Genomic DNA, 43,880 nt, shown 5'->3' on the forward strand with positions numbered 1-43,880 from the left:
GCTGCATACCACCTTTTCTCTTCACACCGACGATCCACACCTAAAGGCTCATGCCCATGCCGCCAGCCTGTCGGCCCAGAACCAACTGGACGAAGTCCGCCGGCTTGGGGGTGACAAGCTGCGGCCCCTGGACTCCTGAAGACCTCAAAGATCGGGCGGAAAGGGTCCGACGCACGGTCCGGACGTCTCCATCTGTCATTGGTGTTTTGGTCGCCATAAAGCCGGTTGACCTTGGGCTGCCACTGTACCGCGACGGTCTTCCGGCACAGCGATTGTCTTTATCGGCGCCCGGGCCCCGATCTTGATTCTCCACGAGGCGCTTTAACCCCGTCGAAAGCGCGTGATGCCGGCGTGGCGCCGAAGCCGGGTTCGCGCTTGAGCAAGTCTTGCGGACGCGGACTGTCGGAGACTCCGTGACGCCCGGCATGCCGACGTCGTCGGTCGACCGTCGCTTTAAGGTGGGGTTTGTGCGCATTGCCTATCCACCAGGGTGCGAATAACAGCCGTGAATCGCGACCCTCGCGTTCGAATTTCATCCATGGCGTCATCAGGCTGCAGGGCGTTGAGACGGGTCGCGAAACCGATCAGCAGGTCGAGAACCGCCAGAGAGAGGTCCTCGGCCATTTTCTCTGACAGGCCCGGCGTCCGCTGCGCCAGAAGCACCGAGAAAACATCGACGCTTTGGCGAACTGAAGCCGACACAGTTTCTCTGATGGTGCGGAAGGTCTCGTCTTCCGTGAGCAGAAAGCCCATGAGGGCGCTTCCTTCCGGCGAGACCAGGATCTCAAGGCAGCGGCGAACGAACTCTCCCAGCCAGTCCTCGGAGCGGGACGTCGTATTCGTCAGAGATGCCCGGACGTGGCTTCTCCAGCGCTCCAGAGCATCGCGGATCGCCGCTTCCACGAGCTGATCCTTGGAACTGTATCTTTGATAGATCGTGCGCTTGCTCATGCGCGCGTGGCGCGCGACCGCCTCGGTTGTGGTTCTGGAATAACCTTGATCTACAAAGAGTCGCCAGGTGGTGGCCAGCAGATCGACGTCGATGATGTCGGCTTCTCGAAGGCTCGGACGACCAATTTTCGGATCACGCTCCGTCGGCTCGTCAAAATGTGAGAGATCAGAGGTCATTCGCACACTGTAGGGAACTCAACACGCACGGGCGAGTTCCTGCGGGGTAACGCTACGGCGTATTACCCTCATTGCTAGAAAGTACTTATGCAGAGAGTTCGTATCGCGCTGATCGCAGCCTGCGGCCTGGCCTTCAGTGCGTGTGCGACGGTGGATCGCGCGCCCGAGATGTCGCTCCACGAGTTGGAGCGGGGCCTCGTCGCGACCCAGGACCCCAGGATCGCACCGAGCGATCAAGGCCGGCTGGAGCGGATTGCGGAGGATTTTCGCAATCGGCTCGCCGGCAGTGACCGCCGCCGGTCGATTCTCGCCTTGTCTGGAGGGGGTGCAAACGGTGCCTATGGGGCCGGCATCGTGGCCGGGTGGACTCAGCACGGCGATCGCCCGGACTTCGATATCGTCACAGGCGTGAGCACAGGAGCCCTGGCAGCGCCCTACGCCTTCCTCGGTCCTGACTGGGACGATGAACTCGCGGCAGCCTATTCCGAAGGACAGACCGAGGGTCTCTTAAGCTGGCGCAGCTTCGCTGCTTTTCTGTCGCCAGGTCTCTTCAGTCCGCGAACGCTGGAAGCGCTTGTCGAAGAGCACGTAACGCCGGCTTTGCTGGCGCAAATCGCCCTGGAAAACAAAAAGGGGAGGAGGCTCTTTGTCGCCACGACGAACCTCGATTCCGGCGAGACGGTGATCTGGGACATGGGCCTTCTGGCCGAGGGCGGCGATGAAAACGCCCTGCGGTTGTTCCGTCAGGTGCTTCTCGCATCGGCCAGTATTCCGGGCGTCTTCCCCCCGGTCTTGATCGCCGGAGTGACCGAGGCCGGGACCGTTCGGCAGGAGATGCATGTCGATGGCGGGGTCAACACCCCGTTTCTCGGCGTTCCGGAAGGGATGATCCTGAGTGGCGAAGCCCTTTCCGGCTGGAGCGGCAGCGAACTCTACGTCATCATAAACGGAAAGCTGGGGCAGGACTATCGTCAGACCAAGGGCAGACTGCCGTCCGTCTTCGTCCGGTCTTACCAGAGCATGACCCAGTCTCTTCTGCGAACCAGTCTTGCGGCCCAGGGCGCGTTCGCTCGCCGCAACGGAATGCGCGTGAACGTGGCGGCGATTCCCCCAGAGGTCGACGCTTCCGCGCTCGATTTCGACCAGGATTCGATGACGGCGCTCTTCGAGGAGGGCCGTCGTCGCGCAGCGGCCGGCGATGGCTGGGCGCCATTGAATGTCGGCCTGGTGGACCCCCCCTCCCCACCGGGTGGCGGATCCGGCGGGCAACCCGGTCCTCAGAACCCCTGACGCCAACGAGACATTCGATGCCCTCTAGGTGGCGGTGACCATTTAGCTATTTGAGCCAGAGCATGATGGCGGCGAGGGTGACGAAGCCCATGAATGTCGATGCGAGCTTGTCGTATCGCGTGGCCACGCGGCGGAAGTGCTTGATGCGGCTGAAGAACCGTTCGACGCGGTTGCGCTCCTTGTAGAGACCCTTGTCGTAGGCGTGCTGTCGCTTGCGGTGGCGGCGGGGCGGCACGACGGGATCGCCGCCCTGGTCGATGATCTTGCGATAGAGTCTGTCGGCGTCATAGGCCTTGTCGGCCAGGACGTAGTTGGCGGCGATGCCGTCGATCAGATCGACGGCGGGCGCCATGTCGTTCTGCTGGCCCGGCCCCAGCAGGATGCGGACCGGCAGGCCCAGGGCGTCTACGCAGACGTGGATCTTGGTTCCGAAGCCGCCGCGAGACCGGCCAAGCGCCTGGGCGTCCGGTCCCCCCTTTTACGCCGCGCGCCGGCGGCCTGGGCGTGGGCCCGGATGACGGTGGCGTCCAGCATGACCCATTCCAGATCGGGTTCCGCCGCCACAGCCTCGAACAGACGGTTCAGGACCCCCATCTCGATCCAGCGATAATACCGCCGCTTGGCCGTCTGATAGGGACCGAACCGCTCCGGCAGATCGCGCCAGCGCCCACCCGACCGAGCCATCCACAACAAGGCGTCCACGAACAGGCGACCGTTGCTGCGCGGACCCCGCTTGCCCTTGCGACCGCCCGGCACGAACGGCTCAATCCGCGCCCACTGATCGTCCCGAAGAACTTCGCTTTCCATCGACCCCTCCAAAGAGAAGCGTTGAATCAGAACCGCGTCAGTCGGGGAATCCTAAATCGTCACTACGACCTAGTAAAAAACTCCGTCCGCTGATCTCAGCGGCGGCCATCGGCCTGTCTTTTCCGTCCCTTGCCGGCGTCGCCAATGCCCAAGATGACGGTCGGCAGATCCGCGTCGCCGTCATGCAGCACGACGTCCTCCATCTGGGCGCGGGCGATCGCGAAAGCGGCCTCAACCTCGAAGTGGCGCTGTTGAGCCGGCCCATCGCGGCCCTGGCGACTGTCGGCCGTCCAAGGGTCTATGTGAGCGGCTCGGTGAACAGCGACGGCGACACGAATTTCGCGGCGGTCGGCCTGGCGTGGCGTCGCGACCTGTCCGAGCGGTTCAGCGGCGAGATCCAGTTCGGTTATGCGTTGCATGACGGGGTCGTGGACACGATCAATCCTGTCGAGGCGCAATCGCGGCTACTGCTGTGCTCACGGGATCTCTTCCGATCCGCCCTCAGCCTTGATTGGAAGGCCTCGGAAGTCACGAGGATCGGTCTCCAGTGGGTCCATCTTTCGCACGGACAAATCCTGGGCGACGGGCGCAACCAGGGTATCGATACCGCAGGTCTGGTCATGACGTACCGATTTCCTTAGAGCGCGATCCCGGTCGGCTCGGCCCCCAGAGGAAAGAACCCCAGCCTGCTCAAGCCTCGGATGATCGTGCAGCAAGGCAGCGGCCGAAGAGTGCTGTCCCAAAGCGTGGGGCAATCCGGCGACTTCATAATGCAAGTCGTAGCGCCGGGCTCTCAACTTCCTGGGCTTCCTAGTCGGACGTTCTGGTAGCGACGATGCTAACCGGCCACATCGATTTAACAACTACCGTCGTGCCGAGCATCTGACGGCCTTCTTCAAGATTCCGGCCGCAGCGAACATGGCTTAAGTGTCTGGAGTCCTGTGCTCGTCTGTCATCGCCGGGAAGGACCGGCACGGTCATAGACCGTGCCGGCTTGGAAGGAAGGATGTCCACTTGTGAACGTCCTGAAAACGTCGCTGGTACCAAAGCGTTCCATTATTCGCTAGGCTTCGACCGTATATTACAAGCCTGGGCTGGGCTCCACATCCCCACGAGTTCACGCCGGATCGTCGCTCAGATGACCGAGCTGTAGGCGAAATCGGGATTTGATCGCCGCGATAGTCGTCAAGCCGGTCTGCAGCCGCGGGTCCTGTAGCTAGGGAAGAGCGACCGAGAGCGGGTCAATCACAGACAGGCGCGACGCCCAAGCGAACCATCCCGCGGCTGACTGCTTCAGGGCAGGTCAGAGCGACAGGACCGGAGCCTAGGACTGTCCCCACGGGCGTGGATCTCGTCGACAAACTCATCAACGCCGGAAGGCGGACGTGGGAAGGTTTTGGTATCCGTGCGTTTGAAGCCATTATCCTTTCGCACAGCTGGCCAAGCCGAGGTCGTCGCGCGACACATCGCGTCTCTCCATTCCGACCAGCCTGCTGGACCCAAGGCGTGTCCACGACGTCGACGGGCGAGTGATGGATGGCCGGACCTCGGGAGGCCGCGAGGCGATGTGGTCCAACATCGCAGAGCGCGATGGGACGGCAAGGGGACTATTGAACGCCTTTGCCGAAACGGGCCTCAGTGCTGTAATGCTCGATCGTTTCTGTGGTGAGTTTGTGCGGGCCGCCCGTCATTTTCGAGCCGGCCTCATACTCTTATGCCCGTCAATCCCGAGCTAGGAAGTCTCTTCAGAACCGAACACTGTGCTGATCGGCAGGTCGTTGATCTTGGCTATCTCATCAACTTCGGACACCGAAAGATCTGATAAAAATCCTTCCGGATCCCCCGCGGTGATCTCCATCAAGCGAGCGGCGAATTTGGGCTCGATCGCTGCAACCGCCGCCCAGCCATTTTTCAATGGGTGGATTCCGTAGCCCGGAAACGCACCCGATAAGGCTCCCCCGCTCCGGGTCAGGCCATAGCCGACCGGCGCTGCGAACGCGAGTGCGGCCTGCTTCAGGCCGACGGTGCGATGGCGACCCTGCGATCCACGTTCCCGACCGAGCAGCAGCGCCAGCCCAGCGCGCGCCGCTTCCGCTGCCCCCCCGAGATCAGCGATAAGGGTAAGAGGCATCGACGGGGGAGCGACCAGGCCTGCGTCCATCTGGTAGGTCAGATCATGACCCGGCACTTCCGGCGCCCGGGTGTCGCCCACAATCTCGACCCAGCAAAGCCGGCTGTTGATCTCCATCAGCGACGGCGCTGTAATTCCCAGGCGCGACAGGGCAGAGGGTCTCTGGCTGGTGATGAGCAGGTCTGACTGCGCCAGTATGGTGCGGAGCGAGGCCATTTGTGACGGTTCACGCAAATCCAGGGCGTAGACCTCGACTCCCCTATGCAGGTCTTCGTACCAGGGAGGGCATGCAAGGTGAAGCAGATCGCCCGAAGGCGGTTCTATCTTCGTCGCAGTCACGCCGTCCGCGACGAGCATCGACAACGCGACCGGCCCGGGCAGATTCTGCGCCAGGGAGATGACGTTGAATCCTGCCAATGGGCGATGCCTGTCATAGGTCGAAGCCGGATTCATCGGGCTGGACTCCAAATCGTTATCGAAACCGCTGCGGTCGAAGACCGTCATCTCACCTTGACAGGCTGATCATGCTAGACAACATACTGTACGTCCAACATGTAACTTTTCCCAGGCACGTGACGCTTGGTATGCGGAGCGATGACGATGTCCAAGGACGCTAGGCCGATCTTCATGGCTCCGCCGGAGACCACTCCCCTGCTCAATCGCACCGTCTTCGGGTCGGAACACGACGACTACCGCCGGGGCGTGCGAAACTTTTTCGAGGCTGAGGTCTACCCGCACTGGGAAGCCTGGGAGGCTCAGGGGCATGTCGACCGAGACCTATGGAACAAGGCGGGTGCGGCCGGGATGCTGTGTGTGACGATGCCTGAGGCCTTCGGAGGGCTCGGCGCGGACCGCCTCTTCGCGACTATAGTTATGGAGGAGCAGGCGCGCGTGGGCGCCAGCGGGCCAGGCTTTTCGCTCCACTCCGAAATCGTCGCGCCGTACCTTAAGCACTATGGCAGCCAGGCCCAAAAGGAGAGGTATCTGCCCAGAATGGCGTCTGGAGAGCTCATCGGCGCGATTGCCATGACCGAACCCGGAACAGGATCGGACCTCCAAAATATTCGGACCCGAGCCCGCGACGCCGGCGACCACTACGTCCTCAATGGATCAAAGATCTTCATCACCAACGGATTTCTCGCTGACCTCGTGATCGTCGTCGCCAAGACCGGAGAAACCGGCAAGGGGAGCGCGGACACCAGTTTGATGCTCGTGGAAGCGGGTACGCCTGGGTTCACCAAGGGAAAACCGCTCAAAAAGATGGGTATGCGAGCCCAGGACACGGCTGAACTTTTCTTCGAGGATGTCCGGGTTCCCAAGGAGAACCTGCTGGGCAGCGAAGGCGCCGGCTTCCTGATGCTGATGCAGCAACTCGCCTGGGAGCGCCTGATGATCGCAATCCAGGCGCAGGCGAGCGCAGAAGCCGCCTTCGACATCGCTCGCGACTATGTGAAGTCCCGTACCGCCTTTGGGCGTCCGGTCGCCGCCTTCCAGACCATGCGCCACCGAATGGCGGACATGCAGACCGAACTCGGCGTCGGCCGCACCTTCGTAGACGAATGTCTTAAGGCGGAGATCGCCGGGACCCTGACGCCGATGGCGGCTGCGGCGGCCAAGATGTGGGTATCAGAGATGTGCAGCCGCGTCATAGACCAGTGTGTTCAGATGCATGGCGGTTACGGGTTCATGTGGGAGTATCCTGTGTCGCGGGCGTTCGTCGACAACCGCGCCCACCAGATCTACGGGGGCACCAATGACATCATGCGAGAGCTGATCTCCCGGGCACTCTAGTCTGGCCCGTGACCTTTGGTTCCTTGTGCAATCCAGCCGAAACGTGAGAGGCCATGACACATCTCGCACATGACGGTCGACCTCACCCCCGAACCCAGACCGAGCGATCCGCCGCGATGAAACGGCGGCTGATCGAGGCGACGCTCGAGACGCTTCACGAGCATGGCTATGGCGAACTAACGATCGGCCGGGTCGTGGCCGTGGCAGGGGTCTCACGCGGGGCTCCCTTGCATCACTTCACATCGAAAGCCGCCCTGGTCGAGGCTGCGACGGCGTCTCTCGTCGCTGACGTGTCCCAGAAGATGCTTGAGATCTGGAAGCGAGTTCAGAGAGACCCTGATCCGATCAGGCAGTTTTCACTGGCGCTCTGGAAAGACATCTTCCTCGCGCGCGAAGGCGTTGTTTTGGCGGAACTCAGCCACGCCAGCCGCAGGGCTCCGGAACTCGCGGAAATCCTCACCCGTCTTTGGACAGGCTTCTATCGGATGGTGCAGGATTTTCATCCCGCTGATTCCGCCGGGTTTGGCGGCCCCGCCGGTGAGTTGTCTGTCGGTCGGACATTCATGTTGAGCCAATGGTTGATGCGAGGCATGCACGCTGACGTTCATTTGGGAGCGTCGAAAGCGTTGTTCGAAGCCTATTTGAACCAGTGGGTGGACGCCTTGGAACCCAAGGTTCCACCCCTAAGGGATGGGCCAGGCGCGTGATCGAAACCGGCGATTTGAGGGGGTGGTGCAGAGTTCCGCCGGTTTCCAACGCCTGGGCTGATCCTGCGACCGGTTCAGAAACGAAGCGAAACTCCGAACCAAAGATTGAGACTTCCGAATGAAAGAACCGGCCAGAGCAGCGTTCAGGACCACCGACGGTCTAGATTTGGCGGCCGACCGCTATGGTCGGCCCGGACGCGGATCGATCCTGATGGCGCACGGCGGGGGCCAGACCCGACATTCCTGGGCCAAGACGGCGACGGTGCTTGCGGATCGAGGTTGGCAAGTGGTGGCGCTCGATCTTCGCGGCCACGGCGACAGTGCTTGGTCGACGACGGGCAGCTACGCGATCGAGCGGTTCGCGGCCGACCTTGTGGAGGTTGCGAAGACGATGGGTGACCGTCCGGCCTTGATCGGGGCGTCGCTGGGCGGTCTCGCCGGACTGTACGCGGAGGCGGAACTCGCGCCTGGAAGTTTCAACTCGATCACATTGGTGGATATCGTTCCCGGCATGGACCTGGACGGAGCCGCCAGGGTGATCGAGTTCATGAGCGCCAATGTAACGGAAGGTTTCGGAAGTCTTGACGAAGCGGCCGACATTATTGCTGCCTATCTGCCCCACCGCCCGAGACCTTCAGATCAATCCGGGTTGGCCAAGAACCTCAGGAAGGGCGCCGACGGCCGATACCGCTGGCATTGGGATCCCGGCGTCGTCGCCGGTATGCAGAGCGGGAAGTCCTTGCATGACGCGGAGGCATTCCGGGCTCGGCTGCCTGGGTTGAAACTGCCGGTCCATCTTATCCGCGGTCGCCTCAGTGAGCTGGTATCCTTAGAAGCGGCGGAATCCTTCGTCGACCAGCTTCCGAACGCCCAGTTCACCGATGTCGCCGGGGCTTCACACATGGTGGCGGGTGATCGCAACGACGCCTTTCTCAGTGCTGTGGTTGAATTCCTGGAGCGCATAGACCCTCAGTAATCCGACGCAAATGCCTGATGCCATGCTGGGGTTCGTCGTGCTGACGTCTCTCTCCACGATCAAACCGAGCCGGCGGCGTTTGTGACCGGGGACGCGCCGCAACGGCCCCTCCCCGCGCCTACAAGATATGCTCGCCTCGCACAGCATGCCGCGAACATAGGGACCGTAGAATTTGAGCGACGGGATTCGCCTCTGCGTCGCCGATACCTGAAGCACGGCATAACCGGGCATTCCTTCGTCGCCGAGGCCAATTTCGAGACGGCGATCGGGCGTGAATCGACCCGAGTGGTTTCTTGCAACACAACCGCGACTGTGCGGACCTTGAGCGCACTCAAGCGCGCCGGTCTGCTTGGACGCGCCCGGGGAACCCTGCTTCGCCGCGCGACCGATCCGTGGGAGAGCCATCAGGGCGGCATCATGAACACCCTGGTTCCTGAGCCCGAAATCCCCAGCCACCAGGGTCCGGACGCCCGGACTGTCGATCCCGACCTCGACGTGGTGACCATGGCGGTCAAGGTCCCCGAGACGATCGCCCATCTGCACTACTGGTCAGTCCAGTTGACCCGTCCCGTGGACAAGGAGGAGGTGCTCAATGCCTTCCGCTCGTCGTCACGCATCCTGTTGATGAAGACTGAGCACGGTCTGGATGCGCTTAACGCCGTCAAGGAACTGATGGCGGATCGGGGCCGCTCCCGCAGCGACCTTTATGAAGTGGCGCTTTGGGCCGACATGCTCACGGTGCAGGGCGATGAGCTCTTCTACGCCTACATGGTCGACAATCAGGCGATCGTCGTGCCCGAAACGATCGACGCCATCAGAGCGCTCGATGGACGCGAGACATCCGGGCGGCGCTCAATCGCCGCGACCGACTCGGCCATGGGCATCGAAGGCCGACTCTTCGCCGAGGCCGGCGCCCGGACACCCTAGACGCCCGCGCTTAGAGACGTGACCGCTCCAGGACCATTGCCGACCGGGAGGGGCGCAGACAATCCAACGGAGCGTCACTTGGGCTCTCCCTCACCAGTCGGAGAGTATCAATGACCACCCGGACGCTTGAAGTCGGTAATCTCTTCTCCATCCTTGGGGCGTCCGGGATTGAACGACAGCTGCGTCGCATCGACGGCGTCGGCCGCGTTTCCGTCAATCCGGTGTCGGGGTCCACCACGGTCGCCTACGACGCGGCCAAGACCAGCCTGTCTGAAATCAGGGCGGCGATCGAGGCCTGCGGCTTCCACTGCGCCGGCGAGGCCCTCCCCAACCATGTCTGCCAGAATCACGAAGCGCCGGCCAAAGGCGCCCCGGAGCCGGTCGGGCCCGCCGACGCGCATCGAGGACATTCCCGCGAGACATCCAAGGCGAAGTCGGGCCTCATGAACGGGAAAGACCCGGCCCGGGGCAAGGCGCAGAAGGACGCCATGGCCCACGAAATGGGCCATGGCTCCGGAAAAGACATGCAGTCGATGGTGCGCGATATGCGCAACCGCTTCTGGGTCGCGCTGGGATTCAGTCTGCCGATCTTCGCCTTCTCGCCGATGGGCATGGACTTCATCCGGATTCCGCCTCCGTTCGGCATGAGGCTGGACCTCGTCCTGTTCATCCTTGCGAGCGGCGCCATCCTCTATCCGGTCTGGCCCTTCGTCGTTGCCGCCTGGCGGTCATTGCGAAGCGGCGTCGCCAACATGGCGGTGCTCATAGTTTTGAGCGTTGGCACCGGTTATCTCTTCAGCGTCGGCTCCACCTTTATCTACGGCGGACAGCAGTTCTACGAAGCGTCGGCGATTCTGCTGGTCTTCATCCTTCTCGGTCACTGGCTTGAGATGCGCGCCAGGGCCGGCGCATCCGAAGCCATTCGGGCCTTGATGGATCTGACCCCGCCCAAGGCGACCGTTTTGCGTGACGGCAAGGAAGTGGAGGTGCCCACCGCGGAGGTGGTGTCCGGCGATACGGTCGTGATCCGGCCCGGCAACAAGATACCGGTCGATGGCACCGTGCTGGAGGGGGCGTCGCTCGTCGATGAATCCATGCTGACCGGCGAGTCGATGCCGGTCGAGAAAAAGGTGGGCGACACCGTGATCGGCGCGACGATCAACAAGAGCGGCACGTTCCAGTACAGCGCCACCAAAGTCGGTGCGGACACAGCACTCGCCCAGATCGTCAAACTGGTTCAGGAGGCCCAGAACTCCAAGGCTCCCTCGCAGCTGCTGGCCGACCGCGCGGCCCAGTGGCTTGTCTGGGCCGCGATCCTCGTAGGCCTGCTGACCTTCGTGGTCTGGTTCTGGGTCATCGGCCAGCCCCTCCTGTTCGCCGTCAGCCTGACCATCACCGTCTTTGTCATCGCCTGTCCAGACGCGCTGGGCCTGGCGACTCCTATGGCCATCATGGTCGGGACCGGACTGGGCGCCATGAATGGCATCCTGTTCAAGAATGCGTCGGCGCTCGAGGACGCCACCAAGCTGGACGTCATCATCTTCGACAAGACCGGCACCCTGACGATGGGCCAACCCGAAGTCGTCGATCTGGTGACGGCGGACGGCGCCACGGGGCATCAGGTGTTGGCCGCAGCCGCGGCCGTGGAGGCCGGATCTGACCACCCTCTGGCCCAGGCCATCCTGCGCAGGGCCGAAAAGGTGAAGGCGCCCAAGGCGAGCGGGTTCACCAATCTCGAGGGCAAGGGCGCTCAGGCAAAGATCGGCGGCAAGACGGTGTTGCTCGGCAACAAGCGGCTGATGACCGAGAACAAGATCGACCTCGGGGAACTCGGCGCAAAATCCGAGGCGTTGCAGGCCGCCGGCCGGACCGTGGTCCACCTGGCCGTGGCCGGCAAACTGGTCGGTCTGATCGCCATCGCCGACGCGGTGCGGCCCACTGCGATCGAGGCGGTCAAGGCCCTGCGCGCTCGGGGCGTCGAGGTCATCATGCTGACCGGGGACAACCAGGGTACGGCCGAACGGATCGCCAAGGGTCTCGGCATCGATCGCGTGTTCGCCGACGTTCTGCCCGGCGACAAGGCGAGCAAGGTCAAGGAGCTGCAGGCTCAGGGCAAGAAGGTCGGCATGGTCGGCGACGGCGTCAATGACGCCCCGGCCCTGACCCAGGCCGATGTCGGCTTCGCCATCGGCGCCGGCACGGATGTCGCCATGGAGAGCGCAGACATCGTCTTGATGAAGAGCGACCCGTTCGACGTCGTCGGCGCCATCGAACTGTCCCGGGCGACGCTTCGAAAGATGCACCAGAACCTGTGGTGGGCCGTCGGGTACAACGTCATCGCCTTCCCGCTGGCCGCCGGCGTGCTCTATCCCTTCCTGCTTGGACCGAGCATCGCCGCCATCGCCATGTCCGGGAGCTCAGCGCTCGTGGCGATCAACGCCCTGATGTTGAAACGAACCCGCCTGACCGGCATCCGCCGGCCCGGCGAGGCGGTCGTAGCGGAGCCGACGCTTACCGCGACGGCGGCGGTGTGAAGCGTAACGCCAGATTGACCCTGCCACCGGTTGCGATGGCTGTCCTGATGGCCTCGGTGTTCACGGTGTCGATGGGCTTCGGCGTCGTCCTCCCATTGCTGCCGTTCCTGATTGAACGGCTGGTTGGCGAAAGCGCCTCGGCGGGAGAGGTCTCCCGGTCGACAGGTCTGCTGACCGGCCTCTATATGCTGTCGTTGTTTCTCTTCGCACCGATGTGGGGCCGCCTTTCGGACAGGCATGGACGCCGCGTCATCCTGCTGATCGGCCTGACGGGTTTTGGCGCCACCATGCTGGTCTTCGCCTTCGTCGAGAGCCTCGTCGCGGTCTACGCGGAGCGGATCCTGAGCGGTCTGTTCGCCGCTGCGGTCACGCCGGTGGCGCTTGCCGCCGTAGGGGATCTGGCGGCGACCGACGAGGTGCGCGCGCGCCGATTGACCTTCGTCAGCCTGGCGGGGGTCTCGGGATTTCTCCTGGGACCCATGTTAGGCGTGTTCATCGCGCGCGCTGCCGCAGACGTGCTGTCGATCACCAATCCCATGGGGTCGTTGGCGTTTCCGCTGGGCGCGACGGCGGTTCTCGCATTTTCCGTGGCCGGCGCAGCCGTCTTGGCGATACCACGAAGCCGGCGCAGGGGGCGGATGGGCGCGCCCGACCCGACCGCTTCGTCGACAGGCCGCTGGCTGATCCCAAATCTGCTGATCCTGGGATTCATCGTCGCGGCCGGTGTCGGTGTTTTCGAGGTCGGTCTGGCGCTTCGCGGCAAGCAGGAACTGGGCATGACCCCGACTCAGATCGCCCTGATGTTTACGGAGTGCAGCCTGGTCATGCTCGTGGTTCAGGCCATTGTCTTCTCGCCCTGGATCAAGCCCTCGGCGACCCGCTGGCTCATAGCACCGGCCCTGGTCGTCCTGGCGACGGGATTGTTCCTGCTTCCGCGCGCGACGGATTTCACCCTGATGCTCGCGGTGATCGGCGCCGTGGCGGCAAGCGCCGGCATTCTCGCGCCGATCCTGACCTACTGGACCTCCAGCATGGCCGGTCAGGCGCAGGGCGCTCAACTCGGCCGGCAAACGGCTGCCGCAAGCTTGGGTGCGGCCGTCGGTTCGGCCGGGGGAGGCCTTTTATACGATGTCGCCTGGTTGCCCGATGCCTCGTTCATCATCATGGCCGTATTGACCGGGTTCGGCGTCGTTCTCGGCATGGCCATGCCTCGCATGCTGACCCATGCCCTCCCGATTGACCGTCAAAGGCGCGCTTCAGCTGAAAACTAAACCACGGCGCCGCTGCGTGTTGAAAGGTCAGCGGCTTCGGTCCGGACGTCACGTTTGGTTGGCGGGCGACAGGATCCGAAGCACCCTGGCCGGCCAGGGGCGCAAGCATCGCCACGCCTGACCTCGGCATTCGGGGGCCTAGACGACAAAAACGGGAGCGAAGCCGCCGCCCGGGGTTCTGAAATTTGTCGTCTGGCCCTGATAGACGCGGGCGGCCATCTGGAGAGGCTGGCCTTGATAGGTGTAGAGGCGGACATCGAGCTTCAGAGACTGGATCTCTCCGTCGATCTTGATGCGACGTTCACTCGGCTTTGCCAGTTCCTGGGCGATATAGCCGCCTCGCTGGATCTCGGCCCAAACGCGCCGGGTGAGCTTGTCGCCGCGATAGACGGCCTTTCCACCATGACCGCCAGCGGGCTTGAAGAAATGCCGGCTGCGCTCCGCCCACAGCCTCTCCGCGTTTTCGGCCGTCACGAGGGCGGTGTGGGGGATCGCCGAAAGGCTTTTCAGTTGGCCTGGCGTCAGATCCCAACCGGCGACCATGGCCGGGTCCGACAACAGGCTGAGATTCCGTTTGTCGGCGAACAGGGCATGGTTGCGGGGGTTGGGCGTCAGAACGACAGCGCCGTGGAGATAGGCGTCTCGCAAAGCTTCGTGGCCTGCGGCGTCGAGGGAAAAGTCGACGAGGCGGTTGTAGACGAGGTCCACGGTCTGCCCCTCATGTTCAAGGCGTCCCTCGGAAATCCGGAGTTCGGAGGGATCGACGACACAGGCCTTCACGCCGCGCTGTTCGAAGAAACGCTGGGCCAGCAGGAACTCCGGGTAGAGGAACTGATCTTTCGGGCCGTCGTCGACGATGGCGATCGTCCGTGGCTGACCGACGCGACCCTGCAATTCCCATTCGTCGATAAACATTTGCCACACGAGCGCTTCGAACTCGCCAGGCGCGTCTGCGCGTCTGGCGTCACGCGCTTGGCGGCAACAGGCCTCTTGGGCGCGGGCCAGCAAGGCGTTCAGGAAGGCGCCCCCGGCATTCGTATTCACTTCGATCAGCTTGGGGCCGCTGCCGCCAAGATGAAAATCATAGCCCATGAAGACGCCGCGGGGGCCGAAGTCGTGGCGGGCGATCGCGGGAGCCCAGCCAAGCACCTCTTCCTGATAGGCCGTGTCGCCGGTCGCCGCTTCGATGGCCGCGACGACGTCGAGCATGGCCTTGACGTCGTGCGTGGAGATGAAGACGGGCCCGCCGGAGAACAGATTCGGCCTTGAGGCGAGCAGCGCGCCAACGAGGTCCGGATCCCCGGCCTCCGCACGGATCGCCGCACTCAAGCTGGATCTGTCGAGCGTGATGCAGAAGCAGTCTCTGTTGAGCACAGCGTCGCGGGCGCTGTCCCCGATGCCGCCGGTTTCACCCATCCGCTCCTCCTTTTCCGACGGCGGCGCGAACGGCGGTTTCGCCTGCCGACCGGCGCCGCCTGGGCAGACTATGGAGCGTCAAGCCTGCGCGCATCATGTCGGCACGGAGCCGACCGCGCAGTCGGGCTCACGTCGACCCGTCTTGAAGCCTCCGCCGAAAGCCATCCAGACGAGGTAGAGAGACATCAGCGCTCCGCCGAAACAGAAGACCGAGACATAGGCGTAGGCGAAGAAGGCGTAGGTGACCGCCATGACGGCGAACACCAGCAGACCGAAAACCTTGACGTTGCGGTCCCACGACAGGAGGAGCGAGCCCGCCACGATCGCCATGTAGATCACGTAGGTTCCTTCCCGCCCTATGATGAAGTCCAGAAGCTCGGTGCTTTGATAGACGATCGCGTTCGGCAGGAATCTCACCGTGAGCCAGCCTTCATGCGCGAAATAGGGGACATACTGCAGGCCTCCCAGCATCCCGCCCAGGACGGCCATGACGAGAAACAGGGGTTTGCGGCGAGAGCCTTCTATGAGGAAGACGGCGACCGGCACCCATACGGGCCAGGCCAGCCAGGAGAAGAACATATAGGCCAGGGAGTACCGGGCCACCGCGACCTGATCGTCGAGCCCGCCGGCGGTCCAGACCAGACCCTCGAACATCTGCTGAAGGCCGAACAGAAGGGGCAGGGCGAACAAGGCGGCATAACGCCTGTCCGTCCGTAGTCCCCGAACCAGGGTGACCGTGCCGACCGGGATCAGCACGACGGCGGCGGCATAACTGACGGCGGCTGAAAGGCAGATGGCTTGCGTCCTGTCGCCGGGTCGATCCGGTGCGTACGACCTGCGGCTCCTTGGGGGGACAAAGCAAGCCTGCGGATCACGGTCGGGTATTGATCCCGATCAATGCACGGACCGCTGGGGGCTTCAAAGTGGCCGCCACCGTTTATCCAGGAGCTCCCGATGAATCGCCGCCGCCTCCTCGAGGGCAGTCTGCTGGGCGCCACGGCGCTCGCTTTCGCAGCCCCGCAAGTTTCGTGGGCCAAGAGCTTCATGGCTCGGCCGGCGACCGTCCCCGTACAGCTTCGGATCGCCCGGCGAACCATCGAGGTCAACGGAAGGGCGGCAAGCGTCTTCGGGTTGCGTCAGCCGAATGGAACGCCCGGCCTGGCCTTGCGGGAGGGGGACGCATTCAATGTGATGCTGGAGAACGATACGGATGAGGCGACCATCATTCATTGGCACGGCCTGACACCGCCTTTTGCAAGCGACGGGGTGGCGGGCGCCGCTCTCCCGCTCATGGCGGCCCGCACTGAACGGAGCTTCGATTTTCCGGTGGGTGCGGCGGGAACGCACTGGATGCATGCCCACACACTGCAGGAGCAGGCGTTGCTGGCGGCTCCTCTGATTGTCCGAACCCTGGCGGAGGAGCGGCGCGACGAACAGGAGATCATCGTTCTCCTGCATGATTTTTCGTTTTCCTCCCCCGAGGAGATCCTCGAAAGGCTGAAATCACGCGGCAGCCCGGCGCCCGATCATGCGCCGATCGCCGGCATGGCGCCGACGACCGCCTCGACCGACGGCGTCGGGATGGCGATCGACATCAATGACGTCGAGTACGACGCCTATCTCGCCAACGACCGAACCCTCGGCGACCCTGAAATCGTTGCCGTCGAACTCGGCGGACGGGTGCGGCTACGGGTTATAAACGGGGCGACGGCTACCGCCTTCACCCTGGATCTGGGTGAGGTCGACGGGGAGGTGATCGCCGTCGACGGGCAGCTCGTCCAACCGGTCAAGGGCCGGCGCTTTCCTGTGGCGATGGGGCAAAGGCTCGACGTCCGTCTACAGTTGCCGCGCGAGGTCCGGTCGTTTCCGGTCCTTGCTCTTCGGGAGGGCGCCAGGCAACGGACGGGCCTGATCCTTCAGCCCCCGGGGGCGACCGTTTCCAGACTGCCTGAACTGTCCGTCGATGACGCTCCCGTGCTGGATCTGGATTTTGAAGCTCGCTTGTCCGCTCTGGTTCCGTTGGAAAACCATTCGGATCACAGGGCCTTCGATCTGGCGCTGACCGGATCGATGGCGACCTATGGCTGGGGTCTTGAAACCGCTGAGCCGATGGTGGTGCGCCGGGGTGACCGGATCGAGGTCACCATGCTCAACAAAAGCATGATGTCCCATCCGATGCACCTCCATGGCCATCATTTTCAGGTGGTGGCGATCAATCGTCAGCGGTTTTCCGGCGCCATGCGGGATACTGTGAACATCCCACCCCAGCGGTCGGTCACCATCGCATTCGATGCCGGCAATCCCGGTCAGTGGGCTTTCCACTGCCATCACCTCTACCACATGGCGGCGGGAATGATGACGCAGCTCTCTTATTCAACCTAGACTGACGTCGTCGAGCGGCGAACGACCACACTCCGGGCATGGCCGCAGGCCGTCGGAGGCCGTGGGTCTTGCCTGACCGCTGGAGCCGCCGACCGGGCGCCGGTTCAACACGACGATCGCCACCAGCGGCCGCGGGCCATGCCCTCGAGGTCGCCTGCGCCGGGGTCAAATACTGTTTGCTGAGCGCGTCGGGTGGCGGCGGCGCGAACCCCAGCGTTTGACGGGAAAGTGAGCACCGGGGCGGCCTCGCCGGTCAGGACGGATTCCTCGACGCTCAGCCGCTCTCCGTCCGCGGCCCAACCCGTGTGGAGCAGGACCTTGGGGCCGGCGATTGCCGGCCTCCATTCAAGTCGCTCCTCACTCGCAGCCCTCGGAGTATTTCACGCGTGCATGCGAATTTCGTTGGCGTGCGGCGGATAGGGGGCGACGGGAAGCTGATCGATCGCCGTTCCGCTCAGCGTGCTGGCGAAGCCGTGGTTGACGTCCCGGTGATGGGCCTCGTCGGCCCGTACCATCAGCACGACGTCGCGCAGCGTCGCGTCGGCTGGCAGCTTCCAATAATGGATGGCGATGTCCGGCGCCGGAACATTGGGCGAGCGGCCCTCGTCGATCTCCTTCAGATACAGGGTGTAGCTGATGACGGCCTCCTCCTCGAAATATCCGACCACCCGGTGGGCCGTGCGCGACGAGATCAGGTAGAGCCCGAAAAAGCCGATGTAGAACACCGCCTGGGCCAGCTGGATCACCAGCCGCTCGAACCATGTCGGCTGGGCCACGGCGATGAAGGTCATCAGATGCATCCGCTCGTTCTCGGCCTCCTCCATCAGGGTGCGGATCCAGCCGTCGTCGTCCTTCATCTGTCGCAGGCATCTCAGGTGAGTCAGCGTGGCCCCGACCATGCCGGGCACGGCGGCGACGGTTTCCAGCACGATGGCCCGGTGACCGTATTTCTTGGCGAAGAAGGTGTCGGCGCAGACGCGCAGCAGTTTGGTGAAGCCGAGGGCGAATTTATCAGAAAAGCCTCGCGGCACATGGTGGACGGCGGGTTCGGCGACCTTCTCCTCCGCCAGGGCCCGGTCGTCCGGAGCGAGAATTCTATTGACCATCTGCAAGTCCTTTCAGGACGCCGTTTGTGGTTAGGGGAGACAAATGATGGATACCCGCGTACCGGGCCGCGCGTCGGCGAGCTCGACGCGAGCGCCCAGCTGACCAGCAAGAGCCTGAATGATCCCGGTGCCCAGACCTGGCTTGACCGTCTGGGATCCGCTGGGCATGCCGACGCCGTTGTCGGTCACGCTGAGGATCCAGCCATCGCCTCGGGCGTGGTAATCGACGACGATGTCGCCGTTTCGGTCGTCGGGAAAGGCGTGCTTCAGCCCGTTGATGACCAGCTCGGTGACGATCAGACCCAGGCTTACGGACATGCCGGATGAAGCGATGCTGTCGTCCACGGATACGGTCAGCGCCAACTGGTTGTGGTCTCTGATCATCGAGTCGCCGATGCTCCGACACAGGTCGGTGAAATAGGCCCGGAGTTCGACGTCCCCCGTCGTGGATCCGGCCAGGTGCCGTTGCACGGCCGCGACGGACAAGATGCGCTGATGGGCGTCTCGCAAATGGCTTCGGCTCTCATCCGATCCGACCGTTCGAACGCCCTGCATCAGGACGCTGGCGATGATCTGGAGACTGTTGGCGACCCTGTGCTGCACCTCCTGATACAGCAGCGCGTTCTGACGGATGAGTTCGTCCTTCTGACGATCCTTCGCCCTGGGGATCGTCACATCCGTGATCGTCAACAGGAGCCGCACGCCCTGATCCGGCCCTGGGCTCAGGCGACGCGCATGAAAGATCAGATGCTTGGGTGGCCGATCGGCGAGCACCAGATCCATCTCGTAGGCACGGATGTCAGCCTTGCCATAGGCGGTCGCTCTCAGCAGAGACCACAGCTGCGGCACATTCCATTCGCCGGCGCCCAGATCCGCCAGCCGGCAACCCGGGATAGCGTTCGGGTCGATGTCGAAATCCTCGAGGAACGACTGACTGGCGGCCACGACCTCGAGTTCACCGTCCAGCAGAAGCACGGGGGCGACCGAGGCGTTGATGAGCGACAGCGCGAGAGACATCGATATATCGGGCACGGGCACGGGCACGGTCGATGTCGGCATGAACGATCCCTGTTGAATGTCGCGGAGCCGGCCGGGCCCACGCCTTGGGCCGACCGGTCAAGGCAGGCTAGCCCTGCGGGCTGACAACTGCCTTGATCCAGATCACGGGGGCGCTGCGACCGGCGTTTCGAACGGCGGGAAGGCGATCAAATCAAATGGCATCCGGGCGGGTGGCGTCAGGCTCTCGGCCGCCTGGTCCCGCAGGTTCGCCTAGCGAGAAACATTCCGTTCGGCTTCGGCCATCGACGGCCGAGATCGCGCAGATCAGTTCCGGTTTCACATGGATGATCGCCACGGAACTGGTCGCCGGGCAGTAGACGCTCACCATCGGCCAGCGCTTGAACATCATCTGGTTGAGCCGTTCGACTTCGCCGGCGTCCGTCACCTCGGTCGCGTGCGCGGCCATCGAAACCCCGACGGCGCCGCCCCGCTCCGCCAGCGAGTGGATCGAGACCGAAACACGATCATCGGCCTGGAGATTGGCCAGTTTCTGGCTCTCGCGGCCGCTGACGAAATACAGGTTCAGCCCGTCATTCAGATAGCCGACGGTCGTCACTTGGGGCCAGCCGTCGGGTCGATTGACTCCGATGCTCATCAGCCGTTCACGATCGAGAAGTTCGACGATGGTTTCGACCGCGGCCCCGTTGATCGGCGGGTAGCGGTCGATATTTGAGTCAGCGTCCATGATGCGGTCCTCCGGGTCAGCGGTCTCCCGCCTACCCTCCCGGCCCGCCGGCTGCCTTGATCTGGCTCAACGGTCCGGCGTCAGAGTTCTCCGCAGGCGTGCGCGCGCAGCAAGTCCGGACGTTCGACGATCAGCTCGCTCTGGGAGGGCATCGAGATGATGCCTTTGGCCTTCATGCGGGTGAGCACTCGGCTGACCGTCTCGATCGTCAATCCCAGATAGTCGGCGATCTCGCCACGTTTCATGGGCAGTCGGACATGGCCAGGGGCCGTCGGACGGGCGGGGTCGTGCCCGGGCAGGTCGAGAAGAAAGGACGCCAGACGCTCGATGGCCGTCTTGCGCCCCAGCAGAAGCATCTGGTTCTGAGCGGCGGCCAGCTCATGAGACGTGCGGTGCAGGAGCATATGTTCCAACGGCGAGCTGCTCTCGACCAGGGCGCGGAACGGTCCTTTGCGGAACCTGCAGACGGTCGTCGGCTCGATCGCCTCGGCGGAGAACACATAGACCTCACCGATCGCCAGGCCCAGGAAGTCGCCGGCGAACAAAAAGCCCGTGATCTGGCGCCGACCGTCGGGCAACAATTTGTAGACCCTCAGAGATCCCGACGTGATGTTGAAGACATGGGGCGCGGGTTCGCCTTCCCGCGTCAGAACCGCCCCGGCTGCCAGCTTGACGACTTCAGCCAGGTCTCCCAGGCGTTTGAGATCCTGATCGGCGACGCTGCCGCAGACGCTCAACGCCCGCGCGCCGCAACTGTCGCAATCGTTGACTTTGGGCCGGTCGACGCATCCGTGAGGAAGCGTTCGCGGCGCAAGCATGGGCTTCGTGGCAGCGATCATTCGCTAAAATGCGCGCCGGAGCCCCGAACGCCTAACGAAATCGTTGATCCAGATCAAATGCCGCAACCCGTAGCGATCTATTCGGCGTTGAATTACTCAGATGACGAGGAGTAAAATTCAAAAATCGTTCGGTGTGACATAGACGAACCCTTGTATTCGCCAAGGTTTTTGCAACCGTAAAGCTTCGTCCGTTATTTGGTCGCCGGGAGCTGACCCGCGCCGGGATTAAGCTCGCCTTGATCGGCGCCGGCGCCGTCTTGGCCTCCCGAGCCGGTCGGCGACTGGATCGAATTCAAATATGCGATCAGGTCTCGGTTTTCGTCGTGCGACAGGACGAACTCCAGCGTGGCGGGAAATGCCGCCCGGAGGCGGACCGCGACCCGCCCCCGGAGATCGGCGGGAGGTGAGTTCCGGGTTAGCTGGTGACGACCGTCGACGCGTGAGCCGAACGTCAGGTCGCCACAGGCCCGGTCCGAGGGCCATGGAGGTCTGGCCCGTCTGACCGCCCTCCCACCAGATCTCTGAGGATGCGTCCGTTTCAGCTAGGCGGCCAGGAGCGCATCATAAACATCCACGTAACGCAGGGCCATGGCGGTGGCGGAGAAACGCCGCTCGAATTGGGCGCGAATGGCCTGCCGGTCGAGTTGCGCGGCCTGTAGCGTGGCCGCGACGGCCTGGGCCATGGTGTCGACCAGAAAGCCCGTCATTCCGTCCTCGACGATTTCGCTGGTCGAACCGCAACGGAACGCGACCACGGGCGTGCCGCACGCCATCGCCTCGATCATGACCAGGCCAAACGGCTCGGGCCAATCTATGGGAAAGAGCAGGGCGTCAGCGCCGCCCAGGAACTCCGACTTCTGGTGATCGCCGATCTCGCCGATGAACTCGATCAGCGGATTGCTCTCGATCAATGGCCTGATCGTCTCGTCGTAGTAGACGCGATCGGCTGCATCCACCTTGGCCGCGATCTTCAGCCGCTTTCCCAGTCTCGTGGCGATCTCGATGGCCCGGTCTGGCCGTTTCTCGGGCGATATGCGTCCCAGAAAAGCGAGATAGCCGTCCGACCGGCCGGAATATCTGTAGAGTTCGGCCGGCATCCCATGATGGACTGTGGCCCGCCAGTTGGCGAACGACAGAGGGCGACGCTGGTCGTCGGAGATGGAGACGAGGCCGAACTCGGGCCACCGCGCATACACCCCCGCCAGATCTTTCATGTCCAGCCGCCCGTGCAATGTCGTCAGCGTCTTGCCCGCCCAGTTCCGGAACATGGGGAACTGGATCATGTCGGTATGGAAATGGATCACGTCGAAATCGTCGACCCGGTCCAGAACCTGAGCCAGCATCGTCAGATGAGCCGCCAGGTCAGACTTTAACGGCGAGGGGTCGAGCCTGATCGCCTGGTCGCGAACCGGAACGAGACGCGCCCGGGTCTCTGCGTCGGCGCTCGCGAACAAGGTCACCTCGTGGCCGAGGTCCACGAGGGCGTCGGTCAGATGCGCCACGACCCGTTCAGTACCGCCATAGAATTTCGGTGGCACGGCTTCGTACAGCGGTGTGACTTGGGCGATCCTCATCTGTAGAAGCTCCGGGGGACCATCGAGGAAGGGGCGCAGGGGCCGCCTGCTGGCCCCTGCGACGGAGCGGTGGGACTCGAGGTCATGGCGCATGTCTCCATCCGATGAGGCGCGCATCTTGCCAAGGCGATCGGCCGATATCCTTGATCCCGATCAATGCGTCGCCCGGGGCGAAGGGCGCAGTTGGCCCGAAACCGGAGCCAACCCCATGACCTATGAGAGCCTGATGGTCTATGTCGACCAGGGCGTCGAGACCGAGGCGCGCATCGCCTTGGCCTGCGATCTCGCCGAGCGGTTCGACGCGCGCCTGATCGGAATATCGGCCAGTCTGCCGGATGCGCCCCAGGTCGATCCCTATGCCGGCGGGGCGATGTTGGGTGAAATGCTCGGTCTGTTCCGGGACATGGCCGAGGCCGATGTGACCCAGGCCGAAACGACCTTCTGGAAGGCGGTCGGAACCCATGCCGATCGCTGCGAATGGCGCGGGAGGATCGGCTTTCCGTCCGATGTGGTGGGGCAGGCCGTCCGCGCCGCCGACCTGCTGATCCTCGGTCGTCTCGATCCCGCGCGAGCGCCGCAACGGTCCATCGACCCGGGCGACGCCCTGATGGCGCTCGGGCGTCCTGTTCTGATCGTCCCGCCCGCGCCGGTCCGCCTTTCTCCGGGAACGGCGGCGGTGGTGGCGTGGAAGGACTGCCGCGAGGCCCAGCGCGCGGTCGCCTCCGCCCTGCCGATGTTGAGAGCCTCGGCCCTGACCTATGTGATCGAGATCTGCGCCGAGGGCGGCATGGACGAGGCCGCGGCCCGCACGAACGATGTCGCCGCCTTCCTGGGACGCCATGACATCGTGGCGAGCGCCCAGGTGCTTCAGGGCGATGACGGCGCACGGTCGAGCCAGATTCTCAAATTCGCCGACGAGCATCAGGCGGGCCTGATCGTCGCCGGCGGTTACGGCCACGCCCGCATGCGCGAATGGGTGCTGGGCGGCGTGACCCATGGGCTGCTAGGCGCGTCCCCGGTCTGCCTGCTGCTCAGCCATTGATCCCGGCGCATCGAGGATCACGATCGTGGGAGACGGCGCGAGGCTCGTGGACCTACGCGCAGGGAGGTTTCGAGACGTTGGAAGGATCGTTCCATGACGGATGACCGCATCGCAAGCGCAAGGCACCGGGCCAAGGTGATGTCGGCCGAGGACGCCGCTATTCTGATCGCGCCGAATACGACAGTGGGGCTCAGCGGGTTCACCGCCTCAGGCTATCCGACCGCCGTGCCCCTGGCGCTGGCGGCCCGGATCGAGGCCGAGCACGCGGCGGGGCGTCCCTTCAAGCTGCGCATCTGGACCGGCGCCTCGACCGGGCCGGAGCTGGACGGTGCCCTGGCCAAGGCCGACGGCATCGAATTCCGGCTGCCCTACAACAGCGACCCGACTTGTCGCGACAGGATCAATCGCGGCGAGATGGCCTATTCCGACATGCACCTGAGCCAGGTCGCGCCTGTCGCCTGGCAGGGCTTCCTCGGCCCGCTGGACACCGCCATCATCCAGGTCACCGGCATCCGAGAGGACGGGGCGCTGATCCCTGCGTCCTCGGTCGGCAACAACAAGACCTGGCTTGACCGTGCCAGCCAGGTGATCCTGGAGGTGAACCGGTGGCAGAACCCGGAGCTTCTGGGCATGCACGATATCTACTACGGCACGGCGCTACCGCCGAACCGGGTGCCCATTCCCCTGATCCGCGCCGGCGATCGCATCGGCGAGCCGTGCTTCCGCTGCGACCCGGACAAGATCGTGGCCATCGTCGAGACCGACCAACCCGACCGCAACGCCGGCTTCACCGCGCCCGGGCCGGATGACCTGGCCATCGCCGGACACCTGCTGGAGTTCCTCGAGCACGAGGTGTCGAAAGGACGTCTGCCGCCGTCGCTGCTGCCGCTGCAATCGGGCGTCGGCAATACAGCCAACGCCGTCCTGACCGGCCTGATCGACGCGCCCTTCGAGGACCTGAGCGCCTATACCGAGGTCATCCAGGACGGCATGATGGCGCTGATGGACAGCGGCAAGCTGCGGGTCGCCTCCTCAACCGCCCTCAGCCTCAGCCCGGAACTGACCGAGCGGGTCAACCGGAGCATGGGCGACTACCGCGACCGCATCATCCTCAGGCCGCAGGAGATCAGCAACCACCCCGAGGTGATCCGGCGCCTGGGCTGTATCGCCATGAACGGCATGATCGAGGCCGACATCTACGGCAACGTCAACTCGACGCACATCATGGGCTCGCGGATCCAGAACGGCATCGGCGGCTCGGGGGATTTCGCCCGCAACGCCTACATCTCGATCTTCATGAGCGCTTCGACGGCCAAGGGCGGCAAGATCTCCACCCTGGTGCCCGCCGTCTCCCACGTCGATCACATCAATCAGGACGTCCAGGTGATCGTCACTGAACAGGGCCTGGCCGATCTTCGCGGCCTGTCGCCCAAACAGCGGGCGCGCGTCGTCATCGACACCTGCGCCCATCCGAGCTTCCGCCCGGCGCTGGAGGACTACTACCAGCGCGCCCTGAAGGGGTCTTACGGGCTGCAGACGCCGATGCTGCTTGACGAGGCCTTGTCATGGCATTCCCGGTTTGTCCGCTCGGGAAGCATGGCCCCGCTCTGACCACGTTGGCCTCAGGGCTTGGCCAAGGCAGCGAGGGCCGCCTCGATGCGAGCCATCTGGTTTTGGCTGAGTTCAAGGCGGTCGTGCAGCCGCATGATCTCCAGCTCGGCCCGCAGATTGACCGTGTAGTCGTGCTCGGCCGCAAGACGGTCGCGGACCGCCTGACGCTTCTGGCTCATCATGATCACCGGGGCCTGAAGCGCCGCGACCGCCGAGAGCATAAGGTTGAGGAAGATGAAGGGGTAGGGATCGAAGGCGGACGAGAAGCGCGCAAGCCCCAGGTTGAGAACGGCCCAGCCGATCAGGACGCAGCTGAACACGCCGATGAAGGTCCATGATCCCCCCACGTCGGCGACGGTGTCGGCCAGCCGTTCCCAAAACGTCCGGTCGTCGGTCTCCAGAACCGGGCTGACGCCCGACGGCGCTTCGCTGACCATCAGATCAACGACGCTTCTCTGGACCGGGGTGAGGTCGGCGTACGGCGCGCCGAGCAGGCCTTGGGAAAGCTCGTCCTGACGAATCTTGAGGGTCATATCGGGCCTTCGTCCAATGCCGGCGAGCGGGCTCGCGTCGGCGCTAATGGCTGTGTTTGAGCCAGGCCGCTTCACGCGGGTTCGTGGTGTCGTCGGCAGCCGTCACGACCGCCATCTTGAGCACGCCAGTTTTCTGGTGAGAGAATAGGCCGCAAGCTGCTTCGAGTCTGTGTGATCTTCGGCGGGCTGCCGCGTGAGCGCCGGTCCAGCCGCGAACTGCTCCAGCGCGGCGACAAGGGCGATGCGAATCGTCCATTTGCGGCGGCGCCGAAGGGCGTCTGGCCCCGGCGCGCGGGGGAAGGCGAATCGTCCGGTGGTTCTGGAGGTGATCGCCCGCCTTTCGCACGCCGGAAGCCCATCGGAACCCAAGTTCCCGATTTGGTCATACGGAGCGCGCAGCGAACAGCGGGCCCGCGACACCCTGCCAGGAGCCAGAACGAAACCCTGGCAGGGTTGGGCATGGCAGGGTTGATTTGAATCAAGGCGGAGCGGGCCCAGGCCCTTCAAGGTCAGGCGAAGATTGTCTTTGACAGGTACGAACAGATGACCAAATCCGCAGGATTTCTCGGCGCGCTGGCGCTGGCGGCTCTTGTTGCCGGGTGCGCGACGGCCCAACCGCTGACGGCGGAGCAACGGCTCCAGTGTGAAACGATGCTTGGGGGCATGAGCAGCAACGCCGCCCAGGCGGGAAGCGCCAAAACCCCAGGCCCTACCCCGATGACAATGACACACGCCCAATGTCGCCGAGGACTTGCCAACTAGATGTCGCACCAGGAAGCTTAGCGCGCACCGCACCCAAGGTACTCTGGTCAATCGACGCCAAGGCGTACGAGGCCTAGTGCCTAGTGGGTGGATGTGCTTCCAGTCACCCCAAAAATGCCTGCAGGTAAGCGCCACCGTCTCGGCGGGGATGAGTTCAGGATGGGCCAGGAGGAGGCGCTGATCGAACTGACGCCGCTCGCCGGGGCGCCTGGCTTCTCTGAAGATCAACTCCCGGACCGACTGGTCTGGCTGCTCCTGGGGGGCGCCGGCTCAGGCGTGAAGACCTTGAACGCGATGCGGACCTCTTCCAATGGAAGCGAGCTTGATACCGGCGTTTCGCGGGTGTGGGCCTGTCGGCGAAAGCGCACCCACGACAACAATAATAACATTAGATTGAATAGTAACATTGCCAATGTTATCGTCCAATCCAATGTTATCGAACGCGACATCCTTTGGAACCCTGGGCCGTCTTTTCGACGATGCGGCGGCCTACGTCACGCAGCTGTTCGACATCCGATTGACGTTCGAAGACGCCGACGTTGGTCTCCTGCCGTTCTTCCTGACGGATCGCTATAGTCTCGCCGAAACGAGCCTGTTCGGACGAAAGCTGCTCATTCTCGCCACGCCCGGCCAGGACGCGGAAACGCCGGCGACGATCGCCAAACATATCGAGACCGCCCGCTCGACATGGGACGTGTTCGTGGTTGTCTTCCTGACCGACGCCCTGAGCTCGGCCAATCGCCAGCGTCTTATCCAGCAGGGCGTCAACTTCATCGTCCCCGGCAATCAGCTGTTCCTGCCCGAGCTCGGCGCCGATCTGCGCGAGTATTTCCGGTCAGAGGTCCGGCCGGCCGTGGAGCAGTTGACGCCGGCCGCCCAGGTCGTGGTCCTGGCCTCGTTGCTTCGTGAGGACCTCGATGGCCAGACGCCCAAGTCCCTGGCCGAGCGGTTTCAATATTCCGCCATGAGCACCGGGCGGGTGGTTGATGAACTGCAGCGGCACGGCATTCTCAGCATCGATGTTCGCGGCCGGGAGCGTCGCATCGCTTTCAAGCAGGAGGGCGACGACCTCTGGCGGGCAGTCCGTGATTTGCTTCAGTCGCCCGTCCGCGCCCGTCGCCTGGTCAGGCCGTTTCCCGAGGTCCGTGCGTTGCCGCTGGCCGGGGAATCCGCTTTGTCGGATTACACCCTCCTCGGTCCTCCCGTTCATGAAACCCGGGCGGTCTCCGCACGTCAGTGGAAGGGGCTGGTCTACCAACACGACCTTCAGCCGGCCGACGATCGTGACCCGGAAGCCATCCGCATCGAAACCTGGTCTTACGATCCCCGTCTGCTTTGCCATCACGGACCAGTCGTGGATCGCCTCTCCCTGTATCTGAGCCTGGAGGATCGTCATGACGAACGCCTCGATCAGGCCGTCGATACCCTCATGGAGCCCTTCGGATGGTCGTAGGCATTGATGTGTTCAAGGCGGCCTTCGCGGGTTTCGAGGACCAGTACACATTGATCGGCGGCGCGGCGGCCGAGATTCACATGACGGGCGCCGGATTGCCGTTCCGGGCCACAAAGGATCTCGATCTGGTCCTCTGTCTCGAAGCTCTGAAGCCGGAGTTCGTCCAAGCCTTCTGGGCTTTCATCGATGCTGGCGGCTATCAGACCCGTGAACGCAGCGATGGCGCGAGGGATTTCTTCCGGTTTACCCATCCTTCCGACAAGACCTATCCGGCGATGATCGAGCTGTTCTCGCGACTGCCCGATGTCATCACCGGCCGAAGGGCGCGCGCCTCACGCCCATACCGCTGGACGGGACGGTCGAGAGCCTGTCGGCCATGCTGCTCGACGACGCCTATTACGCCTTGCTCAAGGACGGAACGACAGAGATGGACGGCGTCCCTGTCATCGACATCCAGACCCTCATTCCCTTCAAGGCGTTCGCCTACAACAACCTGGCGCGCGACCGGGCGGACGGCCAGCAGGTCGATAGCCGAAATGTCACCAAGCATCGCAACGATGTGTTCAAGCTCCTTCAGCTGTTGGGGCCGACGATGACCCTGGCGCTCCCGGACGGGATCGCCGCCGATCTGCGGGCCTTTGTCGAAGCGGTCGAGGCGGACAAAACCTTTGATCCGAAGGCGCTGAAACTCACGCCGCCTGACGCGGTGCGACTCGTCGCGCGGCTCAAGGCCGTCTACAACCTCTAGCGAGATCGCGACGGCGAAGCGTGCGACGGATCAACAAACAGCGCGGCGGAACAAAACAGGAAGATTTTTGGAAATCACGCTATGGTTCCTGTGTGATTCCATCATCTGTAACCTCGCCATCGCCTCAAACGCCCGCCGGACCCGGCCGACGCCTCGTCTTCATTAGCCATGCCAATCCGGAGGAGAACGATTTCGTCCGATGGCTCGGCGTTCAACTCGCCAGCGCCGGCTATGAAGTCTGGTCGGATGTCACCAAGCTGATCGGCGGGGAGCTGTTCTGGGACGACATCGAAGACGCCATTCGCCATCACACGGCGAAATTCATCCTCGTCGTTTCTGCCGCCGCCTTGAACAAGGAGGGCGTGAAAGACGAAATCCACCTCGCCGTCACGGTGGAGCGCAGCGACAAGATCGCCAATTCCTCTTGCCGGTCAGGGTCGACGATGTCCCCTTTTCGGACTTCAACGCCAATATCGCCCGCAAGAACGTCATCGACTTCAAGGCCGGGTGGGCGCCCGCCCTGGCGAGAGTTTTTCAGGTCCTTGAGCGTGACGGCGTGCCGAAGGGCGCAATCGCTCCGGCTGACGTCGCAGCCTGGTGCCTCCGGCGGTCCGACGCCGATCAGATGCCTCGGATCGAGCCCGAGCAGCTCTACTCGAACTGGCTCCCAATTGCCGCGCTGCCTCCCCAAGTGTCCCTCTTCTCGCTCGGCGTCGCCGAGACGGCGGTCTCGAGCGTCATGTCCGGGACCCGTCTCCCCTGGTTCAAATACTTCAGGCTGGTGGGGACGTTCGGAACAGAAGTGGACCTGAAGCTCGCGCTGCCGGAACAGGTCATCGAGCGTCGCTACACCTTGACGCGGGAAGACATGTTGGCCGGGATGCCGGCGGCGATGCCCGGCGTCAAACGCGCGGACGCCCGGCGCATGGTCGTCAATCTCCTGCGGCAATCCTGGAACAACGCCATGCAGGCCAAGGGATTGTCCGCGTTCGAGATGGCCGACAACTCGGTCGCATGGTTCTTCACCAAGGACCTGATCGAAAAGGACACCGCCTATTTTGTCGATCACACCGGCAAACGCAGGCGCAAGGCCATGGTGGGCCGGAGTGAGAAGCGGGGCGTCTATTGGCACCTCGGCTTCATCGCCAAGCCCGTCATGACGGACACGCCCCATTTTGTCATGAAGGCGGCCATCATCTTCTCGCACGACGGCAAGACGCCGCTCGACAGCGTGGAGAAGATGCACACGCGACTATGCGATCCTCGTCAAGCAGAAGGCGGAGGCGGTGGACACCGAACTCCGCGCGCCGATGGCCGCGAGCGGCTTGCGCATTCGCAACGAAAGCGCGCTGGTCGGCAAAGTCCCGCTTCAGGACCTGCTGTCAGACAGCCTCTGCCGGCTCGTCGTCGCTGCGCTGAGGCTCGGATCTGTCCAGCGTTCGCCTGCGGCCTGGCAGTATCTATCCGCCGCTGTCTCGGCGCTGAGAGCGATCCCGCCCGGCGACGATGCTGCGGACGCCCGGGCTGAAGCCGCTCTGTCCCGTTTTCTGGCCGGGCTTAGGAAAGACATGACTGAAACCGCGCCCTCGGCGGAGGCGGCGGTTAACATCGCAGAGGCCGTGTTGACCTTCCTCGATCCCGCGGCCGTTCAAAGAACCTATGTTGAATATGGAGCAGGCAGTCTTCTCGAGATCGTCGTTGAAGGGGTCCTGCAGCACCTGATGGCATCGGCGACCGGGGTATCGACCTGGTCCGAGTGCTTGGATGCCTTCGAAGGTCTCGATCAGATACCTCTGATGACCGTGCATAAGAGCAAGGGGCTTGAGTACGACACGATCGTCTTCATGGGTCTCGACGACCAAGCTTGGTGGGCGCACAAACCCGGCGACAAAGAGGGCCTCGCCGCGTTTTTCGTCGCCCTCTCCCGAGCGAAGCAGCGGGCCATCTTTGCGTTCTGCCAGCAACGTGGCCAACGATCAAAGGTAGCCGAACTCTACGCGCTCCTAGGGCAGGCTGGCGTTCCGGAAATTTCCATCTAGACCGCTCGGGCAGACACCGAAACGACCGTTTGCGTCAGTTGCTCATAGCGTCCGAACCTCGGAGTCAGTGAGCATGTTGCGGTCTGGTGGTATTGTCAGACTGATTGCGGCCAAGTCTGTCGAAGCCGTTCGACCATGCCCGCGCGTCGGTCGGGCTCCAGGCGGTCGAGGTTCAACTGCTTCCAGCGCACGGCGGGGAGGTCGGCGGCGTCGGGCAGGCCGATGAGGTCCCAGTCAGGCGCGCCGGCCTTGAACCCGATCAGGAAGGCGCGGTGGGCCTCGGGCATGTCATCGACGATGGCGGTGATCAGGGCTGTGCGCGCAGCGATGAGGTCCTGGAGGTCCACCGGGTCTTCGGTCATCCCATCGAAGCCGCGTTCGAACTCCTGGGCCAGATTCTTGGGATTGGCGCGGAGCACCTCGGCCATGGGCCGGTGGTGGCTGGCCAGATAGATCACGAAGGCCTGTCGCAGTGCCGGCGTGATCCCCTCATTGGCCAGCAGATCGCGGACGTCGAACAGATCGCGAGGATGTTGGCGGTCCAGCGCGGCCATGATCTTGCCGGCATAGAGATCGGCATGGGAGACCATCCGTGCCTCCGCATAGCCGAAGCGCTCTTCCACCGCTGCTGAAACCGGACGGACTTCGGGCTCGAACACCACGCCGCGCAGGACCGGCGTCACCTCCACCTTGATCACCGCCCCGTCGGCCCGAACAAGCAGCTTGTCGATCACAGGCTGGGCTCCGCCCTTGCCGCGGACGACGACAGATCCCGGCAGGGCTTGTTCGACCTCGTCGGCGATCCGCCTCAGGGCCGCATCGATCGCGGCGAGAGACGCATTACGATCCTCGACGGGGAGATAGGTCAGGTCGATGTCCACCGACAGACGCGGCAGATCGCGAACGAACAGATTGATCGCGGTGCCGCCCTTCAGGGCGAAGCAGGGTTCCTGGAACACGAGCGGAAGGGTGCGGACGAGAAGGCGGACTTGGCGGGCGTAGACGTCACTGACCGGCATCGAGCGACCTCGGCACGGTGATCCTGTAGGTCGGGTCGAGGCGGCCGCTCCTGACGAGCACACGGTTGCCGCTGCCCAGATCGATCGTGCTGCGGTCGAGGGCTTTGAGCCAGGCGTGACCGTGCCGGTCGGCGAAATAGAAGAACAGGCGTTTGACCTTCACGCTCATGCAATCCTCGAGCAGACGCTGGAGCCGTCGCGGGCTGAGGGTGGCCAGGGCGCCCATCAACTGGTCCGCCTGGTCGAAGCTCTCATGATCCGGCAATTCGTCCAGAAGTTCGAGGATGGCGCGCTCGGGCGTCGATTGGCGCAAGGGCCATTGCCAGTGGCCCAGGGGGGTGTCCACCACTGCGGCGCGGGCCCAGTCCGCCAGGAGGCCGGTTTCGCTGGAGTCCTCGCGGAGCCGGGCGACCTCGAAGTATCGGGCGTTCCGGAAGAGCCTTTGGGACGGGTGATATTTGAACTCTACGTCCAGCGGCAGGTCGGCGAGCCAGGTCGGCGGGGTCTCGTCGCCATAGAGATGAACTTCCTTGCGGGCGGCAGGAAGGTAGTGGGCATAGCCCTGCAACTCGAGCGCGGTGCGGCCTCCGATCACAATGGAATAGTCGAGGAGGGCCTGGAGCGAGAGAACGGCTGTCGGCCAGTCGAGGGTTCCGCGCGGACGGCGGTAGACCCGGCGCGCAGTCCGTTCCAGTCGCCCCGAAGCGACGTATTTGGCACGGAGAGAATTGGGATAGCCGTTCTCGTTCATCCAGCCGGAATCGACCAGAAGGCCTTCCGGGAGGATACGTTCGAGCTTGTTTAGCTTTCCTAGCATTTGAACACTTATAGTGTCCTAATATGAAGATTGTCAAACATATTGGTTTGCCATTCGGCATATTGGAACACCATCAGTGTCTTAGTGCGCTCAAAGTCAAACTCTGGTGCGGGATTGATACCGGCGCGTCGCCCCGAGCTTAGGTCTTGGGACTGAAACGCTCACCAATCCGCTCTGCAGGCGCTCGAACCGGATCGTCGCTCAGATGCCAGCGCAGTCGGCCGACAAATAGCCAACACGTGCCAAGCGACGTGGCCTTCGGTTCGGCAGGAGCCTTGGAAAAAGAACGCCACGGAAACTGCTAGGGTTTGATCACTCACACCATTCTCCGGGTCTAAGCTCGCGTAACCATGTCGGCCGCATCGCGTCGGAACGGAGATAGGGTCTGTAAATCCTGCAGATTCACGGGGATGGCTCAGCGCGCTGAATCTCCTCGGCCACCGATCTTGTTGTGGCAAACGATGAGGTGGCAGCGGTGTGATCCTGCGACCAGAGGCCATCTGCTCGTCTTACCGGGGGAGAGGGAAGTCAAGCCACGCCGCCGAAACTCCTTTTCGGCGGGGACACCAGATCCCCGATCGACACGGCGATCATCAATGCGAGACCTGGGTAAAGGAGCCAGGCCGTCGGCCAGCCAAAGCTCGCCATCAGCAAGGCGGCCGCCAATACCAGCAGAGGTCCGACCATGCCGAGGATCATTCTTGACCATCGCCGATGACGCATCCCGCCGGCTACGTTGGCCGTCAACGCGATGACCGCGAACAGAGGGAGCAGGTAGCGGATGAAGACCCCTTCATACTGACTCAAGAACCCTAGACCCAAAGCCGCGGCCAAGCTGCCGAGTGCCGGAAAGCACGCCGCGCAGCCCATAGCCGCAACAATCGCGCCGACTACGCCCGCTTTGTCAGCCGCGCGGGTGATGGGTTCTTGGTCCGGCATGCTTTTCCTCGGTGAGCTGGAATATGGCGATCTGAGCCCAGCAAGTGTTGAGCGCGCTGGTGTCGATCCTCTCGGACAACCGAGTAGGGTCTGTAGTCCCTACAGATACAAGAGCGTTCTCGTCTTTGCAAAATCCGCCGAGTCGATTGCGTGACGTGGCGAGGCGAGGCTCGCCGTCATGGAACAGCGCCAGAGATCAGCCGCCAGAACCCTGGATGAGGCGGGATACAAAGGTCCGAACCTGAAAGCTGCGGGCGGGCAGGGGCCTAGTTACGGCGCCGGCCGGGTTGCGGCCTCGGAATCAAACAGGGCCTCCAGGATCGGGCAATCCGGCGTGGCCCCGTCGGCGCAGCGAGCGACCATATCGACCAGCACCTTTTCCATCTTCCTCAGGGCAGCCAGCTTTGAACGGACATCGCCCAGATGGGCGGCGGCGACCACGCGTGCCTCCGCGCACGGAAGATCGCGCTGCTCGGCCAGTTCAAGCAAATCCCTTATTTCATTCAGCGTGAACCCAAGCTCCCGCGCCCGGCGCACGAAATTCAGCCGGAGCAGATGGCCGCGGCCATAGAGGCGATGCCCACCCTCGCTGCGAGCAGGCGCGGGCATCAGGCCGATCTTCTCGTAATAGCGCACGGTTTCGATGTTGACCCCGGTCCGCCGGGACAACTCGCCGATAGGAAGCTGTGGGGCCGTATCCCGCAGGGCCGATTTGTCCATGAAGCGTTTTACCCCTTGTATCTGTAGTGACTACAGACCCTACCTTGTGTGTATCGACCCGTGAAGGCGTGAGGAGTGTCAATGGCAGACGGCAAGCAAGAACTCGGCGGACATCCGGCGCTTACCGACAAACCCAACGCTCGCGGGTGGCTTGCTGTCGGAGGACTTGCCGCCGCGATCGGCGCGACCTCCTGCTGCGTATTGCCCTTGGCCTTGTTCGCGCTCGGGATCAGCGGGGCGTGGATCGGCAATGTCACGGCGCTGGCCCCCTACCATCTTTATTTCGTGGCCGCCGCCGTGGTCTTGGTGAGCCTCGGCTTCTACCGGGTCTACCGTCAGCCGCAGGCCTCCTGCGACGAAGACGTGAACTGCACCCGGCCAGCCTCGACCCGCCTCGTCAAGATCGCGCTCTGGACGGCGACCCTGCTTGTCGCCCTCGCTCTTGCATTCCCCTATGTCGCGCCGCTGCTGATCGGCGCCTGATTATTTCCCGGAGACTTCGATCATGAGCCTTTCAATCCGCACCGCCCTCGTTTTCGCGGCGGCTCTCATGACCGCCGATGCCGCCCAAGCCGCCGAACGCACGGTGAGGCTCGACGTCAGCAATGTGTCCTGCGTGACGTGCGCGCCCATCGTCCGTCGCACCATCTCGCGCCTGCCCGGCGTTGAAGCGGTGACCGTCACCGTGACCTCGGACGGGACTGGACAGGCCGTGGCGGTGGTGACCTACGATGACGCTCGGGTGACGCCGGCCGCCTTGGCGCTCGCGTCGACCAGGGCCGGCTATCCTGCCCGTGTTCAGGCGCGCCGATAGAGGCTGCCGGCGTCCGGTTGTGACGCCTCGAGGCCGATATTCGACCAACTTTCGCGCGGCCAGTCTCCGCGTCAGCAGACGCTCGTGATGACATCCAGCTCTCGCCGCTATCCGACGCAAGCCGGGCAACGTCGGGTTTGACGTCGCCTTGTTCGCGGCAGAGTCTATTTAGAAGGATCCGGACCGTATGAGTGATTGTTGCACGCCCTCACGGGATATCGCCAAGACTTACGATCTCGTCGTGGTCGGGGCGGGGTCGGCCGGGTTCTCGGCCGCCATCACGGCGGCGGAACAGGGCGCTCGGGTCGCGCTCGTCGGAGACGGAACGATAGGCGGCACTTGCGTCAACGTCGGTTGCGTGCCGTCCAAGGCTCTGATCCGCGCCGTCGAACCCCTGCACCAGGCCCGGGCCGCGAGCCGCTTCGACGGCGTCCGGGCGTCGGCTGCCATCGCTGACTGGTCGGGGACGGTTCGCCAGAAGGACAGACTGGTCGACGACCTTCGCCAGGCAAAGTACGAGGACGTGCTGCAGGGTTATGACGCCATCACCTACCACGAAGGCGCGGCGAGACTCGTCGAGGGCGGCGTGGAGGTCGGCGGCGTCCGGCTGACTGCGGACAAGGTGATCATCGCGACCGGTTCACGTCCGGGGGTTCCAGCGATCCCCGGCATCGAATCCGTGCCTTATCTGACCAGCACGACCGCGCTCGAACTGGAGGCCCTGCCCCGATCGATGCTGGTGATCGGCGGCGGCTATATCGGGGTGGAACTGGCCCAGATGTTCAGCCGGGCGGGCGTCCACGTCACCATCGCCTGCCGCTCCCGGCTACTGCCTGAGGGGGAACCCGAAATCAGTGAGGCGCTGCAGCGCTATCTCGTGGACGAAGGCGTCACGGTCGTAGCGGGGGCAGTCTACGGGTCTATCGACGCGTCCGACGAGGGGGGCTCACTCAGGCTGACGCAAGCCGGTGGCAAAGAAACGATAACCGCGGAGCGCGTTCTGATCACAACGGGCCGGGTTCCCAACTCCGATGGGCTGGGGCTTTCCGAGATGGGGATCCAGATCTCGCCAACGGGAGGCATCTTCATCGACGACCGGATGCGCACGACGCGCGCGGGCGTCTATGCCGCAGGCGATGTCACCGGCACGGATCAGTTCGTCTATATGGCCGCCTACGGCGCGCGACTGGCTGCCCGGAACGCCCTGAACGGCGACACCCAAGTCTACGACAATCGCGCCATGCCGGCGGTCGTCTTCACGGATCCGCAGGTTGCGACGGTGGGACTGACGGAAGCCGCAGCCCGCGCGGCCGGTCACGATGTGCAGACCTCGATGATCACCCTTCATCACGTTCCTCGCGCGCTCGCGGCCAGGGACACGCGTGGGCTCATCAAGCTGGTGGCGGATCGCGGCACGCGGCGACTCCTCGGCGCGCACATTCTGGCGCCTGAAGGGGCGGACAGCATCCAGACGGCGGCGGTGGCCATCAAGTGCGGAATGACAGTGGAGCAGTTGGGCGACACGATCTTCCCCTACCTCACGACAGTCGAGGGCCTGAAGCTGGCCGCGCTGACGTTCAACAAGGACGTCAGCAAACTCTCTTGCTGCGCCGGTTGAGGGGCACGACCGGATGCTTTCCACTTCGCCACTTGTCGGGTTGGCGAAGCCAGTCGTCCAATGTTTCCTTCAGGTCTTGGGACTGAATCGCTCACCAATCCGCTCTGCAAGCGCCCGAACCGGATCGTCGCTCAGATGGGCATACCGTTCCGTGGCGCGACTGTTGGCGTGTCCCAGCGCCTTGCCGATCATCGGGAGACTGGCCCCGTCCGCCAGGGCGAAGCTTGCGAAACTGTGGCGCAGGTCGTGGATGCGGACGCCTTCCAGCTTGGCTTTCGGGAGCACCTTGTCGCGCCAGATCTTGGACTCGGAGGTCGCATATCCGTTGTCGCCCTTGGTGGCCGGAAAGACAAACTGGCTTCGACCGCGGGTCTTGTAGAGACGCTGCAGGATTCCGAAGGCCATGTCGTTGAGCGAGATCCGACGATCCCCCGTGCGACCGCCCGCCTTGGTGCGGCTCGGCGGTAGCACGAGCCGGCGCCGGTCAAAGTCGACCTCCGTCCACCGCAGGCCCGCGATCTCGTTGCGGCGCGCGCCTGTCAGAAGCAGAAGCCGATAGACCGCGCCCTGCCGTTCGGAGATCGTCGCATCCGCCTCCAGGGCGTCGAGTGCGGCGATCAAACCCTGAGCCTGGGACTCGGACAGGAAGCGTTCGACCGCCGGTCGGAGCTTTCGTTCGACCTTCGCGCACGGGTTCGGGCCGGCGAAATGCCCCTTGTCGATCGCCCAGTTGAAGGTCGCGCGCAGGGTGGAATAGGTCCGGTCCGCGATACCCGCCCCGCCCTTGACGATGGATCGACCACGAAGTTTGGTCTTCACATCCTTGGCGGTCTTCCCGGCCGTGATCGATCGGATCATCCCGGTGATGTGGTCGCGGGTGACCGTATCAAGCGCCATCTTGCCGAGCAGGGGAACGACGTGGCGCTCGAGGTTCGTCCGGTCCATGGCCCATGACGAGTCCCGTTTGGTCGGTTTGTCGTCCGGCCCTTTCTCCAGATACAACTCGACCAAGCCTTTGATGGTGAGACCCTCGATGCGCCTGCGTGCTTCGCCGGGATCGATGCCGCGCCGCGCATCGACCACCACCGACGCCGCCTCCTTGCGAGCCCGATCCGCCGTGAGCTTGTCCGGCCCATCCCCATGCTCGCCGAGCGTCAGCCAGCGCTGGATCCCGCGGACCCGATACTTGATGGCGAACATCCTTCGGACAGGCTTGGCGGCATGGCCCTGTCGGGTTTCGGTCCCAGGATAGATTCGAAGACAGAAGCCTGCGATCTCGCTGTCCCAGATTCGACCCTCGCCGATCTCCGGAACGGGCGCGCTCTCAACCACTCGCTTGGTTAGTTTTTGCTTCGTCATGGCGATAGAAATATACGCTCATTTCCGAGCCACCGCTACCACTCCGCTACCAACTCAAGTGAAACCGTGCGAAACGCTCCGTAACCGGATAAACAAGAAAACCTATGTAAAACAATATGAAAAGCTGTTTTTTGGAACGTCCTGAAAAGCCCGGAAATGCTGATCCCCAACATTGCCAAGGTTGGGGTCGAGAGTTCGAATCTCTTCGCCCGCTCCAAGTCGAGACGAATAAAATCAGGGGCCTGTCGGTTGCGGCAGGCCCCGATTTTTTGCCCGCTGCCTGAGATGTCGTCAGATCAGTCCAGCGGCGAGCGTCAGCACGCCAAGGCCGATCGACAGCGGCGCCCGCAGCGCCAGCCAGCCCTCGGGCGTCAGTCCCGCCGCCTTCAGCTTCAGATCGACCAGAACGCTGGCGGCGATGAAGACGCCCAGCACGACCAGCGACGCGGCGGGGTCGGAACCCGCCGCCCAAACGACGCTGGTCACCAGCGCGAGAAGCGAGGGCGCTACAGAGGCGATCCAGACCCAATTGGGCGCCTTCAGGCCCGTCGCGGCCGCCAGTCCCCACCAGACGCCGCCCAGGAAGCTGAAGATCAGGGCGGCGTAGGCATAGGCCAGGCCGAGGGCGGCGGTTTTCTGGTCCGCGTCGCCCGCAAGAAGGACGGCGACCGCCGCCGCCTGGGGCAACAGACCGGCGAAACCCAGGATGCGGGCGACCGGCGGCAAGCGATGTCGGCCGGTGGATTCAATCGTCATCGGACACCTGTCGAGGCGGGTTGCGATCCAGACTGTAGAGGACGGCCGTATAGGATGGCGAGCCCGTTCGCCGTCGCCGAGAGCCTTGGACCGTCATGACCCCCTTGCTTGTCTGGTACGATGGCGGCTGTCCCCTGTGCCGACGCGAGATCGCCCTGATGCGGCGGCTTGATCGACGCGGCGCGATCCGCTTCGTCGATGTGTCGGACGGTCAAACGACGTGCCCGCTGGATCGCGAGGCGCTGTTGGCGCGATTCCATGCGACGGAAAACGGAAGGCTGCTGTCGGGCGCGGCGGCGTTCGCGGCGATGTGGCGGGCTATTCCGCTGTTGCGCCCACTGGGCCTGGCCGCACGCATCCCCTGGGTCCTTGCGGCGTTGGAGGGAGGGTACCGGGTGTTTCTGCGCCTGCGTCCTCGACTTCAGTCTCTCGCTCGCAAATGGTCCCGGTGATGGAAATAACGCATGTCCGTGCTTAGGCTGGTGCTGGGCGATCAGCTGTCGGACGACCTGTCGGCGCTGAAGGATCTGAACCCGGACGTCGATACGGTTCTGATGGCCGAGGTTCGCGTCGAGGCGACCTATGTCCGGCATCACAAGCAGAAGCTGGCCCTAGTCTTCGCCGCCATGCGCAATCACGCCGAGCGGCTGAAGGGGCGGGGCGTCAATGTGCGCTATGTGCGGATCGACGATGCTGACAACAGCGGCTCGATCACCGGCGAACTGGCCCGGGCGTTGGACGACGGCGCCCATGAGGCGGTGGTGATGACCGAATGCGGCGAGTGGCGGCTGGCCGAGCATCTGGCCGCCTTTGCGCAAGGGGCGGGGCTGCCGGTCGAGATTCGCGAGGATCGCCGCTTCATCAGCAGCCACGACCGTTTTCGTCGCTGGGCCTCGGGCAAGTCGCAGCTGCGCATGGAGTTCTTCTATCGCGAGATGCGCCGCGCGACGGGCATACTGATGGACGGCGATCAGCCGGAGGGCGGGCGCTGGAACTATGACGCCGAGAACCGCAAGAAGCTGGCCAAGGGCGTGACGCCGCCCGATCGCCTGCGCATCCCGCCCAACGCCGTGGCGCGCGAGGCGATGGCGGATGTCGAGCGGCTGTTCGGCGACCATTTCGGATCGCTGGACGGGTTCGGCTGGGCCACGACGGCGCAGGAGGCGGAAGCTTCGCTGAAGCACTTCCTGAAGGACGTCCTGCCGTCGTTCGGGGACTGGCAGGATGCGATGGCGGAGGGTCAGCCGTGGATGTGGCACGGGCTTATCTCGACGTCGATCAACCTGGGCCTGCTGGACCCGCTGGATGTCTGCAAACGCGCCGAGGCGGTCTATCGGGCGGGCAAGGCGCCGCTGAATGCGGTCGAAGGCTTCATCCGGCAAATCCTGGGATGGCGCGAGTTCGTGCGCGGCATCTACTGGCTGAAGGCGCCGGAGTATCGGGCGCGCAACTTCCTGGATGCGGACCGCAAGCTGCCCTGGTTCTACTGGTCCGGCGAGACCGACTTGGCCTGTGTCGCCGACGTGGTGAAGACCACGCGCGACAACGCCTACGCTCACCATATCCAGCGGCTGATGGTGACAGGCAATCTGGCCTTGCTGCTGGGCGTGCATCCCGATCAGGTCGATGACTGGTACATGTGCGTCTATGCCGACGCCTATGAATGGGTCGAGATGCCCAATACGCGCGGCATGGCCCTGTTCGCCGACGGCGGCATCGTGGGGTCCAAACCCTATGCGGCGTCGGGGGCCTATATCGACCGGATGAGCGATTATTGCGGGGCGTGTCGCTATGACGTGAAGAGCAAGAGCGGCGACGCGGCCTGTCCGTTCAATCGGCTGTACTGGGGCTTTCTGGAGCGCAATCGCGGCCGGCTGCGGGACAATGTGCGGCTGGCCATGCCCTACCGCACGCTGGAGAAGTTCGGAGAGGCCAAGCGCAAGGCCCTGGCGGCCGAGGCGGAGGCGTGCCGGACGCTGCTGGGTGCGACGCCGATCGATTGACTGTGGAACCCCAGGCGCAGCGCGACCATTTGCCTTGCTGTTTCGTCCTGCTCGAAGAGGCCGCCGCCGTGATCCTGCCCCGCCGTTCCGCCCTTGTCCTGGCCGCCGCCGTCGCGGCCTCGGCCCTGTCCGCCTGCGCCTATAACGAGGCCCTGGGCCGCAATCAGTTGCTGTTAGTGGACAACGCCGCCCTGTCGCAGCAATCGACCGCGGCCTGGCGAGAAGCTATCGCCAAGCCAGGCGTGATGACGGCCGGCGCCCAGGTCGACCGGATCCGGCGCGTCGGCGACCGTCTGGTCCAGGCGGCGGGTCTGGGCAATCGGACATGGGACTATGCGGTGTTCACGGAGGCCAGCCCCAACGCCTTCGTCCTGCCGTCCGGCCAGATCGGCGTGACGACCAGCCTGTTGGCCCTGGTCCAGAACGACGACCAGCTGGCCAGCGTGATCGGTCACGAAATCGGGCACGTCGTCGCCAACCATGCGGCCGAGCGCGCCTCGAACCAGACGGTGACCAGCGTCGGTCTGGCCGCTGTCGGCGGGGCGGCGGGTCGCTATGGCGATGCGGTCAACGCCTATGGCGGTCTGGCCGCCCAGTACGGGCTGTTGCTGCCCTATTCGCGGCGCGACGAGCTGGAGGCCGACCGTCTGGGCGTGGACTATATGGCCGGAGCCGGGTTCAAGCCGTCGCAGGCGGTGGCGCTATGGCGACTGATGGCGGCGCAGCGTCAGACCCAGACGCCGCAGTTCGCTTCGACCCACCCGTCGGATGCGACCCGGATCGAGGCGTTGCAGCAATATATCGCCAACCGCGGCTGGAACTGATCAGACCCGGATGTCGAGGTAGGAGCCGGGGCGCATGATCCGCGGCTCCTCGCGCTGGGCCGGGGCGGGGGGCGCCTCCACCGGCCGGGCCGGGTTGGCGGTTCGGATCGTGGACATGACGGCGGCGGCCGGGACCGGCGGCTTGGGCGCCGCAGTCTGCTCCACCGCGTTCTGGTTGAGGGCAGCGCGGAAGAAGGCCGCCTGGGCGCTGCGGGCGCTCGGCAGATCAAGGCCCTGGGCGGGCGTGTTCAGCGGCAGGCCAGGACGAATCGCGCTCATGCCGACATGGTTAACGGAAACCCTCGAAAAAGGGTTAACGCGGCCTCACTGCTTGGTCGGCGCGGGACGCGGCGGGGCCTGCACGGAGGCGACCAGTCGGTCGATGTCGGCGTCGTCTAGCAGGGGGCCGGACTGTTTGGCGGTGATGCGCCCCATGGCGTCGACGGCGAAGGTCTCGGGCACGCCGGAGATGCCGAGGTCGAGGCCCGCACGACCCTCGCGGTCCACCAGCACCATGGAATAGGGGTCGCCCAGTTCGTCGAGGAAGGCGCGGGTGGCGACCGGCTCGTCCTTGTAGGCGATGCCGACCACGGCGACGCCGCGCGCCTTCAGCGCCAGCAGCTTGGGATGTTCGATCCGGCACGGCGCGCACCAGGAGGCGAACACATTGACCAGCATGGGCCGGCCGACGCCGGCGGTCTTCAGGTCCAGATTGCCCGGTCCCGCCTGGTCGCCCGACAGCAGGGGCAGGACCGTCTCGGGGATGGTCTGGCCGACCAGGGCGTCGGGCTTGAACGCCGGATCGCGCTTCAGCGACCAGCCGACGAACAAGGCCGCCAGCGCCGCGAGGACCGCCAGCGGGATCAGGGCCAGCCAGCGGTTCATTTCTCTTGTCCAAACGCGCTTCGCGCTGCTTGAGGACGGTAGGAATCCGCCGCTTCTGACGAGGGCGCCTGCTCGGGCCCCAGTCGCGCCAGTTCGCGCTTCCATTTGCGGGAGGCGACGACGGCGCGGGCGGTCAGGGCGGTCAGGACAAGGGCGCTGACGCCCCAGGCGGGCCAGACGAAGGCGGCGTAGGGGGTCATGTCGAGGTCGAGCATCTTACGCCTCCTGAGCCGAACGGGCGCGCAGGGTCATGACGCGGCGGCGGCGGATCTCGGTGCGGATGGCCGTCAGCCACAGGGCGAGGAACAGCACCCCATAGGCCGCCAGCATGGTCAGGAACGGCGGCAGATAGACGGGGTCCAGGCCCGACGATCCGGGCGTCAGGAAGCTGGCGGGCTGATGCAGGGTGTTCCACCAGTCGACCGAAAACTTGACGATCGGCAGGTTGATCAGGCCGACGAGGCCCAGGACGGCGGCGGCGCGCCCGGCCTTCTGCTCGTCGTCGATCGAGGCCCGCAGCGCCATATAGCCGAGGTAGAAGAGGAACAGGACCAGCACGCTGGTCAGGCGCGCGTCCCACACCCACCAGGTCCCCCACATCGGCTGCCCCCACAGCGAGCCGGTAAACAGGGCGAGCGCCGTGAAGGCCGCGCCCGGCAGGGCGGCGGCGCGGGCGGCGGCGTCGGCCAGGGCATGACGGAAGACGAGCGCAAAGAAGCTGGAGACGCCCAGCGCCGCATAGGCGCCCAGGCCCAGAGTGGCGGCGGGGACGTGGACGAACATGATCCGCACCGTATCGCCCTGCTGATAATCGGCCGGGACGGAGAAGCTGAGCCAGGCGCCGACGCCCAGCAGCACGGCGGCGAGGCCCCACAGAACGGGCGTCAACGGGCCGGTGAAGGCCATGAAGCGCTGCGGATTGGACAGGCCGAACATCGGTTCAGCGCTTACGCAACGAATGGACGGCGGGCAAGCTCACCCTTGCGCGTTGCGAACGGCGGCGGCCCCGGCGAAGGGCGCGACGACGGCGGCGAACAGGACGTAGGCGCAGAGCAGAGCCAGCGCCGGGCCGATCGGCTGACCCGATCCGGCGCGTTCCAGGGCGCCGGCGCCGAAGACGACAGGGGGAATAAACAGCGGCAGGACGACCACGGCGATCAGCAGGCCGCCGCGTTTGGCGCTTAACGCAAGAGCGGCGCCCAGCGCCCCGGTGAAGGCGAAGCCCGCGCCGCCGATCAGGGCCGTCAGGGCGACGAGCGGCGTCAGCGACGCCGGCAGCCCCAGGGCCAGGGCGGCGACGGGCGCGGTCAGGGCG

At 64.2% G+C, this 43,880-nt stretch carries 45 protein-coding genes and 1 pseudogene (1 of these 46 cut by a window edge); 23 read left to right on the top strand and 23 right to left on the bottom strand.

Going from position 1 to position 43,880, the window contains the following annotated elements; translation table 11 throughout:
- Positions 1 to 139, top strand: the 3' portion of a protein-coding gene (locus tag B3T77_RS08570; protein ID WP_292078875.1) for a DUF4142 domain-containing protein. 419 nt of this gene lie to the left of the window's left edge; the window shows 139 of its 558 coding nt (coding positions 420-558); its start codon lies beyond the left edge, outside the window; its stop codon occupies positions 137 to 139.
- Positions 140 to 453: 314 nt separating this feature from the next.
- Here B3T77_RS08570 and B3T77_RS08575 read toward each other — a convergent pair whose 3' ends face one another.
- Positions 454 to 1,128, bottom strand: a complete 675-nt coding sequence (locus tag B3T77_RS08575; RefSeq protein ID WP_292078877.1) for a TetR/AcrR family transcriptional regulator — start codon at positions 1,126 to 1,128, stop codon at positions 454 to 456.
- An 87-nt stretch (positions 1,129 to 1,215) separates the two neighbouring features.
- Here B3T77_RS08575 and B3T77_RS08580 point away from each other — a divergent pair, with 87 nt between their 5' ends.
- Positions 1,216 to 2,418: a patatin-like phospholipase family protein gene (locus tag B3T77_RS08580; RefSeq protein WP_292078879.1), complete on the top strand. Its 1,203-nt coding sequence runs from the start codon at positions 1,216 to 1,218 to the stop codon at positions 2,416 to 2,418.
- A 46-nt stretch (positions 2,419 to 2,464) separates the two neighbouring features.
- Here B3T77_RS08580 and B3T77_RS08585 read toward each other — a convergent pair.
- Positions 2,465 to 3,225 (bottom strand): IS5 family transposase gene (locus B3T77_RS08585; RefSeq protein ID WP_088582396.1). Its coding sequence is split into 2 segments (ribosomal slippage): positions 2,465 to 2,898 and positions 2,898 to 3,225, totalling 762 coding nucleotides; the frame shifts between segments, so codons are not numbered across the junction.
- 182 nt (positions 3,226 to 3,407) lie between these two features.
- On the opposite strand from B3T77_RS08585, the gene B3T77_RS08590 reads away from it, so the two are divergent.
- Positions 3,408 to 3,866: a hypothetical protein gene (locus B3T77_RS08590; protein WP_292078883.1), complete on the top strand. Its 459-nt coding sequence runs from the start codon at positions 3,408 to 3,410 to the stop codon at positions 3,864 to 3,866.
- Positions 3,867 to 4,957: 1,091 nt separating this feature from the next.
- On the opposite strand, the gene B3T77_RS08595 is transcribed toward B3T77_RS08590, so the two are convergent.
- Positions 4,958 to 5,860 (bottom strand): CoA transferase, encoded by a 903-nt coding sequence (locus tag B3T77_RS08595; RefSeq protein WP_008260488.1) that lies wholly within the window; start codon positions 5,858 to 5,860, stop codon positions 4,958 to 4,960.
- A gap of 96 nt (positions 5,861 to 5,956) precedes the next feature.
- On the opposite strand from B3T77_RS08595, the gene B3T77_RS08600 reads away from it, so the two are divergent.
- From B3T77_RS08600 to B3T77_RS08625, 6 genes are all read left to right on the top strand, one after another.
- Positions 5,957 to 7,147 (top strand): acyl-CoA dehydrogenase family protein, encoded by a 1,191-nt coding sequence (locus B3T77_RS08600; RefSeq protein WP_232216262.1) that lies wholly within the window; start codon positions 5,957 to 5,959, stop codon positions 7,145 to 7,147.
- A gap of 116 nt (positions 7,148 to 7,263) precedes the next feature.
- Complete coding sequence (locus B3T77_RS08605; RefSeq protein WP_008259822.1) at positions 7,264 to 7,854, top strand: TetR/AcrR family transcriptional regulator; 591 nt, start codon at positions 7,264 to 7,266, stop codon at positions 7,852 to 7,854.
- Between the two features lie 118 nt (positions 7,855 to 7,972).
- Positions 7,973 to 8,830 (top strand): alpha/beta fold hydrolase, encoded by an 858-nt coding sequence (locus tag B3T77_RS08610; protein WP_040349824.1) that lies wholly within the window; start codon positions 7,973 to 7,975, stop codon positions 8,828 to 8,830.
- A gap of 81 nt (positions 8,831 to 8,911) precedes the next feature.
- A complete protein-coding gene (locus B3T77_RS08615) occupies positions 8,912 to 9,757 on the top strand; it encodes a type II glyceraldehyde-3-phosphate dehydrogenase (RefSeq protein ID WP_292078889.1) in 846 nt (281 codons plus the stop codon).
- Between the two features lie 110 nt (positions 9,758 to 9,867).
- Positions 9,868 to 12,291 carry a heavy metal translocating P-type ATPase gene (locus tag B3T77_RS08620; protein WP_292078890.1) on the top strand — a complete coding sequence of 808 codons (2,424 nt, stop codon included), beginning with the start codon at positions 9,868 to 9,870 and terminating at the stop codon, positions 12,289 to 12,291.
- A gap of 47 nt (positions 12,292 to 12,338) precedes the next feature.
- The gene (locus B3T77_RS08625) at positions 12,339 to 13,562 is read left to right on the top strand and encodes an MFS transporter (RefSeq protein ID WP_287928191.1); all 1,224 of its coding nucleotides are present in this window, start codon (positions 12,339 to 12,341) and stop codon (positions 13,560 to 13,562) included.
- Positions 13,563 to 13,700: 138 nt separating this feature from the next.
- Here B3T77_RS08625 and B3T77_RS08630 read toward each other — a convergent pair whose 3' ends face one another.
- Together B3T77_RS08630 and B3T77_RS08635 are read right to left on the bottom strand one after the other, a co-directional pair.
- Complete coding sequence (locus B3T77_RS08630) at positions 13,701 to 14,978, bottom strand: hypothetical protein (protein WP_292078891.1); 1,278 nt, start codon at positions 14,976 to 14,978, stop codon at positions 13,701 to 13,703.
- Between the two features lie 93 nt (positions 14,979 to 15,071).
- Positions 15,072 to 15,773 carry a DUF6629 family protein gene (locus B3T77_RS08635; protein ID WP_312184807.1) on the bottom strand — a complete coding sequence of 234 codons (702 nt, stop codon included), beginning with the start codon at positions 15,771 to 15,773 and terminating at the stop codon, positions 15,072 to 15,074.
- Between the two features lie 159 nt (positions 15,774 to 15,932).
- On the opposite strand from B3T77_RS08635, the gene B3T77_RS08640 reads away from it, so the two are divergent.
- Entirely contained in the window at positions 15,933 to 17,360 is a 1,428-nt protein-coding gene (locus tag B3T77_RS08640; RefSeq protein WP_287928188.1) for a multicopper oxidase family protein, read from the top strand.
- Positions 17,361 to 17,740: 380 nt separating this feature from the next.
- On the opposite strand, the gene B3T77_RS08645 is transcribed toward B3T77_RS08640, so the two are convergent.
- The 5 genes from B3T77_RS08645 to B3T77_RS08665 form a co-directional block, all read right to left on the bottom strand.
- The gene (locus tag B3T77_RS08645) at positions 17,741 to 18,466 is read right to left on the bottom strand and encodes an alternative oxidase (protein ID WP_287928186.1); all 726 of its coding nucleotides are present in this window, start codon (positions 18,464 to 18,466) and stop codon (positions 17,741 to 17,743) included.
- A gap of 30 nt (positions 18,467 to 18,496) precedes the next feature.
- Positions 18,497 to 19,525, bottom strand: coding sequence for a sensor histidine kinase (locus B3T77_RS08650; protein ID WP_292078892.1), 1,029 nt, complete (start codon positions 19,523 to 19,525; stop codon positions 18,497 to 18,499).
- 151 nt (positions 19,526 to 19,676) lie between these two features.
- Positions 19,677 to 20,210, bottom strand: coding sequence for a pyridoxamine 5'-phosphate oxidase family protein (locus B3T77_RS08655; protein ID WP_287928184.1), 534 nt, complete (start codon positions 20,208 to 20,210; stop codon positions 19,677 to 19,679).
- A gap of 80 nt (positions 20,211 to 20,290) precedes the next feature.
- Complete coding sequence (locus B3T77_RS08660) at positions 20,291 to 20,947, bottom strand: cyclic nucleotide-binding domain-containing protein (protein ID WP_287928183.1); 657 nt, start codon at positions 20,945 to 20,947, stop codon at positions 20,291 to 20,293.
- A 644-nt stretch (positions 20,948 to 21,591) separates the two neighbouring features.
- Positions 21,592 to 22,623 carry a glycosyltransferase family 4 protein gene (locus B3T77_RS08665; RefSeq protein WP_287928182.1) on the bottom strand — a complete coding sequence of 344 codons (1,032 nt, stop codon included), beginning with the start codon at positions 22,621 to 22,623 and terminating at the stop codon, positions 21,592 to 21,594.
- 208 nt (positions 22,624 to 22,831) lie between these two features.
- Here B3T77_RS08665 and B3T77_RS08670 point away from each other — a divergent pair, with 208 nt between their 5' ends.
- Together B3T77_RS08670 and B3T77_RS08675 are read left to right on the top strand one after the other, a co-directional pair.
- Positions 22,832 to 23,665 (top strand): universal stress protein, encoded by an 834-nt coding sequence (locus B3T77_RS08670; RefSeq protein ID WP_287928181.1) that lies wholly within the window; start codon positions 22,832 to 22,834, stop codon positions 23,663 to 23,665.
- Between the two features lie 93 nt (positions 23,666 to 23,758).
- Positions 23,759 to 25,276, top strand: coding sequence for an acetyl-CoA hydrolase/transferase family protein (locus B3T77_RS08675; RefSeq protein ID WP_287928180.1), 1,518 nt, complete (start codon positions 23,759 to 23,761; stop codon positions 25,274 to 25,276).
- 11 nt (positions 25,277 to 25,287) lie between these two features.
- On the opposite strand, the gene B3T77_RS08680 is transcribed toward B3T77_RS08675, so the two are convergent.
- The gene (locus B3T77_RS08680; protein WP_292078893.1) at positions 25,288 to 25,809 is read right to left on the bottom strand and encodes a DUF1003 domain-containing protein; all 522 of its coding nucleotides are present in this window, start codon (positions 25,807 to 25,809) and stop codon (positions 25,288 to 25,290) included.
- Between the two features lie 1,192 nt (positions 25,810 to 27,001).
- On the opposite strand from B3T77_RS08680, the gene B3T77_RS08685 reads away from it, so the two are divergent.
- Positions 27,002 to 28,024, top strand: coding sequence for a hypothetical protein (locus B3T77_RS08685; protein WP_292078894.1), 1,023 nt, complete (start codon positions 27,002 to 27,004; stop codon positions 28,022 to 28,024).
- On the opposite strand, the gene B3T77_RS08690 is transcribed toward B3T77_RS08685, so the two are convergent.
- Positions 27,982 to 28,275, bottom strand: a complete 294-nt coding sequence (locus B3T77_RS08690; protein WP_292078895.1) for a hypothetical protein — start codon at positions 28,273 to 28,275, stop codon at positions 27,982 to 27,984. The two genes, B3T77_RS08685 and B3T77_RS08690, sit on opposite strands and share 43 nt — an antisense overlap.
- A 125-nt stretch (positions 28,276 to 28,400) precedes the next feature.
- Here B3T77_RS08690 and B3T77_RS08695 point away from each other — a divergent pair, with 125 nt between their 5' ends.
- From B3T77_RS08695 to B3T77_RS08705, 4 genes and pseudogenes are all read left to right on the top strand, one after another.
- Entirely contained in the window at positions 28,401 to 28,772 is a 372-nt protein-coding gene (locus B3T77_RS08695) for a hypothetical protein (protein WP_292078896.1), read from the top strand.
- A 92-nt stretch (positions 28,773 to 28,864) separates the two neighbouring features.
- Positions 28,865 to 29,155 (top strand): annotated as a pseudogene (locus tag B3T77_RS16365) (toll/interleukin-1 receptor domain-containing protein); the annotation flags it as partial.
- A 41-nt stretch (positions 29,156 to 29,196) separates the two neighbouring features.
- Complete coding sequence (locus B3T77_RS08700; RefSeq protein WP_292078897.1) at positions 29,197 to 30,300, top strand: hypothetical protein; 1,104 nt, start codon at positions 29,197 to 29,199, stop codon at positions 30,298 to 30,300.
- A 40-nt stretch (positions 30,301 to 30,340) separates the two neighbouring features.
- Entirely contained in the window at positions 30,341 to 30,811 is a 471-nt protein-coding gene (locus tag B3T77_RS08705) for a 3'-5' exonuclease (protein ID WP_292078898.1), read from the top strand.
- 95 nt (positions 30,812 to 30,906) lie between these two features.
- On the opposite strand, the gene B3T77_RS08710 is transcribed toward B3T77_RS08705, so the two are convergent.
- The 4 genes from B3T77_RS08710 to B3T77_RS08725 all read right to left on the bottom strand — a co-directional run bounded on the left by B3T77_RS08710 (position 30,907) and on the right by B3T77_RS08725 (position 34,306).
- The gene (locus B3T77_RS08710) at positions 30,907 to 31,830 is read right to left on the bottom strand and encodes a nucleotidyl transferase AbiEii/AbiGii toxin family protein (protein ID WP_287928164.1); all 924 of its coding nucleotides are present in this window, start codon (positions 31,828 to 31,830) and stop codon (positions 30,907 to 30,909) included.
- Entirely contained in the window at positions 31,817 to 32,647 is an 831-nt protein-coding gene (locus B3T77_RS08715) for a type IV toxin-antitoxin system AbiEi family antitoxin domain-containing protein (protein WP_287928163.1), read from the bottom strand. Before B3T77_RS08715 ends, B3T77_RS08710 begins: the two co-directional genes overlap by 14 nt.
- Before the next feature lie 528 nt (positions 32,648 to 33,175).
- A complete protein-coding gene (merC, locus tag B3T77_RS08720; protein WP_287928162.1) occupies positions 33,176 to 33,586 on the bottom strand; it encodes an organomercurial transporter MerC in 411 nt (136 codons plus the stop codon).
- Between the two features lie 270 nt (positions 33,587 to 33,856).
- On the bottom strand, positions 33,857 to 34,306 hold the full coding sequence (locus B3T77_RS08725) for a MerR family transcriptional regulator (protein ID WP_088582493.1): 450 nt from the start codon (positions 34,304 to 34,306) through the stop codon (positions 33,857 to 33,859).
- An 81-nt stretch (positions 34,307 to 34,387) separates the two neighbouring features.
- Here B3T77_RS08725 and B3T77_RS08730 point away from each other — a divergent pair, with 81 nt between their 5' ends.
- The 3 genes from B3T77_RS08730 (at position 34,388) to merA (ending at position 36,738) form a co-directional block, all read left to right on the top strand.
- A complete protein-coding gene (locus tag B3T77_RS08730) occupies positions 34,388 to 34,789 on the top strand; it encodes a mercuric transporter MerT family protein (protein WP_205678540.1) in 402 nt (133 codons plus the stop codon).
- 22 nt (positions 34,790 to 34,811) lie between these two features.
- Complete coding sequence (locus B3T77_RS08735; protein ID WP_088582491.1) at positions 34,812 to 35,120, top strand: heavy-metal-associated domain-containing protein; 309 nt, start codon at positions 34,812 to 34,814, stop codon at positions 35,118 to 35,120.
- A 241-nt stretch (positions 35,121 to 35,361) separates the two neighbouring features.
- Entirely contained in the window at positions 35,362 to 36,738 is a 1,377-nt protein-coding gene (gene merA, locus B3T77_RS08740) for a mercury(II) reductase (RefSeq protein WP_292078900.1), read from the top strand.
- A gap of 69 nt (positions 36,739 to 36,807) precedes the next feature.
- Here the strand turns inward: merA and B3T77_RS08745 are convergent, their stop codons facing one another.
- Positions 36,808 to 38,097, bottom strand: a complete 1,290-nt coding sequence (locus tag B3T77_RS08745) for a tyrosine-type recombinase/integrase (protein WP_183197774.1) — start codon at positions 38,095 to 38,097, stop codon at positions 36,808 to 36,810.
- A 291-nt stretch (positions 38,098 to 38,388) separates the two neighbouring features.
- Positions 38,389 to 38,853: a DUF3429 domain-containing protein gene (locus B3T77_RS08750; RefSeq protein WP_292078902.1), complete on the bottom strand. Its 465-nt coding sequence runs from the start codon at positions 38,851 to 38,853 to the stop codon at positions 38,389 to 38,391.
- Between the two features lie 95 nt (positions 38,854 to 38,948).
- Here B3T77_RS08750 and B3T77_RS08755 point away from each other — a divergent pair, with 95 nt between their 5' ends.
- From B3T77_RS08755 to B3T77_RS08765, 3 genes are all read left to right on the top strand, one after another.
- A complete protein-coding gene (locus B3T77_RS08755) occupies positions 38,949 to 39,305 on the top strand; it encodes a thiol-disulfide oxidoreductase DCC family protein (protein ID WP_292078903.1) in 357 nt (118 codons plus the stop codon).
- A gap of 12 nt (positions 39,306 to 39,317) precedes the next feature.
- On the top strand, positions 39,318 to 40,856 hold the full coding sequence (locus tag B3T77_RS08760; RefSeq protein WP_292078905.1) for a cryptochrome/photolyase family protein: 1,539 nt from the start codon (positions 39,318 to 39,320) through the stop codon (positions 40,854 to 40,856).
- Between the two features lie 68 nt (positions 40,857 to 40,924).
- Positions 40,925 to 41,680: a M48 family metallopeptidase gene (locus B3T77_RS08765; protein WP_409514539.1), complete on the top strand. Its 756-nt coding sequence runs from the start codon at positions 40,925 to 40,927 to the stop codon at positions 41,678 to 41,680.
- On the opposite strand, the gene B3T77_RS08770 is transcribed toward B3T77_RS08765, so the two are convergent.
- The 5 genes from B3T77_RS08770 to B3T77_RS08790 form a co-directional block, all read right to left on the bottom strand.
- Positions 41,681 to 41,959 (bottom strand): hypothetical protein, encoded by a 279-nt coding sequence (locus B3T77_RS08770; protein ID WP_066553196.1) that lies wholly within the window; start codon positions 41,957 to 41,959, stop codon positions 41,681 to 41,683.
- Positions 41,960 to 42,004: 45 nt separating this feature from the next.
- Positions 42,005 to 42,565 carry a DsbE family thiol:disulfide interchange protein gene (locus B3T77_RS08775; RefSeq protein ID WP_292078907.1) on the bottom strand — a complete coding sequence of 187 codons (561 nt, stop codon included), beginning with the start codon at positions 42,563 to 42,565 and terminating at the stop codon, positions 42,005 to 42,007.
- Positions 42,562 to 42,780 (bottom strand): heme exporter protein CcmD, encoded by a 219-nt coding sequence (gene ccmD, locus B3T77_RS08780; RefSeq protein ID WP_292078908.1) that lies wholly within the window; start codon positions 42,778 to 42,780, stop codon positions 42,562 to 42,564. Before ccmD ends, B3T77_RS08775 begins: the two co-directional genes overlap by 4 nt.
- 1 nt (position 42,781) lies before the next feature.
- Positions 42,782 to 43,501 carry a heme ABC transporter permease gene (locus tag B3T77_RS08785; protein WP_292078909.1) on the bottom strand — a complete coding sequence of 240 codons (720 nt, stop codon included), beginning with the start codon at positions 43,499 to 43,501 and terminating at the stop codon, positions 42,782 to 42,784.
- A 39-nt stretch (positions 43,502 to 43,540) separates the two neighbouring features.
- Positions 43,541 to 43,880: heme exporter protein CcmB (locus tag B3T77_RS08790; RefSeq protein ID WP_292078910.1), on the bottom strand; the 340-nt coding region annotated here is incomplete at its 5' end.

Source organism: Brevundimonas sp. UBA7838 (assembly GCF_002500885.1).
In the GTDB taxonomy this organism is placed as follows: domain Bacteria; phylum Pseudomonadota; class Alphaproteobacteria; order Caulobacterales; family Caulobacteraceae; genus Brevundimonas; species Brevundimonas vesicularis_C.

Coding starts and splice junctions, on each gene's coding strand:
- B3T77_RS08755 (WP_292078903.1), top strand. CDS start 38,949: ATGACCCCCTTGCTTGTCTGGTACGATGGCGGCTGTCCCCTGTGCCGA.
- B3T77_RS08645 (WP_287928186.1), bottom strand. CDS start 18,466: ATGGTCAATAGAATTCTCGCTCCGGACGACCGGGCCCTGGCGGAGGAG.
- B3T77_RS08650 (WP_292078892.1), bottom strand. CDS start 19,525: ATGCCGACATCGACCGTGCCCGTGCCCGTGCCCGATATATCGATGTCT.
- B3T77_RS08575 (WP_292078877.1), bottom strand. CDS start 1,128: ATGACCTCTGATCTCTCACATTTTGACGAGCCGACGGAGCGTGATCCG.
- B3T77_RS08670 (WP_287928181.1), top strand. CDS start 22,832: ATGACCTATGAGAGCCTGATGGTCTATGTCGACCAGGGCGTCGAGACC.
- B3T77_RS08770 (WP_066553196.1), bottom strand. CDS start 41,959: ATGAGCGCGATTCGTCCTGGCCTGCCGCTGAACACGCCCGCCCAGGGC.
- B3T77_RS08605 (WP_008259822.1), top strand. CDS start 7,264: ATGAAACGGCGGCTGATCGAGGCGACGCTCGAGACGCTTCACGAGCAT.
- B3T77_RS08680 (WP_292078893.1), bottom strand. CDS start 25,809: ATGACCCTCAAGATTCGTCAGGACGAGCTTTCCCAAGGCCTGCTCGGC.
- B3T77_RS08715 (WP_287928163.1), bottom strand. CDS start 32,647: ATGCTAGGAAAGCTAAACAAGCTCGAACGTATCCTCCCGGAAGGCCTT.
- B3T77_RS08600 (WP_232216262.1), top strand. CDS start 5,957: ATGTCCAAGGACGCTAGGCCGATCTTCATGGCTCCGCCGGAGACCACT.
- B3T77_RS08775 (WP_292078907.1), bottom strand. CDS start 42,565: ATGAACCGCTGGCTGGCCCTGATCCCGCTGGCGGTCCTCGCGGCGCTG.
- B3T77_RS08640 (WP_287928188.1), top strand. CDS start 15,933: ATGAATCGCCGCCGCCTCCTCGAGGGCAGTCTGCTGGGCGCCACGGCG.
- merC (WP_287928162.1), bottom strand. CDS start 33,586: ATGCCGGACCAAGAACCCATCACCCGCGCGGCTGACAAAGCGGGCGTA.
- B3T77_RS08625 (WP_287928191.1), top strand. CDS start 12,339: ATGGCCTCGGTGTTCACGGTGTCGATGGGCTTCGGCGTCGTCCTCCCA.
- B3T77_RS08675 (WP_287928180.1), top strand. CDS start 23,759: ATGACGGATGACCGCATCGCAAGCGCAAGGCACCGGGCCAAGGTGATG.
- B3T77_RS08620 (WP_292078890.1), top strand. CDS start 9,868: ATGACCACCCGGACGCTTGAAGTCGGTAATCTCTTCTCCATCCTTGGG.
- B3T77_RS08730 (WP_205678540.1), top strand. CDS start 34,388: ATGGCAGACGGCAAGCAAGAACTCGGCGGACATCCGGCGCTTACCGAC.
- B3T77_RS08750 (WP_292078902.1), bottom strand. CDS start 38,853: ATGACGATTGAATCCACCGGCCGACATCGCTTGCCGCCGGTCGCCCGC.
- B3T77_RS08710 (WP_287928164.1), bottom strand. CDS start 31,830: ATGCCGGTCAGTGACGTCTACGCCCGCCAAGTCCGCCTTCTCGTCCGC.
- B3T77_RS08580 (WP_292078879.1), top strand. CDS start 1,216: ATGCAGAGAGTTCGTATCGCGCTGATCGCAGCCTGCGGCCTGGCCTTC.
- B3T77_RS08705 (WP_292078898.1), top strand. CDS start 30,341: ATGACTGAAACCGCGCCCTCGGCGGAGGCGGCGGTTAACATCGCAGAG.
- B3T77_RS08630 (WP_292078891.1), bottom strand. CDS start 14,978: ATGGGTGAAACCGGCGGCATCGGGGACAGCGCCCGCGACGCTGTGCTC.
- B3T77_RS08665 (WP_287928182.1), bottom strand. CDS start 22,623: ATGAGGATCGCCCAAGTCACACCGCTGTACGAAGCCGTGCCACCGAAA.
- ccmD (WP_292078908.1), bottom strand. CDS start 42,780: ATGCTCGACCTCGACATGACCCCCTACGCCGCCTTCGTCTGGCCCGCC.
- B3T77_RS08785 (WP_292078909.1), bottom strand. CDS start 43,501: ATGTTCGGCCTGTCCAATCCGCAGCGCTTCATGGCCTTCACCGGCCCG.
- B3T77_RS08655 (WP_287928184.1), bottom strand. CDS start 20,210: ATGGACGCTGACTCAAATATCGACCGCTACCCGCCGATCAACGGGGCC.
- B3T77_RS08690 (WP_292078895.1), bottom strand. CDS start 28,275: ATGGGTAAACCGGAAGAAATCCCTCGCGCCATCGCTGCGTTCACGGGT.
- B3T77_RS08725 (WP_088582493.1), bottom strand. CDS start 34,306: ATGGACAAATCGGCCCTGCGGGATACGGCCCCACAGCTTCCTATCGGC.
- B3T77_RS08590 (WP_292078883.1), top strand. CDS start 3,408: ATGCAGCACGACGTCCTCCATCTGGGCGCGGGCGATCGCGAAAGCGGC.
- B3T77_RS08735 (WP_088582491.1), top strand. CDS start 34,812: ATGAGCCTTTCAATCCGCACCGCCCTCGTTTTCGCGGCGGCTCTCATG.
- B3T77_RS08685 (WP_292078894.1), top strand. CDS start 27,002: ATGTTATCGAACGCGACATCCTTTGGAACCCTGGGCCGTCTTTTCGAC.
- B3T77_RS08745 (WP_183197774.1), bottom strand. CDS start 38,097: ATGACGAAGCAAAAACTAACCAAGCGAGTGGTTGAGAGCGCGCCCGTT.
- B3T77_RS08610 (WP_040349824.1), top strand. CDS start 7,973: ATGAAAGAACCGGCCAGAGCAGCGTTCAGGACCACCGACGGTCTAGAT.
- B3T77_RS08760 (WP_292078905.1), top strand. CDS start 39,318: ATGTCCGTGCTTAGGCTGGTGCTGGGCGATCAGCTGTCGGACGACCTG.
- B3T77_RS08695 (WP_292078896.1), top strand. CDS start 28,401: ATGCTGCTCGACGACGCCTATTACGCCTTGCTCAAGGACGGAACGACA.
- B3T77_RS08595 (WP_008260488.1), bottom strand. CDS start 5,860: ATGACGGTCTTCGACCGCAGCGGTTTCGATAACGATTTGGAGTCCAGC.